At 71.4% G+C, this 57,671-nt stretch carries 42 protein-coding genes and 1 pseudogene (1 of these 43 running past the window's edge); 25 read left to right on the top strand and 18 right to left on the bottom strand.

What is annotated here, in order from left to right:
• On the bottom strand, positions 1-171 hold the start of the coding sequence (locus tag ACZ6I3_RS27190; protein ID WP_469418108.1) for a family 43 glycosylhydrolase. It extends 1,320 nt beyond the left edge of the window; only the first 171 of its 1,491 coding nucleotides appear in the window; its start codon is at positions 169-171; its stop codon lies beyond the left edge, outside the window.
• Entirely contained in the window at positions 168-3,428 is a 3,261-nt protein-coding gene (locus ACZ6I3_RS27185; RefSeq protein ID WP_469418107.1) for a discoidin domain-containing protein, read from the bottom strand. Before ACZ6I3_RS27185 ends, ACZ6I3_RS27190 begins: the two co-directional genes overlap by 4 nt.
• Positions 3,429-3,637: 209 nt before the next feature.
• Here ACZ6I3_RS27185 and ACZ6I3_RS27180 point away from each other — a divergent pair, with 209 nt between their 5' ends.
• The gene (locus tag ACZ6I3_RS27180) at positions 3,638-5,305 is read left to right on the top strand and encodes a glycoside hydrolase family 43 protein (RefSeq protein ID WP_469418106.1); all 1,668 of its coding nucleotides are present in this window, start codon (positions 3,638-3,640) and stop codon (positions 5,303-5,305) included.
• Here the strand turns inward: ACZ6I3_RS27180 and ACZ6I3_RS27175 are convergent.
• The 6 genes from ACZ6I3_RS27175 to ACZ6I3_RS27150 are packed head-to-tail and all read right to left on the bottom strand — an operon-like array spanning position 5,268 to position 13,107.
• Positions 5,268-5,966 (bottom strand): TetR/AcrR family transcriptional regulator, encoded by a 699-nt coding sequence (locus tag ACZ6I3_RS27175; protein WP_469418104.1) that lies wholly within the window; start codon positions 5,964-5,966, stop codon positions 5,268-5,270. The genes ACZ6I3_RS27180 and ACZ6I3_RS27175 overlap by 38 nt on opposite strands.
• The gene (locus ACZ6I3_RS27170) at positions 5,933-7,939 is read right to left on the bottom strand and encodes a CocE/NonD family hydrolase (RefSeq protein ID WP_469418102.1); all 2,007 of its coding nucleotides are present in this window, start codon (positions 7,937-7,939) and stop codon (positions 5,933-5,935) included. Before ACZ6I3_RS27170 ends, ACZ6I3_RS27175 begins: the two co-directional genes overlap by 34 nt.
• On the bottom strand, positions 7,936-9,684 hold the full coding sequence (locus ACZ6I3_RS27165; protein ID WP_469418100.1) for a dipeptide ABC transporter ATP-binding protein: 1,749 nt from the start codon (positions 9,682-9,684) through the stop codon (positions 7,936-7,938). The genes ACZ6I3_RS27170 and ACZ6I3_RS27165 overlap by 4 nt, the downstream gene beginning before the upstream one ends.
• Positions 9,684-10,568, bottom strand: coding sequence for an ABC transporter permease (locus tag ACZ6I3_RS27160; protein WP_469418099.1), 885 nt, complete (start codon positions 10,566-10,568; stop codon positions 9,684-9,686). The genes ACZ6I3_RS27165 and ACZ6I3_RS27160 overlap by 1 nt, the downstream gene beginning before the upstream one ends.
• Complete coding sequence (locus tag ACZ6I3_RS27155) at positions 10,565-11,521, bottom strand: ABC transporter permease (RefSeq protein ID WP_382835274.1); 957 nt, start codon at positions 11,519-11,521, stop codon at positions 10,565-10,567. Before ACZ6I3_RS27155 ends, ACZ6I3_RS27160 begins: the two co-directional genes overlap by 4 nt.
• A gap of 2 nt (positions 11,522-11,523) precedes the next feature.
• A complete protein-coding gene (locus ACZ6I3_RS27150) occupies positions 11,524-13,107 on the bottom strand; it encodes an ABC transporter substrate-binding protein (protein ID WP_469418098.1) in 1,584 nt (527 codons plus the stop codon).
• Between the two features lie 212 nt (positions 13,108-13,319).
• Between ACZ6I3_RS27150 and ACZ6I3_RS27145 the strand changes: the two genes are divergently transcribed.
• Both ACZ6I3_RS27145 and ACZ6I3_RS27140 read left to right on the top strand, forming a co-directional pair.
• A complete protein-coding gene (locus tag ACZ6I3_RS27145) occupies positions 13,320-14,078 on the top strand; it encodes an IclR family transcriptional regulator (protein WP_469418096.1) in 759 nt (252 codons plus the stop codon).
• Between the two features lie 116 nt (positions 14,079-14,194).
• A complete protein-coding gene (locus ACZ6I3_RS27140; protein WP_399015075.1) occupies positions 14,195-15,421 on the top strand; it encodes a PP2C family protein-serine/threonine phosphatase in 1,227 nt (408 codons plus the stop codon).
• Here ACZ6I3_RS27140 and ACZ6I3_RS27135 read toward each other — a convergent pair.
• On the bottom strand, positions 15,388-16,650 hold the full coding sequence (locus ACZ6I3_RS27135) for an acyltransferase family protein (RefSeq protein ID WP_469418093.1): 1,263 nt from the start codon (positions 16,648-16,650) through the stop codon (positions 15,388-15,390). The genes ACZ6I3_RS27140 and ACZ6I3_RS27135 overlap by 34 nt on opposite strands.
• Positions 16,651-16,734: 84 nt before the next feature.
• On the opposite strand from ACZ6I3_RS27135, the gene ACZ6I3_RS27130 reads away from it, so the two are divergent.
• Positions 16,735-20,442, top strand: a complete 3,708-nt coding sequence (locus ACZ6I3_RS27130) for an nSTAND1 domain-containing NTPase (protein WP_469418091.1) — start codon at positions 16,735-16,737, stop codon at positions 20,440-20,442.
• 4 nt (positions 20,443-20,446) lie between these two features.
• Here the strand turns inward: ACZ6I3_RS27130 and paaK are convergent, their stop codons facing one another.
• Positions 20,447-21,748: a phenylacetate--CoA ligase PaaK gene (gene paaK / locus ACZ6I3_RS27125; RefSeq protein WP_469418252.1), complete on the bottom strand. Its 1,302-nt coding sequence runs from the start codon at positions 21,746-21,748 to the stop codon at positions 20,447-20,449.
• A gap of 263 nt (positions 21,749-22,011) precedes the next feature.
• Between paaK and paaA the strand changes: the two genes are divergently transcribed.
• From paaA to paaE, 5 genes are read left to right on the top strand one after another with little or no spacing between them, the layout of a single operon-like run.
• Positions 22,012-22,998: a 1,2-phenylacetyl-CoA epoxidase subunit PaaA gene (gene paaA / locus ACZ6I3_RS27120; protein ID WP_469418090.1), complete on the top strand. Its 987-nt coding sequence runs from the start codon at positions 22,012-22,014 to the stop codon at positions 22,996-22,998.
• On the top strand, positions 22,995-23,291 hold the full coding sequence (gene paaB, locus ACZ6I3_RS27115; RefSeq protein ID WP_382835294.1) for a 1,2-phenylacetyl-CoA epoxidase subunit PaaB: 297 nt from the start codon (positions 22,995-22,997) through the stop codon (positions 23,289-23,291). The genes paaA and paaB overlap by 4 nt, the downstream gene beginning before the upstream one ends.
• Before the next feature lie 10 nt (positions 23,292-23,301).
• Positions 23,302-24,129, top strand: coding sequence for a 1,2-phenylacetyl-CoA epoxidase subunit PaaC (paaC, locus tag ACZ6I3_RS27110; protein ID WP_469418089.1), 828 nt, complete (start codon positions 23,302-23,304; stop codon positions 24,127-24,129).
• Positions 24,123-24,638 carry a 1,2-phenylacetyl-CoA epoxidase subunit PaaD gene (paaD, locus tag ACZ6I3_RS27105; RefSeq protein ID WP_399015064.1) on the top strand — a complete coding sequence of 172 codons (516 nt, stop codon included), beginning with the start codon at positions 24,123-24,125 and terminating at the stop codon, positions 24,636-24,638. Before paaC ends, paaD begins: the two co-directional genes overlap by 7 nt.
• Positions 24,638-25,753 (top strand): 1,2-phenylacetyl-CoA epoxidase subunit PaaE, encoded by a 1,116-nt coding sequence (gene paaE, locus ACZ6I3_RS27100; RefSeq protein ID WP_469418087.1) that lies wholly within the window; start codon positions 24,638-24,640, stop codon positions 25,751-25,753. The genes paaD and paaE overlap by 1 nt, the downstream gene beginning before the upstream one ends.
• Before the next feature lies 1 nt (position 25,754).
• On the opposite strand, the gene ACZ6I3_RS27095 is transcribed toward paaE, so the two are convergent.
• Together ACZ6I3_RS27095 and ACZ6I3_RS27090 are read right to left on the bottom strand one after the other, a co-directional pair.
• Positions 25,755-26,042, bottom strand: a complete 288-nt coding sequence (locus ACZ6I3_RS27095) for a hypothetical protein (RefSeq protein WP_469418086.1) — start codon at positions 26,040-26,042, stop codon at positions 25,755-25,757.
• 80 nt (positions 26,043-26,122) lie between these two features.
• Entirely contained in the window at positions 26,123-27,736 is a 1,614-nt protein-coding gene (locus ACZ6I3_RS27090) for a PucR family transcriptional regulator (protein ID WP_469418085.1), read from the bottom strand.
• A 223-nt stretch (positions 27,737-27,959) separates the two neighbouring features.
• Here ACZ6I3_RS27090 and ACZ6I3_RS27085 point away from each other — a divergent pair, with 223 nt between their 5' ends.
• From ACZ6I3_RS27085 to ACZ6I3_RS27075, 3 genes are read left to right on the top strand one after another with little or no spacing between them, the layout of a single operon-like run.
• Positions 27,960-29,228 carry an aspartate aminotransferase family protein gene (locus ACZ6I3_RS27085; RefSeq protein ID WP_469418083.1) on the top strand — a complete coding sequence of 423 codons (1,269 nt, stop codon included), beginning with the start codon at positions 27,960-27,962 and terminating at the stop codon, positions 29,226-29,228.
• Complete coding sequence (locus ACZ6I3_RS27080) at positions 29,225-32,110, top strand: FAD-binding and (Fe-S)-binding domain-containing protein (RefSeq protein WP_469418082.1); 2,886 nt, start codon at positions 29,225-29,227, stop codon at positions 32,108-32,110. The genes ACZ6I3_RS27085 and ACZ6I3_RS27080 overlap by 4 nt, the downstream gene beginning before the upstream one ends.
• The gene (locus ACZ6I3_RS27075; RefSeq protein WP_469418080.1) at positions 32,107-33,546 is read left to right on the top strand and encodes an NAD-dependent succinate-semialdehyde dehydrogenase; all 1,440 of its coding nucleotides are present in this window, start codon (positions 32,107-32,109) and stop codon (positions 33,544-33,546) included. Before ACZ6I3_RS27080 ends, ACZ6I3_RS27075 begins: the two co-directional genes overlap by 4 nt.
• A 95-nt stretch (positions 33,547-33,641) precedes the next feature.
• On the opposite strand, the gene ACZ6I3_RS27070 is transcribed toward ACZ6I3_RS27075, so the two are convergent.
• A complete protein-coding gene (locus ACZ6I3_RS27070; protein WP_469418251.1) occupies positions 33,642-34,388 on the bottom strand; it encodes an IclR family transcriptional regulator in 747 nt (248 codons plus the stop codon).
• Positions 34,389-34,658: 270 nt separating this feature from the next.
• Between ACZ6I3_RS27070 and solA the strand changes: the two genes are divergently transcribed.
• The 13 genes from solA (at position 34,659) to ACZ6I3_RS27005 (ending at position 49,815) form a co-directional block, all read left to right on the top strand.
• Complete coding sequence (solA, locus tag ACZ6I3_RS27065) at positions 34,659-35,792, top strand: N-methyl-L-tryptophan oxidase (protein ID WP_469418079.1); 1,134 nt, start codon at positions 34,659-34,661, stop codon at positions 35,790-35,792.
• Between the two features lie 5 nt (positions 35,793-35,797).
• A complete protein-coding gene (locus ACZ6I3_RS27060) occupies positions 35,798-36,796 on the top strand; it encodes a succinylglutamate desuccinylase/aspartoacylase family protein (RefSeq protein WP_469418077.1) in 999 nt (332 codons plus the stop codon).
• Between the two features lie 103 nt (positions 36,797-36,899).
• Positions 36,900-38,003: an ABC transporter substrate-binding protein gene (locus tag ACZ6I3_RS27055; RefSeq protein WP_469418075.1), complete on the top strand. Its 1,104-nt coding sequence runs from the start codon at positions 36,900-36,902 to the stop codon at positions 38,001-38,003.
• Positions 37,996-39,135: an ABC transporter ATP-binding protein gene (locus ACZ6I3_RS27050; protein ID WP_469418073.1), complete on the top strand. Its 1,140-nt coding sequence runs from the start codon at positions 37,996-37,998 to the stop codon at positions 39,133-39,135. The genes ACZ6I3_RS27055 and ACZ6I3_RS27050 overlap by 8 nt, the downstream gene beginning before the upstream one ends.
• Positions 39,136-39,139: 4 nt before the next feature.
• The gene (locus tag ACZ6I3_RS27045; RefSeq protein WP_469418072.1) at positions 39,140-40,060 is read left to right on the top strand and encodes an ABC transporter permease; all 921 of its coding nucleotides are present in this window, start codon (positions 39,140-39,142) and stop codon (positions 40,058-40,060) included.
• On the top strand, positions 40,057-40,923 hold the full coding sequence (locus tag ACZ6I3_RS27040; protein WP_391100220.1) for an ABC transporter permease: 867 nt from the start codon (positions 40,057-40,059) through the stop codon (positions 40,921-40,923). The genes ACZ6I3_RS27045 and ACZ6I3_RS27040 overlap by 4 nt, the downstream gene beginning before the upstream one ends.
• Entirely contained in the window at positions 40,920-42,320 is a 1,401-nt protein-coding gene (locus tag ACZ6I3_RS27035) for an aminotransferase class III-fold pyridoxal phosphate-dependent enzyme (protein ID WP_469418070.1), read from the top strand. The genes ACZ6I3_RS27040 and ACZ6I3_RS27035 overlap by 4 nt, the downstream gene beginning before the upstream one ends.
• Positions 42,321-42,379: 59 nt before the next feature.
• A complete protein-coding gene (locus ACZ6I3_RS27030) occupies positions 42,380-43,333 on the top strand; it encodes a succinylglutamate desuccinylase/aspartoacylase family protein (protein WP_469418068.1) in 954 nt (317 codons plus the stop codon).
• A complete protein-coding gene (locus ACZ6I3_RS27025) occupies positions 43,330-44,784 on the top strand; it encodes an aldehyde dehydrogenase family protein (protein WP_469418066.1) in 1,455 nt (484 codons plus the stop codon). The genes ACZ6I3_RS27030 and ACZ6I3_RS27025 overlap by 4 nt, the downstream gene beginning before the upstream one ends.
• On the top strand, positions 44,781-45,719 hold the full coding sequence (locus tag ACZ6I3_RS27020) for an aldo/keto reductase (protein ID WP_469418065.1): 939 nt from the start codon (positions 44,781-44,783) through the stop codon (positions 45,717-45,719). Before ACZ6I3_RS27025 ends, ACZ6I3_RS27020 begins: the two co-directional genes overlap by 4 nt.
• A 44-nt stretch (positions 45,720-45,763) precedes the next feature.
• A complete protein-coding gene (locus ACZ6I3_RS27015; protein WP_469418063.1) occupies positions 45,764-46,429 on the top strand; it encodes a haloacid dehalogenase type II in 666 nt (221 codons plus the stop codon).
• Positions 46,430-46,458: 29 nt separating this feature from the next.
• Complete coding sequence (locus ACZ6I3_RS27010) at positions 46,459-47,742, top strand: NAD(P)/FAD-dependent oxidoreductase (protein ID WP_469418061.1); 1,284 nt, start codon at positions 46,459-46,461, stop codon at positions 47,740-47,742.
• Positions 47,743-47,847: 105 nt separating this feature from the next.
• A complete protein-coding gene (locus tag ACZ6I3_RS27005; protein WP_469418060.1) occupies positions 47,848-49,815 on the top strand; it encodes a heavy metal translocating P-type ATPase in 1,968 nt (655 codons plus the stop codon).
• A gap of 5 nt (positions 49,816-49,820) precedes the next feature.
• On the opposite strand, the gene ACZ6I3_RS27000 is transcribed toward ACZ6I3_RS27005, so the two are convergent.
• The 5 genes and pseudogenes from ACZ6I3_RS27000 to ACZ6I3_RS26980 all read right to left on the bottom strand — a co-directional run.
• The gene (locus ACZ6I3_RS27000) at positions 49,821-50,888 is read right to left on the bottom strand and encodes a LacI family DNA-binding transcriptional regulator (RefSeq protein ID WP_469418059.1); all 1,068 of its coding nucleotides are present in this window, start codon (positions 50,886-50,888) and stop codon (positions 49,821-49,823) included.
• Positions 50,889-50,961: 73 nt separating this feature from the next.
• Complete coding sequence (locus ACZ6I3_RS26995; RefSeq protein WP_469418058.1) at positions 50,962-53,349, bottom strand: beta-galactosidase; 2,388 nt, start codon at positions 53,347-53,349, stop codon at positions 50,962-50,964.
• Complete coding sequence (locus ACZ6I3_RS26990) at positions 53,346-55,112, bottom strand: glycoside hydrolase family 35 protein (RefSeq protein ID WP_469418057.1); 1,767 nt, start codon at positions 55,110-55,112, stop codon at positions 53,346-53,348. Before ACZ6I3_RS26990 ends, ACZ6I3_RS26995 begins: the two co-directional genes overlap by 4 nt.
• 895 nt (positions 55,113-56,007) lie before the next feature.
• A pseudogene (locus ACZ6I3_RS26985) lies at positions 56,008-56,112 on the bottom strand (e9imm peptide); the annotation flags it as partial.
• 1,293 nt (positions 56,113-57,405) lie between these two features.
• Positions 57,406-57,671 (bottom strand): transposase (locus tag ACZ6I3_RS26980; RefSeq protein WP_469418056.1); only part of this gene is annotated, 266 nt, incomplete at its 5' end.

Here is a 57,671-nt window from a genome sequence, read left to right as displayed (position 1 = left end):
CGTCCCGTTCGTCGACGAACCACCCGGCAGATCCAGGCAGTTGCCGCCGTTCTGGTTCACCCCCGTCGACGTGAAGGCGACGGCGGCGGCAGCGGGCTGGGGTGCCGCCAGGAAGGCGACCATCATGGTGAGGACGCCGATGAGCGCGGACAGACATCTGAGACGAGTCACGGGCCGTACACCTTCGCTTCGAGGAGGCCGACGGAGTTGGTGCCGCTGCCGGTGAGCTGCACACGCAGCCGCGTGGTGTTCGTCGCGGTGAACGTGACCGCGTTGTACTGGTTCTTCGCGACCGGGTAGCCACTCGCGCCGGGCACGTCGACGTAGGCGCTGCCGTTCCAGTACTGGAGCTTCCACGAGGCGGGCATGTCGATGCCCTGGTCGTCGTCGAAGAAGTACACCTCGGCCCGGTCGACGCTCTTCGCCGACGGCCAGGTCAGCTCGGCCCACTGCTGCCCGGTCTCCGGCCAGGTGCCCCAGCGCGGATTGACGGTGTCGTTGGACGAGGGCGGGTCGACCCCGTCGTTGATCGCGGTGACGCTCTCCCAGGAGGAGGTGTACGAGGCGGACGCGGTGGCCGACGTCGCCAGATTGGCGGGTGGCTGGGCGCCGCCCCGGTTGTGGACCTTGATCTCGGTGAGGCCCGTCTTCGCCCCGGAGGCGTTGGTCGCCAGGACCCGGACGCGCTGGGCGCTGATCGCCGGGAACCGCACCAGGTTGTAGTTGGCGCGGGGCGCGGCCGGGCTCTTGGTCTGGCCGCCGGCGTCCACCCAGGAAGTGCCGTTGTGGTACTGGATCGTGTACGAGGACGGCGCCCGGTAGGTCGTACTGGCGGGGCGGCTGTCCTTGAAGTACAGACGCACCTCGTTGAGCGTCCGGGCGGTACCGAAGTTCAGCTCGTACCAGTCCTGGCTGTTGGAGGAACCGCCCGCGCCCCAGAACGGCTCGTTGGTGGGGAGCCCGTCGACCGCGCCCGGGACGGCGCTGCCCGACCCGGTGTGGGAGGCGGACGCGGTCGCCCCGGAGGCGAGGTTGGCCGGGTCGCCGCTCAGGTCGACACCGGCCTTGGCGAGCATGTCGACCATGCGGGGACTGTCCTGCACCACCTGGTTGGGGGCCTTCAGCCCGGAGACGGCCGTGCGGTGGGTGACCGTGCCCTTCGTGGTGACCTCACCGGTGGCCGGGTCCCAGGTGAAGGGCACCAGGGAGCCGACGGTGGCGGCCCGGGTGCCGTTGACGTAGATCGAGTAGCCCTCCGGGATGCCGGGGTAGCGCACCACGCCGTCGGCCGGGTCGTCCCAGACGACGGACAGGTCGGCGCCCCGGTAGCGCAGGTTGTTGACCGTGAAGTGGGACCAGCCGATGTCGATGGGGGAGAGCTCCACCTTCGCGTCGCTGCGCGGCCGCAGCCCCGCCACGTCCTCGATCACCGTCCAGTTGCTGCTGCCCAGGATGTTGTGGTGAATCCAGGAGCGGTAGTTGACGGAGCTGCCGTTCCAGTCGGCCCAGAACTCGTTCGCGTCCGGCCATTGCGTGTTGCCGCCGACGTACTGCGCCCAGGTGTTCCAGTACAGGAGCTTCTTGTAGTCGGTGGCGTTCATCCAGGAGTTGGAGTAGTTGCGCAGCACTGAGGAGTACAGCCGGAACTGGACGGTGGAGTTGATGGTGGAGAAGTTGTTGGAGCCCGGCTCCCCGGCCTCGGCCGCCGCCTTCTTGTCGACCTGGTTGGCCGTGTAGAACGGGAAGACCGGGTACTGCGCCGGGTCGTCGAACAGCCGCAGGGCCTGCTTGTACGTCGCCGTGTCGGGCACGGCGCCGACCGAGAACGGGTAGTAGTTGTTGATCTCCTTCCAGGGCACCCACTCGTTGGTCGACTTCAGCCGGTGCTCGAAGAGCTGCCGGCTGGGGTTCCACAGGACGTTGACGATGGCGTCCTTGATCTGGTTCGCCAGCGTGCGCATCTCGCTCGCCTTGGCCGTGTTGCCGGTCGCCTCGTAGGCCTGCGCGGCGGCGAGGGCGCCGCTGTACTGGTAGGCGGACTCGGCGCGGTCCATGTTCCCGGGCTTCCAGTGGAAGGAGACGGCGTCGGCGTCGTTGCCGGTCAGGGCGCCCCAGTCGTACTCGATGAGCTTGTTGTTGTCGCGGTCGTAGTGCGCGAGCTGGCCCTTGACGTCGCCCTCCGCGTAGCGGGCCAGGTTCGCGGCGATGCCCGGCTGGCCGCCGTGGATCTGGTAGCTCTTCCACGCCGCCTCGGCGATGTACTGGGTGTAGCTGTTGGACCAGTTCTCCGGATCCCCCGGGTTGTCCAGGAAGCGGCCGCCCTTGGAGGTCTGGCCGACGCTCAGCCAGTCCCCGTAGGCGTACGACGGGTCGCGCAGGTACTTCAGGTCGTCGATGTGCATCGGCTGGGTGAGCGCGATGGCGTTGTTGTAGCCGAGGACGCCCTCGGTCGAGGTCGGGAACTGGAAGGTCTGCCCGGGGATGTCGGCGTCCAGGTGGTTGAAGCGCATCAGCCACCAGCGGTAGTAGATGTTCTTCTTGATCGCGGGCTCGGGCACGTCGATGTACGGCACGTTCTGCGCCCACCACCGGTTGTAGGCCCTGACGTGGGTGGCGAACGCGGTCGCGGCCGAGTAGCCCGCGTAGGCGTCGTACTCGCTCCTCGACTCGGGGATCTCGTCGGTGACGAAACCCATCACGACCTTCGCGGTCACCGTGGCACCGGCCGCGACCGTCACGGACCGGTTGAGTCCGCCGCCGGACACGGCGAACCCGTCACCGGTCAGCCGGGGGCGCAGCGTCGTGAGGTTGTTGTAGGCGTTGACCTGCCCGGTCAGCTCGCTGCCGCTGCCAGAGGTGGCGTAGGGCGATGCCGCCCGCAACTGGAGCGTGGTGGCCGACGAGCCGTTGTTCTTGATCGACAGGTTGGTCACAGCCACGTTGTTGTCCGTGATGAACTTCGTCTGGTCGACCGTGACCGAGCCGCTGGTGTGCACGCTCTTCCAGTGGCTGGGCGTCTGCCGGCGCTGCCCGACCTGTTCCGTGAAGGTCCCCGGGGTCACGGCGACGGTGTAGGCGTTGTTGCCGTTGATGTTCTCCCAGTAGGCGACCTTGCCGCCGAAGCCGAGCCGGGCCGGGTCGTGCTCCTTCATGAACAGCGCGCGTCCCCGGCTCATCAGCCAGGGACCGGCCGGATCGTTGCCCGAGCGGGCGAGCAGACGGTCCATCCAGAAGTCGGTCCCCGAACTCTCCGCGTCGTAGATCGCCCGCATCATGTCGCCCGACGTGTGGGCGACGGGCGGGGCCGGGATCGCGGGGCCGCTGAAACTGGGGAAACCAATGGTCTGCGCCGCCGCGGCCGGGGTGGTGGGGACGACGCAGCAGACGGCGAGTACCAGTGCGGCCAGGAGGATCTGCGGTCTTCTCATCGGAGCTCCCTGTCCGGACCTGCAGAGCACGGAAACGACCTAAAAGGTTTTCGCAACGTAGGAGGGAGCTGATGAAGTGTCAAGAGTGTTGTGAGCGACTTGAGTTGGAAAACCTTTCAGGTGGATGTTGCTCGCGAACGTATTCGACATTACGGTCCTGCGGTGATCACCCGGCGCACGCCGGAGCGGGCGTCACGAGGGGACATCGCATGCGAGACCGGCCGGCAGGCGTCATCCGCAACCCCGTGCTCCCCGGTTCCCACCCGGACCCGTCGATCCTGCGGGTGGGGCCGGACTTCTACCTGGCCACGTCGACCTTCGAGTGGTACCCGGGTGTACGCCTGCACCACTCCACGGACCTGGTGCACTGGCGCCCCCTCGGCGGCGCCCTCGACGACACCCGCCTGCTCGACCTGACCGGCTGCCCGGACTCGGGCGGTGTGTGGGCGCCCAGCCTCACCCACACCGACGGCCTGTTCCACCTCGTCTACAGCAACGTCTCCACCTACGTCGGCGGGTTCACCGACTGCCCCAACTACCTGATCACCGCCCCTTCCATCGAGGGCCCCTGGTCGGATCCGGTACCGCTGCACGCCCGGGGCTTCGACGCCTCCCTCTTCCACGACGGCTCCGACAGCCGGCTGCTGAACCTGGTCCACGACTGGCGCCCCGGCCACGGCGGCTCGGCGGGCCTTGAGGCCCGGCGCTACGACCGTGCCGTACGCCGCCTCGTCGGCGACCCCGAGCGGATTGAGCTGCCGCCGCAGGCCGGCTGGATCGAAGGCCCGAACCTCTACCGCCGTGGCGACTGGTACTACCTGCTCACCGCGGACGGCGGCACCGGCTACGACCACCAGGTCACCGTCTCCCGCTCGCGCACCCTGACGGGCGCCTACACACGCGACCCCGACGGCCCGCTCCTCACCGCCCGCGACCATCCCGACCTGCCGCTGCAGAAGGCCGGGCACGGCAGCCTGGTGGAGACCGGGGACGGCGACTGGTACCTGGCCTACCTCGTGGCCCGGCCCCTCGGGCGGCGCGGACCGTGCGTCCTGGGCCGGGAGACGGCCCTGGCGCCCGTGACCTGGACCTCCGACGGCTGGCCGCGCGTCGAGACCGGCCTGCCGGCCCTGGAGGTGCCGGTCGGCAGCACGCCCTCCGGGAGGGACCAGGCGGACTTCGGGAGGGACCAGGCGGAACTCGGGCGGGACCGCGCGGACGAGGACGACACCGACGGATTCGACGGCCCGGCCCTGAGCCCCCAGTGGTCGACACTGCGCCGACCTCCGACCCCCGACTGGGTCTCCCTCACCGAACGCCCGTCCCACCTGCGGCTCCGGGGCGGCCGGTCACCGCAGAGCCTGGTCGAACCCAGCCTGGTGGCCAGACGTGTGACCGAGGCGCGGTGTTCGTTCGAGGCGACGATGGAGTACCGGCCCCGGACCTTCCAGCACTTGGCCGGGATCACCGCGTACTACAACACCCGCAACTGGTACTACCTCTACGTCACCGTGGACGACGCGGATCAGACCGTCCTGCGCGTCGCGAGCTGCGACCGGGGCGTGCTCAGCGTCGACGAAGCAGGTGAGGCGCCGCTCGGCGAGACCACGCGACTGCGGCTCGGCCTCGACTTCGACGGGGCCGGGCTGCGCTTCCGGTACGACACCGGCCGGGGCTGGGAGGCCTTCGGTCCCGTCCTGGACGCGACGGTCCTGTCCGACGAGCACGCCGAGCACATCGAGGACGGCCAGATCCGCGCACTCGGCTTCACCGGCGCGTTCGTCGGACTGTGGGCCTGGGACCTCGCCGGGGGCGGGCACCCCGCAGACTTCGACGAGGTCACGTACCGGGCCGGGGAACAAGCTCCCGTTCGATGAACCGGTTGAGGTGGTGCCGTGCCTCCTGCGTGGTCAGGGGAGGTGCCTGGCGCAGGCGCTGCAGGGCGAGGCCGTCGGCGAGGGCGGCGAAGCGGGCCGTGAAGCCGTCGAGGTCGTCGCCGGTGAACTCGCCGTCTACGACGCCCCGTTCGGCCAGGGCGCGGATCTGCCGGTGCCAGGCCGTGTACCGGTCGGCCTGCCCCCGGGCGAAGGTCTCGTCCGTGCTCTGCTCGCCCGCGTGCCAGAAGTCGAACCACATCCGCCAGTGCCGGTCGGTGTCCTCCGTGAACAGCGCGTCGACGAGCAGCCTGAGTGCCTCGGCCCCGCTGGTGGCGTGCTCGGCGGCCTCGCTGAGCGCCGCGTAGTACTGCTCGATGTGCAGCACCATGGCCTCGGAGAGGACCTCCTGCACGCTGTCGAAGTGGTAGGTGACCGTGCCGACGGACACCCCGGCCGCGGCCGCCACGTCGCGTACGCCGACCGACTTGTAGCCGCGCTCCGCGATCAGCGGGACGGCCGCGTCGACGATGAGACGCCGTCGCACCTCGGTGGGCTGCCGGGTCCGGTCCCGGGCGGCGACGGCACGGCGCGGGCTCTTCCCGCCCTGCCGAGGCTGCTCGGCGGCCGTCATCCCGACGTCCTCGGGGTGGTGCGGTGCCATGCGCGCTCGGCCACTGTCTCTCCGTTCCCCCGTGCCTCGATACGGCTGTCCATGATGAACTCCGCGGCCGTGGCGCGCAGCTCCGTCCGGGCCATGATCTCAGCGTCCCAGTCGTCGCCGCGCCGCAGCCGGATGCGCCACTCGGAGACGGCTCGCGCCGACAGCGGGTCATCGGTGCGGATGGTGTATGTCTCGCGGGCGCTCTCCTCGTAGCGCAGCCCGTCCGGGTACGTCCGTGACCCGCCGTACCCGGGGTCGACGTCCAGGGTCCACTCGCCCTTGGCGACGTCGTGCGTGACCAGTCGCTCGGGGCGGGGGTCGGCGGGCGTGTCGTAGGTGACCGGCATCGGTACTGCCTGCTCCGGTTCCTCGAAGCGGACGGAGGCCTCGTCGGCGGCCTCGCGCACCGGCAGCAGGACCGCGCTGTCGGCCGGGACGACGTGCAGCGCCCCGCGTTCGCCGTGCGGCCACACCCAGGGCCAGTACGCGTCGGAGACGGCGACCCGGACGCGGTGGCCGGGCGGGAAGGCGTAGCCGATGCCGTTGAGGTCGAAATCGACGTCCTCGTACGTCCCCGGAGTCCACTCGACGGCGTGTTCACGGCCCTTCCTGCTGAGCAGGTTGAGCACGCCCCGGGTGACGAGCGTGGACGAGCCGTCGGGAGCGACGTCGCACACACGGGCGATGACATGGGCCCGTGGGGTGTCGCTGTCGAGGCGGAGCCGGACACGCGGACGGCCGAGGATCTCCACGCGCCGGTCCAGGGGCGCGGAGTCGAAGCAGACGGACCGCCCGTCCTCCTCGCGCTGGTCGGGAGGCAGGTCGGCGGCGTTGCCGAACGGGAAGAAGCGGCCCGCGTCCAGGCCGGTGTGCAGCGGAGAGCGCACGAGGACCGGGTCGCGGCTCTCGCCGAGCGGACGGGCGTCCCAGCTGACGTCGGGGCTCGGCCACTCGGCGTCGGTCACCCAGCGGCCGGGCATCTCCTCGTGCGACGGGGAGGGCGGTACGGGGTCGTTGAGCCAGGCGCGCAGCAGCGGCTCCGCCATGACGCCCGTGTCGACGCCCTTGAGGTGCTGGTCCCACCAGCGCAGCGTCTCCTGGAGGAACCCGATGGCCGGGCCGGGCGGCAGTCCCCGGTCGGGGTACTGATGCGACCAAGGGCCGACGATGCCCCGCACCTGATCGCCGGGGAGGTGCTCCACGAGCCGCAGCACGGTGTCCCGGTACGGGTCGTTCCAGCCGCCGACCGCGAGGACGGCCGCGTCGATCGCCGTGTAGTCCTCGCAGACGCTGCCGTGCCGCCAGTAGTCGTCCCGCTGCTGGTGCTCCAGCCAGGTGTGCAGGGAGGGTTCGAGGGCGTCCAGGCGCTCGCGCCACATCGGCAGCCAGCGTTCCGCGCCGACGTTCGCCGGGTCCGGTGGGCGTGCGGCGAAGGCGAGCATGGTCCCGGCCCACGCGAGCATGTCGATGCCGAGGACGGCACCGCCCGTGTAGTGCACGTCGTTGTCGTAGCGGTCGTCGGTGGAGCACACCGTCACGACCGCCTTGAGCGGCTCGGGGGCGAGGGCGGCGATCTGGAGCGAGTTGAAACCGCCCCAGGAGATGCCGAACATGCCGACCTTGCCGGTGCACCACGGCTGTGCGGCGAGCCAGTGGACGACGTCCACGCCGTCCGCGAGTTCCTGGGCGTCGTACTCGTCGCCGGGCGTGCCCTCGCTGTCGCCGTGGCCGCGGACGTCGACCCGGACGGAGGCGTAGCCGTGACCGGCGTACCAGGGGTGGCGCTGGGCGTCGCGCGGGGCGGTCCAGTCGCTCTTGCGGTACGGCAGGTACTCGAGCAGCGCGGGGACGGGGTCCGACTCGGCGTCGGCCGGGCGCCAGATCCGGGCGTGCAGGCGGGTTTCGCCGTCCCGGGTGGGGATCCACACGTCCTCGCGGACGACCTGGCGTTCGAACCGGTCGCGGTACTTCACGAAACTCCTTCTGTGACGGGAGCGGTCGGGTTGTCGTCGGGGGTGCCGGCGGGCCGCCAGCGGCGCACGCGGTGGCCGTCGCCGTGGTCGGTCCACATCTCGCCCTCCTGGGCGGCGTCGGCCCAGTCCGGGGCCGCCTCCACCGGTGGTCGTGCGTCCGGGTCGGGTTCGAGGGCGGCCGCCATCAGCTGGCGCGTGTAGGGATGCCGGGGATCCGAGAAGACTGCCTCCGTCGGGCCCTCCTCGACCACGACACCGCCCCGCAGGACGACGACACGGTCCGCGATGCCCCGGACCACGGCCAGGTCATGGCTGATGAACAGACAGGCCAGGTCGCGTTCCCGGCGCAGGTCGTCCACCAGGTGCAGCACATCCGCTTGGACGGAGACGTCCAGCGCGGTGGTGATCTCGTCGGCGATGAGGACGTCCGGCTCGCCCGCCAGCGCCCGTGCGATGCCGATGCGCTGCCGCTGGCCGCCCGAGAGCTGGGCGGGCAGCCGGTCGGCGAAGGCCGGGTCCAGACGTACGTCGGCGATGAGCCGGCGGGCGCGCTCGGCCGACTCCGCCCGGCCGCCGGCCGTGCCGAAGAACCGCAGTGGACGCCGGACGGCGTCGCCCACCGAGCGCCGCGGGTTGAGCGAGGTGTCGGCGTTCTGGAAGACCAGCTGCACCCGCCGCCGCAGGGACATCGGCCGCCGCTGCGCGGGCCGGGTCAGATCGCCCGACTCGTGGGTCATGGCGCCGCCGGACGGGGTGCGCAGCCCCGCGAGGGTCCAGGCCAGCGTGGACTTGCCACTGCCCGACTCGCCGACCAGGGCCAGGACCTCACCGCGCCGGACCTCGAAGGAGACCCCGTCCACGGCACGGGAGCTGCCGTAGTCGACGGTGACGTCACGGGCCGATACGGCGACCGGCGCGTCCTCGGGCACCAGGGCCCGCGGGCGGATCTCGCGCTCGCCCGACTCCCGTACGAGAGCCAGACCGGCGTCGTCCAGCCGTGGCACGCTCGCCAGCAGCCGCTTCGTGTACGGCTCCCGGGGCGACGCGAACAACTGCCGGGTGGGCGCCGACTCCACCACCCGGCCCGACTTCAGCACACACACCTCGTCGGCCAGGTGCGCGACGACGCCCAGATCATGGCTCACCAGCACGGCCGCCAGGCCCAGTTCGTCGCGCAGGGCGGCGATCAGGTCCAGCACACCCCGCTGGGTGACGACGTCCAGGCCGGTCGTCGGCTCGTCGAGGACCAGCACCTTGGGGCGGGCGGCGATGGCCATGGCGAGGGCGACACGCTGCTGCTGGCCGCCGGACAGCTCGTGCGGATAGCGGCGGGCCAGCTCGGCGGGGCGCGGCAGCCGGACCTGGTCGAGCAGGTCGATGACGGGGATGTCGCCGCCGGCCTCCGCTATCTGCCGGCCGACGCGCATCGAGGGGGTCAGCGCCTGGCCCGCGTTCTGGGCGACCATGGCGACCGTCCGGCCGCGCAGCCGCCGCAGCTCGGGCGCGGACAGGGCGAAGACGTCCCGGCCGTCCACCGTCACCGAGCCGCCGGTGACCTGGGAGCCGTGCCGCAGATGCCCGAGCAGGGCCGCGGCGAGGGTCGACTTGCCGCTGCCGGACTCCCCGACCAGCGCGAGCGTCCGGCCCGCGGCGGCCTCGACGGACACCTCGTGCACCACGGGTATCCGACGGCCGCCGGAGCGGTACGCCACGGACAGGGAGTCGACGGAGACGAGCGGGGTCATCACAGGCCCTCCCTGATCCGGTCGACGCCCCAGGCCTTGGAGAGGCCGTCGGCCGCGAGATTGAGTCCGATCACGAGCGTGGCCAGGGCGATGATCGGCGCGACGCTCGCCATCGGCACGACGGTGACGGCGGTGCGGTTCTCGGCGACCATCAGTCCCCAGTCGGGAGTCGGCGGGTCGGCGCCGAAGCCCAGGAAGGACAGCGAGGAGATCAGCAGCACGACCCAGGAGGCGCGCATCGCGAACTCGACGCACACCACGTCGACGATGTTCGGCAGGACCTCCCGGCGCAGGATCGACCAGGTGCCCTCCCCGCGGGCCCGGGCGGCGGTCACGTAGTCGGCGGGCACCACCGCCAGGGCGGCCCCGCGCACCACCCGCACCACCTGCGGGACGAAGACGACCGCGACGGCGAGGACGATGACGGCCGGTCTGGTGCCCAGCGCGGTCACGACCACGAGCAGCGCCAGCACCGCCGGAACGGCCAGTACGGCGTCCAGCACCCGCCCGATCAGGTCGTCGAACCAGCCGCCGCGCAGGGCGGTCGCGCAGCCGATGACCGTGCCGAGGGCGACGCTCACGACGGTGGCGGCGACGGACACCCCGAGCGCGTACCGGCCGCCGTACAGGACGCGCGCGAGGACGTCGCGGCCGTACTGGTCGGTGCCCGCCCAGTGGTCCGCGCCCGGACCGAGCAGGGCCTGCGAGGCGTCGCCCGCGATCGGGTCGTAGGAGGTGAGCAGCGGGGCCAGCAGGGCGATCACGACATGGACGGCGACGATCGCGAGCCCCACGACGGCCGCGCGCGAGGAGCGCAGGGTGCGCCACGCTCGTGCGGCGCGCGAGGCCGGGGCGTCGGCCCGGACGGTGTCGAGCGTGGTCATCGGGTCCTCCCTCGGGTGCGGAGCCTGGGATTCAGGGCCATGGCGCCGAGGTCGGCGGCGAGGTTGCACACGACGTAGACGACGGCGCTGATCAGGGCGATGGCCTGGATGACGGGCAGGTCCCGGTTCTGCACCGAGGAGAGCATCAGCTTGCCGATGCCCGGGTAGTTGAAGACGTTCTCGACGACGGCGACGCCGCCCAGCAGCCAGGCCACGTTGAGCGCGATCACGTGCAGGACGGGCAACAGGGCACTGGGCAGGGCGTGCCGGGTGACGACCCGCCACGTGGACAGGCCCTTGAGGCGGGCGGTGGTGACGTACTCGCTCGCCATCACGTCGATCACCGAGGTGCGGGCCATCCGCACGATGTAGGCGGCCATCACCACCGCGAGGGCGAGCGCCGGGAGCCACACGGCGGGCAGGAGCTGGCCGACCGTCGCGTCGGGGCCGTAGAGGACGACCGCGGGGAACCAGGGCAGCGCGACCGAGAAGCACAGCACGAGGACCGTGGCCACGACGAACTCGGGGACGCTCATGCCGACGAGACTGACCGTCGAGATGAGGTGGTCGGGCCAGCGGTCGCGATAGAGCCCGGCGAGGATGCCCAGCAGCAGCGAGCCGGTCACCGCGAACAGGATCGTGAGGGCGGCGATGAGCATGGAGTTGCCCAGATACTGGGTGACTTCACCACCGACCCCCGTACCGGAGACCAGGGACGTGCCGAAGTCGCCGTGCAGGGCGCCCCACATCCAGTCGCCGTAGCGTTCGAAGGCGGGCCGGTCCAGGCCGAGGCTACCGCGCAGCTCGGCCACCGCCTGCGGGGTCGCGTCCTTGCCGAGGACCTGGGTGGCGACGTCCCCGGGCAGGGCCTGGACGGCGAGGAAGACCAGCAGCGAGGAGAGCAGGAGCGTGCCGAGCGCGGCGGCGATCCGGCGGGCGACGAAGGAGAGCATGGTCAGGCCCCCTTCAGGCCGATGCCGAGATAGTCGAACTCGAAGCCGTGCTCGGCGTAGCCGCGCACCTTGCGCGAGATGCCCACGAGCCGGTCGGCGAACATCGGGGTGATCGCACCGCCCTTGTCGATCACCCAGGTCTGCGCCTCGCCGTAGAGGTCACGGCGCCTCGCGTCGTCGGTCTCGGCACGCGCCCGGTCGAGCAGGGCGTCGAAGCCCTTGTCGGACCAGGCGGTCTCGTTGTACGAGGAGCCGCTGCGGAAGACCTGGTTGAAGAGCTGGTCGACGGGCCGGCCGGTGTACCAGTAGGTGGCCATCAGCGGCTGCTTCATCCAGATCTGTGTGTAGTACGAGTCCGCCGACGCCGTCTTGACCCGGATCCGGACGCCCGCCCGCTTCGCCGACTCCTGGTAGGCGAGCGCCATGGGCGTGAAGAGGGGGTCGTACGCGGAGGTGTACAGGTCGACGGCCAGGTTCTCGTGGCCCGCCTTCTTCAGCAGGAACCGTGCCTGCTCCGGATCGTGCTCGGGGTGCGCGGAGAGGTGCGCCGGGTCGTCCGGGGGGACCGGGTTGTCCCAGCCGGCCTTGCCCGCGCCCTGCAGTGCGGCCTTCACGACGTGCTCGGGATCGTAGGCGAGCTTCATGGCCCGCCGGACCCGGACGTCGGTGAAGGGCTTGTCGGTGGTGAGCATCGGCAGCACGTACCACTGGCCGTTCTTCACCCGGGCGATGGTGGCGCGGTCGGAGGCGGCCACGACGCGGGCGGTGGCGAAGTCCAGGTTGGTCTGGGACAGCAGGTCGACCTGCCCGGCGAGCAGGGCGTTCGAGCGGGCCGACATGTCCGCGACCGAGTAGAAGGCGATCGCGTCGAGCACGGGGCGGCCCGCCCAGTGGTCCTGGTACGCGGTGACACGGCCGGGGCCCGCCGGTGCGAAGGACTCCAGCCGGAACGGGCCGGTGCCGATGCCGGTGCGGCCGATGGACTTCCCGCTGCCCTCGGGGACGACGTAGCAGTTGTAGTGCGTGAGCAGGCTCGGGAACTCGGCGTTCGGGGCCTTCAGCGGCACCACGAGGGTGTGGGCGTCGGGTGTGCGCAGCCGCCCGGGGTCGACGAGCGGGGCGAGGACACCGGCCTGCGGGGACGCCGTCGCCTTGTCGAGTATGTGCCGCAGTGTGTAGGCGGCGTCGGCGGAGGTGAAGGCCCGGCCGTTGTGGAACGTGACGCCCTTGCGGAGCCGGAAGGTCCAGGTGCGCGCCGTGCTGTCCGGCTCCCAGGACTCGGCGAGATCGGGAGCGGGCTCGCCGTCCGCGCCGATGCGGACCAGCCGGTTGTAGAGGGCGCCCAGGTACTCGTAGGCGGACAGGGAGCTCGCCGGGTCGAGGGTCTCGGCGTCGGAGGCGGGCGGACGGGCGATGCGCAGGGTCCCGCCACGGTCGGGCGCGCCGCGCTGGGCGGCGGCCGGCAGGACGGGTGCGGCGGTGGCGCCCGAGCAGCCGGACAGCAGCCAGGACGCGCCGAGCGAGGCCGCACAGGCGCTGCCGGCGGCGAGCACCGAGCGGCGCCCTGGGGAGTGCGTGCCGGACATGAACCGACCTTCCCTGTCGCTATTCGTTCAGTGAACGATTGAGTGAAGTCCGTGAACGATAGCGAGCAGGCGGTTTCAAGCCAACCCCTTCGAGCTGATTCGGGCTGTGAAGAAGTCGTCACAAACGCAACGGCGGCTCCGGGGTCGAGGGCGGTTCGAGCCGGATGACCGGCCGCCTTGCCCCCTCCGTGCGGCTGACGCACGCTGGTCCTATGGCTGAGCAAGTCGGCCCTACGCTGATCACGTCCGTCCAGCGGGCCATGCGCCTACTGGAAGCGGTCAGCGCGCACGAGAACGGCGCGCCGGCGAAGCAACTGGCACGCGAGACGGGCCTGCCCCTGGCCACCGCCTATCACCTGCTGCGGACACTCGTCCACGACGGATATGTGCGGAAGCTGGACGACGGCGGATTCGTCCTCGGCGACAAGCTGCAGACACTGAAGACCACCGGCCGGGCTCAGGCACTGCTCAGCCGGGTCCGCCCCACGCTCGGCGCGCTCCGGGACGAACTCGCGTCCGCCGCCTACCTCACCTTCTACGAGGACGGCGAGATCCGGGTCGCCGAGATCGTCGACGGCCCCGGAACGCCCCGCGTCGATCTCTGGGTGGGCTTCGAGGACGCGGGCCACGCGACCGCCCTGGGCAAGACCGTGCTGCGGGAACTGGACGAGGAGGCCCGCAAGGACTACCTCTCCCGTCACCAGCTCGCCGACCTCACCCCGCGGACGATCACCAGCCTGCCGGAACTGCTCCGGCGACTGGAGGCCGAGCCCATGGCCCCGGCCGTCACGGACCTCGAGGAGTACGCCCTCGGCACGGTCTGCGTCGCCGTCCCCGTCTACAGCGGGGACACGCTCGGATCCCTCGGTGTCTCCCTGCCGGTGAACCGCTTCTCCCGGCTGAAGGAGGTCCGGGAGCGGCTGCTCCCGACCGCGAGCCGGGTGACCCGGAGCCTCTCGCTCACTATCTGAAAATCCGCTCCTTGCCGGTGCCCCAGGTCACCCCTTTATCTGGATGAAACAGACATTTCAGGGGTGCGCTTCTCGGATTCGCGCCCCACGCACAGGTGAGGGACCCGGATACCGACATGAGCCATGAGCGTGACCTTGGTGCCGACCACCGGCCTGCCGGGCCGTCCAGAAGCCGAGTGGCCGGTGCCGGGGATTCGGCCCGCAGGCGCGCCCTCGCGCAGCTGGCCGCCGGTCTGCCCGTCCTGCCCGTCCTGCCCGTACTGGTCGTCACAGCCGTCCTGCTCGCCGACCTCGCCGACGGCGGCGCGGGGATGATCTGGCTGCCCCTGCTCGCCGCCGGGCCCGCCCTCGCGGCCACCACCAACGGGCCGCGAGGTGTCGTCTGCGTGGGCCTCCTCGCCGCGGTGCTCGGCGCGCTGCTCGGGGTCCGGGACGGCGTTCCGAGCCGTGAACTGGCCGCGGTGCTGTCGGCCCTGATGGCCGTCACGCTCGCCAGCGGCCTGGCCAGTGTCCTGCGCGGGCGCCGCGAACGGGTGCTCGCGGCCGTCCGCTCGGTCGCGGAGACCGCCCAGCACGCGCTGCTCAGGCCCGTACCGGCGAACGTCGGTCCCTTCCAGGTGGCCGTCCGCTACAGCGCCGCGGCGGCCGAGGCCCGCATCGGCGGGGACCTCTACGCGCTGATACCCACCCGGCACGGGGTGCGGCTGATCGTCGGCGATGTGCGCGGCAAGGGGCTGCCCGCCGTGGGGACGGCCGCGCTGGTGCTGGGCGTCTTCCGCGAGGCCGCCCATGACGAGCCCGACCTGCTCGCCGTGGTCGAGAGGATCGAGCGCAGCCTGACGCGCAATCTCGGCCACGACGACTTCGTCACCGCCGTGGTCGCCGGATACCCGCCGGGCGGTCATCTGGAGGTGGTGAACTGCGGGCACACGCCTCCGCTGCTGGTGAGCGCCTCGGGGAGCGTCACCCCGGTCGAGCCCGACCTGCCGTCCCCGCCCCTCGGGCTGCGCGCCCTGGCCGGCCACGCGCCCGGCCTCCAGGAGCTCCCGTTCGCCGACGGCGACCAGCTGCTGCTCTACACCGACGGTGTCACCGAGGCCCGCGACCACGGCCGGGCCTTCTATCCGCTCGCCGAAGGACTGGAGCGCCATGTCTCCCACGAGCCGGCCCACACCCTCGGCGCACTCCACGACGAACTGCTGGCCCATGTCGGAGGCCGGCTGCACGACGACGCGGCCCTGCTCCTGATCCGCAAGCCGGCCGCGTCCGAGGCAGGCGTCGCGGCGGCGATCGATTCCGGCAGCGCGGCTCACGCTCCGGCCTGCGAGGCGGGGTGCCGCTGACGCTCGTCGCGTGACCGCAGACGGCGTGCCCACCCACGGCCCCAGGTCCGGCCGGGCACTTCGACGTAACGGTGGGTCAGCAGGCACAGAGGCAGCAGCACGGCGAAGAACGCCACTTCCAGCGCGAGACTGTCCTGCCGCCGTCGGCCCATCGTGCTGTCGATCACCGCCAGCAGTACCGGATGCACCAGATAGACCGAGTAGCTGATCGTTCCCAAGGCCGTCAGCACCCGGGGTACGCGTCGGCGGCGCGACCACAGTCCCGCGCCGAAGGTGAGCACGGCCAGCAGGAACGCGACGATCCAGCCGCGTCGCGTGAAATGGTCACCGTCGCCGAACCCGTACGCACTCCCCACGGCACAGGCGACCACCAAGACGACAGCGACAGCCGCGTCGCGCCAGGTGCTCTGACCGTTCTCGGCACGGTGGACGGCGGTGCCGAGGAACATCACGGCGAGAATCACCAGGCCCTCCCACAGCGGGACCGTGCCGTTGAACAGGACCAGGACGAGCGCCAGGCCCCCGCCCAGCACACCCCCGAACACCCGGAGCCCGGATGACCCGGCGCTCGCGCAGCCGATGGCGACCACCATGGCGATCGAGGCGAACGCGATCAGCGGTCCGGTGCCCACCAGGCCGGACAGAGCGGAGACCGGCAGCACGGCCCCTGCCGCCACGCTCATGGCGGCGAGCCCGGCCAGGACGACGGACACCGCCGCCGACCGCTGGTGCAGCCGGACCGTGAACAGGGCGACGACCAGCAGGTAGAAGGACATCTCGTACGAGAGCGTCCACAGGACGAGCAGGAGACTGGGTGTCCCCAGCAACTCCTGAAGCATCGTGGCGTGGGCGACCGCCACGGTGACGGCACCCTGCCCGCCGAAGTCACGCAGCTCCACGATGCCTGTGAAGCCGAGGGCGAGAAGCGCGCCCACGACAGCCGCCCACAGCGGATACACGCGGAAGATCCGTCCGGCCCAGAACGTCCGGACACAGCCCCGGCGCTCCAGCGACGCGGGGATGATGTAGCCGCTCACCAGAAAGAACACCATGATGCCGTAGCGGCTGGTGTTGAACTCCGGCATCAGCTCCCGCCGGAGTTCCGGCATGAAGGTGTACGACGAGTGGTCGAACACCACGACGAGTGCGGCGATGCCGCGCAACGCGTCCAGCCAGCCCAAGCGCGACAGATGCGTCGGGGAGGCGGGGACGAGGGGTGGGGATTCCATGCGGCCGAGTTCAGCGGCTTGATCATTGTTCGGCAGTACGGTTCTGGCGGCCTGACAATGAGGCGGGCCGGAGGGGGTGCGGGGGTGGCGGGGCGTCATGAGGTGCCGGTGGATCCGGCGGCGGGACCGGTGCAGCGGTTCGCGTTCGAGTTACGCAAGCTGAGGGCGGAGGCGGACGGGATCACCTACCGGTCGCTGGCCCGGCGGGCGGGCTACTCGGTGACCACTCTGGCGCAGGCGGCAGGAGGCGAGCGGTTGCCGACGCTGCCCGTGGCCCTCGCCTACGCGGAGGCGTGCGGCGGAGACCCGGCCGAATGGGAGGCCCGGTGGAAGGAGGCGGTGGAGGAGTCCGCCGGTGACGGCTCCCGGGACGACGACGGATCCCTTCCGCCGTACCGGGGACTGGCACGGTTCGAGACCGGGGACAGCGGCCTGTTCTTCGGCCGGGAACAGCTCACCGCCGACCTGGTCGAGCTGTTGCGCCGACGGCGGTTCGCCGCGGTCTTCGGCCCCTCCGGCAGCGGCAAGTCCTCCCTGTTACGGGCCGGACTGATACCCGTGCTCCGGCACGCCCGGGAGCCGGACCTGCGCCCGGCCGCGATCCGGATCCTGACACCGGGCGAACGCCCCGCGCGCAGCCACGCCGCCCTCCTCACACCGGTGATTCCTCGCGACGGCGACGCCGGAGCGGACACGCTCTTGATCGTCGACCAGTTCGAGGAGGTCTTCACGCTCTGCCACGACCCGGCCGAACGCGCCCGCTTCATCGACCTGTTGCTGAGGGCCCGGCAGCCGGAGAGCCGCCTGCGGGTGCTGCTGGCGGTACGCGGCGACTTCTACGGCCGCTGCGCCGAGCACCGCGAGCTGGCCGACGCACTGCGCGATGCCAACCTCCTGGCCGGAGCGATGAGCCAGGCCGAACTGCGGGCCGCCGTCGTCAAACCGGCCAAGGCCGCCGGACTGACCGTCGAACGCGCCCTCACCGCCCGGCTGGTCGAGGAGGTCGCCGACGCGCCGGGTGGACTGCCGCTGCTGTCCCACGCGTTGCTGGAGACCTGGCGCCGCCGCCGAGGCAAGACACTGACCCTGGTGGGCTACGAGGCCGCCGGATGCCTGGACGGCGCGATCGCCCGGACCGCCGAGGAGGTCCACGGCCGGTTCACCGACGACCAGGCGGCTGCCGCCCGCCGGGTGCTGCTGCGCCTGGTCGCCCCCGGCGACGGCACCCCCGACACCCGCCGTCCCGTCGACCGCGCGGAACTGCCCGGCACCGCCCAGGTGGTCGACGCACTCGCCGGGGCGCGGCTGCTCACCCTGGACGGCGACACGGTCGAGATGGCCCACGAGGCCCTGATCACGGCCTGGCCCCGGTTGCGCGGGTGGATCGAGGCGGATCGCGAGCGTTTGCGTGTGCACCGAGACCTCACCGAAGCGGCCCACGCCTGGCAGGAACTGGGGCGAGAGGAGGGCGCGTTGTACCGGGGGAGCCGGCTCGCCGCCGCCCGGGAGCACTTCGGTGACGCACCGCGCGAGGAACTGACCGAGCTGGAGCGTGCCTTTCTCGACACCAGCGGTGTTCATGAGCGGAAGGGCCGTCGCCGGTACCGGCTGGTGCTCACGGCGGTCACCACCGCGCTGTGCCTCGCGCTCGTCGCCGCGGGGCTTGCGGTGGGGCAGTGGCAGAGCGCGGTGAGCGCACAGCACGTGGCGCAGTCACGGCAGTTGGCCGCGCAGTCCGGGGCGCTGTTGGATACCGAACCCGATCTGGCGTCGCTGCTTGCTGTGCATGCGTACCGGATCAGTCCGACGCGGGAAGCGGCTGCCGCTCTGTATGACGCTGCGGCGTTGCCGCTGAGCGAGCGTCTGGTCGGTGGGAAGGAACCCGTGCGTTCCCTTACCGTCAGCACGGACGGACGTACCGTCGCCACCCACAGCAAAGACGGCAAGGTGCGGATCTGGGAACTGCCCGGGGGACGGCTCCGGCACACGCTCACTGTCCCTGGCTCCGGTGAAGTCGTGGCGCTCAGCGCCGAGGGACGCACCCTCGCAGTCGCGATCTCCGGTGACGTCGGCGCGGTGATCGGACTGTGGGATCCGGCCACCGGCAGGAGAATCCGTACCGTCACCGTCCCCGACGGTGCGGTAAGGGCAACGGCGTTCAGTCCTGACGGGCGTACCGTGGCAGCCGCATCCTTGTCGGCCGTGCAGGTGTGGGACGTGGCCACCGGCCGCACGCGGCACAGCTTCTCCAGCGATGCCCCACGGACAGTCGCGTTCGGCCCCGACGGAGACACCGTCGTCGCGGCAAGCAGCAATGGACAGATGCGGGTGGGAGACTTGGCCACCGGCCGCACCTGGACCGCCCACGAGACCCCGAGCGATGGCTACGCCGTTGCCATCAGCCCCGACGGCCGGACCTACGCTGTGGTCTTCCCCGACAGGTCGTCGGTGCAATTGCGGGAGGTAGCCACCGGCAAAGTCCGGCGCACCATCAGTGACAGACCCATCGGCGTGGACGATGTGGCCTTCGCGCCGGACGGGCGCACCCTCGCCGTCCGGGGCGTTGCGGACACGGTGCGACTGTGGGACACCGCGTCGGGCGCGGCGCGAGGCACCGTGAACGCCGATCACCGTAGTCGTGGGCTGACTGACATGGCCCTCTGTCTGGACGGCCGCACTCTGGTGACCAGCAGCAGCCGGGACTCCGCCATCCGTATCCACCGCCTGTCTGCCGAACGCCCGCGACTCAGACTGCCAGGCGATGCCGCCACGTTCATCTCCGACATCGCATTCAGTCCGGAGGGACACACGGCGGCGACGGTTCGCCAAGCACCGCCCGGCGGTGGGGCGGTAGAGCTGTGGGATGCCAGGACCGGCGACCGCGACGACGCACTGACGCTTGACACCGAACCGGCACCCCGGCGAGAGGAAATGCCGTTCACGGTCAGCCGCTTCGGAACGGTGGGGTTCAGCCGGAGCGGACGCGCTCTCGCCGCCCGGGCCACCAAGAACGAGGTGATCGAAGTCCGGGAGGTCACCACGGGCCGTCTCCTTCAGCGCCGTGCCCTGCGCAACATCGACACGGCGGTGTTCAGCCCTGACGGGACACGGCTCGCCCTTGTGAGCTACGACGGATCGGTTCGGATCTGGCACCTTTCGAGCGGCGCACTGCACACCACCTACCCGGGCCACGACGAACCCGTCAGAACGCTGGCGTTCGCCCCGGACGGTCGCACACTCGCCGTCGCGCACGTCAAGGATGGCCACGAACAGGTCAGGCTGCTCGACGCCGCCACCGGCGGGATCCGGCGCACCATCAAGCCCAGCGCCGGTGGCCTGCTGTCTCTCGCCTTCAGCCCGGACGGAGACACCCTGGCCACCGCAAGCAGCGCCAAGGGAGCCGTGAAGACGTGGAACGCGCGCACCGGTCAGCTCCGGGACAGCTTCAACGTCAGCGGTGACGTGGCGGTGCTGGCCTTCAGCTCGGATGGCAGCACTCTTGCCGCGAGCAACGAACGAGGAGTCCACCTGTGGGACCTCGCCACCAGCCAGATCAGAAGAACCCTGCCGACCCGCACGCAAGCAGGGGCGGTGAGGTTCAGCCCGGACGGCCACACCCTGGCCATCAGCGTGGGCCCCTCCGTCGAGCTGTGGAACATCGACCTGCCCGACCCGGCCCGCGCGATCCGCGACATCTGCGCGGCCATCGACACCACGCTCACCCCACTGGAACGGTCCCGCTACCTGCCCGACCAGTCCACTGAAACCGGCTGCCCGGCGGCCAGGCGATAGGACTTCACCGTAGATCCTTCACCCGCCGCAGCTTGCCGACCGACCGCTCCAGCGTCTCCGGTTCCACGATCTCCACGTCGACCGTGACGCCGATGCCGTCCTTGACGCCACCCGCGATCGCGCGGGCGGCGGTCTCGCGCAAGTCGGCGGGCGTGCCCGGGCGGCTCTCGACGTGGACGGTCATGTGGTCCATGCGGCCGTGCCGGGTCAACTGGATCTGGAAGTGCGGGGCGACGCCGGGCGTGCGCAGGACGATCTCCTCGATCTGGCTGGGGAAGACGTTCACCCCGCGCAGGATGATCATGTCGTCGCAGCGGCCGGTGATCTTCTGGATGCGGCGGAAGGCGGGCCGTGCCGTGCCGGGCAGCAGCCGGGTCAGGTCCCGGGTGCGGTAGCGGACGACCGGCAACGCCTCCTTGGTCAGGGACGTGAAGACCAGCTCACCCTCCTCGCCCTCGGGCAGCACCTCACCCGTGATCGGGTCGACGACCTCAGGGAGGAAATGGTCCTCCCAGACGTGCAGACCGTCCTTGGTCTCCACGCACTCCTGCGCGACCCCCGGGCCGATCACCTCGGACAGGCCGTATATGTCGACGGCGTGGATGTCCATGCGCTCCTCGATCTCGCGGCGCATCTCCTCCGTCCAGGGCTCGGCGCCGAAGATTCCGACCCTCAGCGAGGTGGAGCGCGGGTCGACGCCCTGTCGCTCGAACTCGTCGAGGAGCGTCAGCATGTAGGACGGCGTGACCATGATGATCTCGGGCTCGAAGTCCTGGATGATCTGCACCTGGCGTGCGGTCATGCCCCCGGAGGCCGGGATCACCAGACAGCCCGCGCGCTCCGCGCCGTAGTGCGCGCCGAGGCCTCCGGTGAACAGGCCGTACCCGTAGGAGATGTGCACCTTGTGGCCCGGGCGTCCGCCGGCGGCACGGATCGAGCGGGCGACGAGGTCCGCCCACATCGACACGTCGTTCTCCGTGTAGCCGACGACCGTGGGGCGGCCCGTGGTGCCGCTGGAGGCGTGCACGCGGCTGACCTGGTCCATGGGGACGGCGAACATGCCGAACGGGTAGCTGTCGCGCAGATCGGCCTTGGTCGTGAAGGGGAACCGGGACAGGTCCTCCAGCGAGCGGCAGTCCTCGGGCGTGACGCCGGCGGCGTCGAACTTCTTCCGGTACGTCTCGACGTTGTCGTACGCGTGCCGCAGACTCCGGCGCAGCCGGTCTAGCTGGAGCTCGCGCAGCTCCTCGCGGGTGAGGCGCTCGGCGTCGTCCAGCAGATCACGGGGGAGGGGCTCGCCGGTCATCGCGACTCCTTCGACGTCGTACTCGCGCTCGTACGCCGGGGCCACGAAGGTGACGTCGGCCCCGGCCGCGACGGTCACCGAGCCGTGGCTGTTGCAGTGGGTCACCTCTCGCACCACCTTGTCTACCGACCGAACATTCGGTTAGCTTCGGCGTTGCCAAGTAATCCCATCGCCTCCGGGCATGTCAAGGGTCGAGGGCTTACCAAGGGGCTCGGTCTGTCATATCATGGACCGAACGAATGGTCGGTTGGGAAGTGGGACGGATGGATACGACACGCTCCAGCCCCGCGGAGGCGGACGGCGCCGAGCCGGTTCTCCAGCAGCACTTCGACGCGACGATCGCGCGGGACCAGCGGATCGAGCCGCGTGACTGGATGCCGGAGGGCTACCGGAAGACACTGATCCGTCAGATCGCGCAGCACGCGCACTCGGAGATCATCGGCATGCAGCCGGAGGGCGAGTGGATCACGCGCGCGCCGTCGCTGCGCCGCAAGGCCATTCTGTTCGCCAAGGTCCAGGACGAGGCCGGACACGGGCTGTATCTGTACTCGGCGGCGGAGACGCTGGGCGCGGACCGCGCGGATCTCACGGACCGGCTGATCGAGGGCCGCCAGAAGTACTCGTCGATCTTCAACTACCCCACGCTGAGCTTCGCGGACGTCGGGGTGATCGGCTGGTTCGTCGACGGTGCCGCGATCTGCAACCAGGTGCCGCTGTGCAGGTCCTCGTACGGACCGTACGCGCGCGCGATGGTGCGGATCTGCAAGGAGGAGTCGTTCCACCAGCGGCAGGGCTACGAGCTGCTGATGACGATGATGCGCGGCACCGCGGCCCAGCGGGACATGGTGCAGGACGCGGTGGACCGCTGGTGGTGGCCGTCCCTGATGATGTTCGGCCCGCCCGACGACGCCTCGCCCAACTCCGCGCAGTCGATGGCCTGGAAGATCAAGCGGCACAGCAACGACGAACTGCGCCAGCGTTTCGTCGACATGACCGTCCCGCAGGCCGAGAAGCTCGGCGTGACGCTCCCGGACCCGGAGCTGCGCTGGAACGACGAGCGGGGACGCCACGACTTCGGCACCCCCGACTGGGACGAGCTGATGCGGGTCATCAAGGGCGACGGCCCGTGCAACGCCCAGCGGACGGAGCGACGCCGCACGGCCCACGAGGAGGGCACCTGGGTCCGCGAGGCGGCCACCGCCCACGCCGCCAAACAGGCGGCCCGCGCACAGAAGGGAGCGGTGGCATGAGCGCCGCCGACAAGAAGGACTGGCCGCTGTACGAGGTGTTCGTACGCGGCAAGCGCGGCCTGAACCACGTCCACGTGGGCTCGCTGCACGCAGCCGACGACCGCATGGCGCTCACCCACGCGCGTGACCTCTACACGCGGCGCAACGAGGGCGTCAGCATCTGGGTGGTGCGGTCCGAGCACATCACCGCCTCGACCCGCGACGAGAAGGACCCCTTCTTCGAGCCCAGCGCCGACAAGGTCTACCGCCACCCGACCTTCTACGACATCCCCGCCGACGTCCCGCACATCTGAAGGAGAGGGCATGAGTGACGACCACGTCTACATGACCCTCGCCGAGGGACACGAGGACGACACCCGCTGGGCCTACGGCACCGGCTTCGAGGACCCCCTGCACGGTGTGGACACGACCGTGCCCGACGGCGTCGACGCCGGTGAACTGGCCGCCCTCTGCGTCACCCTGGGCGACGACGCCCTGGTCTCGGCCCAGCGGCTCGCCGAGTGGACCACACGGGCCCCCGAGCTGGAGGAGGAGGTGGCCCTGGCCAACATCGGACTCGATCTGCTCGGCCAGGCCCGACTGCTCTACGCCCGCGCCGGCCAGGTCGACGGCACCGGCCGCGGCGAGGACGCCTACGCCTACTTCCGGGACGCCGGCGACTTCCGCAACGTACGGATGGCCGAACTGCCCAACGGCGACTTCGCGTTCTCGACGGTACGGCTGCTGGTGTTCGCGAGCTGGCGCCTCGCGTACTTCGAGCGGCTCACCGCCCACCCGGACCCGGTGCTCGCGGCGATCGCCGCCAAGGGCGTCAAGGAGCTTGCCTACCACCGGCAGTACGCGGCCGAGTGGGTGGTGCGCCTCGGCGACGGCACCGAGGAGTCGCACCGCCGGACGCGCAGCGCGCTGGAACAGGTGGCGCCCTACCTGGGCGAGCTGTTCACGGCGTACGACGTACGGGACGAGGTCGTCGCCGTCCTGCGCCAGGTCACCGAGGCGGCCGGACTGCCCATGCCCGTCTACCGGCCACTGCCCGGCTCGGGCCGCACCGGAGAGCACACCGAGCATCTCGCCCCGCTGCTGGCCGAGTTGCAGGGCATCGCCCGCGCCCACCCGGAGGCGACATGGTGACGACGCTCCTGGACGCACGGCGGGCCCGGCGCATCGCCGAACAGGTCCCAGACCCCGAGCTGCCCATGCTCACCCTGGCCGACCTCGGAGTGCTGCGCGACGTGTCCCTGACCCCGGACGGGACGGTGGTCGCGAGCCTGACCCCGACCTACTCGGGCTGCCCGGCCATGGCGGAGATGCGCGCCGGAGTGGCCGCCCGGCTCCGGGACGCGGGCTACGCGCGCGTGGAGATCCGCACCGTCCTCGACCCGCCGTGGACCAGCGACTGGATCACCCCGGACGGCCGGCGCAAGCTCGCCGAGCACGGCATCGCCCCGCCCGGGGCCGCGCCCGCGCGCACCACCGGCCCGGTCCCGCTCGTGCTGTCGCCGACCCGCCGTTCGGTGCCCTGCCCACGCTGCGGTTTCCACGACACCGAGGAGACCTCCCGCTTTTCCGCCACGTCCTGCAAGTCCCTGTGGCGCTGCCTCGCCTGCCGCGAGCCGTTCGAGTACGTCAAGGAGATCTGATGGACGACCTGATGGAGCCGGCCCCCGCCCCGGCGGCACGCGCGCGTGCCCGCCGACGTCCGGTCTTCCACCCCCTGCGGGTCGCCGCCGTGCAGCCGCTGTGCGAGGACGCGGCGGCCGTCAGCTTCCACATCCCGGCCGAGCTGGCCGAGGAGTTCGCCTTCGAGCCGGGCCAGTCGCTCACCCTGCGGCGCGACATCGACGGCCGCGACGAGCGCCGCTCGTACTCGATCTGCTCACCCGCCGGCACCGCCCCGCGCATCGGCGTCCGGGTCGTACCGGGCGGCCTGTTCTCCTCCTGGCTGGTGCGCGACGTACGCCCCGGCGACACCGTCGAGGTGATGGCCCCCACCGGCGCCTTCACACCCGACCTCACCGCCCCCGGCCACCACGTCCTGATCGCGGCCGGCTCCGGCATCACGCCCATGGTCTCCATCGCCGAGTCCGTCCTGGCCGCCGACTCCCGCTCGACGGTCACCCTCCTCTACGGCAACCGCCGCACCGGCACCGTGATGTTCGCCGACGAACTGGCCGACCTGAAGGACCTCCATCCGACGCGCTTCCAGCTCGCCCATGTCCTCTCCCGCGAGCCCCGCGAGGCCGAGGTGCTCTCCGGCCGCCTCGACGCCGACCGGCTGTCGGCCCTGGTCGACGCGCTGGTGGACGTGGACTCCGCCGACCACTGGTGGCTGTGCGGCCCGCACGGCATGGTCCGCGCCGCCCAGCAGGTTCTGACCGGCCTCGGCGTGCCCGCCGACCGGGTCCACCAGGAGCTGTTCTACGCCGACGACGAACCCGTACGCGAGGTCCACCACGCCGAGACCGGCCCGACCGGCCCGGTCAGCCAGGTCACCGTCACCCTCGACGGCCGCTCCACCACCTCCGCCCTGCCCCGGGAACGGAGCATCCTCGAAGGCGCCCAGCAGACCCGCCCGGACCTGCCGTTCGCCTGCAAGGGCGGCGTCTGCGGCACCTGCCGCGCCCTGGTCACCGACGGCAAGGCCGACATGCGGCGCAACTTCGCCCTCGAACCGGCCGAGGTCGACGCGGGCTACGTCCTCACCTGCCAGTCGTTCCCGGTCTCCGACGCGCTGACGGTGGACTTCGACACCTGAGTCACCGTTCGCCCGAACACTCCTCCGGCACAGCCATGCTCCCGACGACGACCGACTGGTATTCGGCGTCCGGCGAGGCGTCGATCATGTCCTGCTGCTCGCGCCTGGCCTCGGCCCGGGCCTGTTCGATGGAGTCGTAGATCTCCTGGCAGTCGTACGTGCCGGTCGGTGTGGCATCCCGGCCCGGAGAACCGTCTGTGTGGGAAGCGGAGTTGAGCATGGAGGTGGCGGCGAGCCCGGCCAGGCACGCCCCCGCCCAGATGACGGCGATCCGCCGACGGGTACTCAAGTGCCGGACCTTCCACCGTGCTCGACCTTCATCGAACCCCCTCGGGAGATGGTGCCGACGCCTTGGCACTGAGGCATCCTTCACCCGGCGCGCAGGACGCGCAACACCGTGAGGGCGACGTGGAGTTCGGTCCGCCGCTCCCCGGATTCCAGGTCGGATTCGAGGAGGCGCTCGATGGTGCGCAGACGCTGGTACATGGTCTCCCGGGACAGGCCGCCGCGACGGGCCGCGGTGGTCTTGTTGCCGGCGGCGTCGAGGTAGTGGCCCAGCGTGGTGAGCAGCTCGGTGCCGTGCCGGGTGTCGTGGTCGATGAGCCGGCCGAGGCGGCGTTCCGTGTAGTCCTGGACGCGGGTGTCCTCGCGCAGGGCGTACAGCAGACGGCGCAGATCGATGTCCGGCAGTTCGTGGAAGGAACGGTCCGGGGGGAGGGGCTGGCCGGGCGGGGTGGCCTCTATGACCCGGGCCGCCTCCCGGAAGGAGCGTGCCGTGTCGGCGAGGTCCGCCACCTCGGAGCCGACGCCGACGATCGCCCCCGGGACCAGACCGAGCGCGGTGCGGCACAGCCGTTCCGCCACGGGGCGCCAGGGCCGGTCGGGGCGCAGGGCCGGCAGGATGCCGAGGCGGCCGGGGGCGAGCTCGCCGACGAGGGCAGGGATCCCCGCCGACCGCAGCTCGCCGTGCAGCCGGGCCTCCAGCTCGCCTCCCTCGGCACCCGGGCCCAGGTCGACGAGGATCGCCAGATAGCGGCTGTCCTCCGTGGGCAGGCCCAGCGCGGCACAGCGGGCGCGGGCGTCCTCGGGGGAGTGGTGGCGCTGCTCCGCCAGCTCCCGCAGGGCGGTGCGGTGGGCCGTGTGCTCCCAGGGCGTGGAGTGGATGAGCCGGGCGACGGTCAGGGCCATCGCCGTCCGCTCCAGGACGGTGATGTGCTCCGGCCCGAAGGCCGGGCCGTCGGCGGCCCCCTGGAGCATGGCCAGGCGGCCCCAGCGTTCGCCCTGGTAGGAGACGGGCGCCGTGAGCCAGCCCTCCGGGCCACTCGCCCCGGTGTGGTCGCCGGGCTCGGTGGCCCGGGAGCGCTGTTCCCAGTCGCCGAGCGCCTCCTCCACCGTGCTCCCGGACGGTTCGCAGATCAGCGCCTGGTGCACCAGGTTCTCCAGGACGACCGTGCGGCCGCTCATCTCCGCCGCCGCGCGCACCACGTCCTCAGGTCCCGCGCCGCGCAGCGTCAGCGCGGTGAACGCCTCGTGGATCCGCTGCGTCCGGCGCATCGCGTCGGCCTGGCTGCCGAGGATGAGCGCGTGGACGACCTGGGTGACCTCCAGGAAGTTGACGTCCCGCGCGAGGGTGATCAGGGGCAGCCCCCGGGCGCGGCAGGCCTGGACGAGGGCGTCGGGCGGCCGGTGATAGCGCCGTACCAGCTCGATGACCAGGGCGGCGGCGCCCACCTCCGTGAGTTCGTCGACGTACCGGCGGACACCCGCAGCGTCGTCGGGCAGGGGCATGCCCGTGGTCAGGACCAGCTCGCCGCCCTTGAGGAAGGACGCCGGGTCCGTCAGCTCGGTGATGTGCACCCAGCGCACCGGCCGGTCAAGACCGCCCGGCCCGGTCACGACCTGGGGCTGCCCGGCGGCCAGGACGGGCAGGGCCAGCACGTCGGCGACGCTCGGCGGGTGTGGGTTCACGGTGGCTCCCTGCATGCCTGGTCACTCTGACAAGCGTCACTGACCTGCGCAAGAGCTGTCCACGGGAGGGGCAGGGGGTGTCAGGGGGGTCCGGTGGTTGACACAACGTCCGAACAACGCGTTCCGGCTGGACAGATCACGCGTTGTCGCGCCCCGAGGCGGCCCGGATGCTCGGGGTTGTCGGACCAGTACCGCGGATCACCGCAAGCAGACCTCGACGTACGGCCGGGAGACGAACATGACCGCACTGTCGCCGCACCTTCGCCAGGCCACGCCCGTGGTGGCCGCCCGGGGCGAGGGCGTCCATCTCTACGGTGAGGACGGCCGCCGCTACCTCGACTTCACCGCCGGCATCGGCGTCACCAGCACCGGGCACTGCCACCCCAGGGTCGTGGCGGCGGCGCAGGAGCAGGTGGGCACGCTCATCCACGGCCAGTACACGACCGTCATGCACGAGCCGTTGCGCCGCCTCGTGGAGAAGCTGGGCGAGGTGCTGCCGGCCGGCCTGGACAGCCTGTTCTTCACCAACTCCGGCAGTGAGGCCGTCGAGTCGGCGCTGCGGCTGGCCCGCCAGGCCACCGGCCGTCCCAACGTCCTGGTCTGCCACGGCGGCTTCCACGGCCGTACGGTCGCCGCCGCCTCCATGACGACCTCCGGGATCCGCTTCCGGTCCGGGTTCTCCCCGCTGATGAGCGGTGTGGTCGTCACGCCGTTCCCGACGGCCTACCGGTACGGCTGGGACGAGGAGGCCGCCACCCGCTTCGCCCTCCAGGAACTCGACTACACCCTCCAGACGATCTCGTCGCCCGCCGACACGGCCGCGATCATCGTCGAGCCGGTGCTCGGCGAGGGCGGGTACGTGCCCGCGAACCGGGCCTTCCTCGAAGGGCTGCGGGAGCGGGCCGACCGGCACGGCTTCCTGCTGATCCTCGACGAGGTGCAGACCGGCGTCGGCCGCACCGGACGCTTCTGGGGCCACGACCACTTCGGCGTCACCCCCGACATCCTCGTCACCGCCAAGGGAATCGCCAGCGGCTTCCCCATCTCCGGCATCGCCGCCTCCGAGGAACTGATGGCCAAGGCCTGGCCCGGCTCGCAGGGCGGCACCTACGGCGCCAACGCCGTCGCCTGCGCCGCGGCCTGCGCCACCCTCGACGTCGTACGCGACGAGAAGCTCGTCGAGAACGCCGAGGCCATGGGACAGCGGCTGCGCCAGGGCCTGGAGGCCGTGGCCGACCGCACCCCGGGCATCGGCGACGTCCGCGGCCTCGGCCTCATGCTCGCCAGCGAGTTCGTCACCGACGACGGCGGCCCCGACCCCGAGACCGCCGCCCGCGTCCAGCGCGCCGCCGTCGACGAGGGACTGCTCCTGCTGCTGTGCGGCGCGTGGAACCAGGTGGTCCGGATGATCCCGGCGCTCGTCATCGACGAGGCGGGCGTGGACGAGGGCCTGCGGGCCTGGACCAAGGCGGTCGAGGCCGGCACCTCGGGAGCCGGCGACCGATGACCACCGCCACCCGCGACCTGGCGGGTCTGACGGCCCGAATCTCCGAGATCGCGCCCGGCCTGCGGGTGGAGACCGGCCCGGGGGCGACGGGCCCCTACGCCTACGACGCCTCCAACTACCGGGTGCTGCCCTGGGCCGTGGCCTTCCCGCGCACCGCCGACGACGTGGTCGCGGTGCTGCGGGCCTGCCGGGAGACCGGCGTCCCTGTCACGGCCCGGGGCGGCGGCACCAGCATGGCGGGCAACGCCGTCGGACTCGGGGTCGTCCTGGACTTCTCCCGGTACATGAACCGGATCCTGGACATCGACCCCGAGGCCCGCACCGCACGCGTCGAGACCGGCGTCGTCCTCGACACGCTGCGCGCCGCGACCGCCCCGCACGGGCTCGACTTCGGCCCCGACCCGTCCTCGCACAGCCGCTGCACCCTCGGCGGCATGATCGGCAACGACGCGTGCGGCAACCGGTCGGTGCGCGACGGGCGGACCAGCGGTCATGTCGAGGCCCTGGAGATCGTGACGTCCGACGGCGTGCGGGCCGTCGCCGACCGCACCGGCCTGCACCCCGTCGATCCCCGCGACACCGGAGTCATCGCCCGGCTCGAATCCGACCTCCGGAAGCTGATCGCCGACAACCTGGAACCGATCCGTACCGAACTGGGCCGGATCCCGCGCCAGGTCTCCGGCTACCAGCTGCACCGCCTGCTGCCCGAGAACGGCTTCGACATGGCCCGCGCCCTCGTGGGCACCGAAGGCACCTGTGCGGTCGTCACCGCCGCGACGGTCCGCCTGGTGGCGACCGCACAGGCCTCGGCGCTGCTCACCCTCGGCTACGACGATGTCGTCGAGGCGGCCGAGGACGTGCCGGAGATCCTGCGCTTCTCGCCGAGCGCCGTGGAGGGCATGGACGAGGCGATCGTCGCGACCATGCGCGTCCGCCGCGGCCCGGACTCCGTCACCGGCCTGCCCGAGGGCCGCGCCTGGCTCTACGTCGAACTCGAAGGCGAGGAGCAGGCCGCGGTCGACGCACGTGCCGCCGAACTGCTCGACGTGCTGAGGGCACAGGGCCGGCTGACCGGCGGGCGGGTCGTCGAGAGCGCGGCCGAGCGCCGCTCGCTGTGGCGGGTCCGCGAGGACGGGGCCGGGCTGGCCGCCCGGCTGGTGGACGGCGGGGAGTCCTGGCCCGGCTGGGAGGACGCGGCCGTCGCCCCCGAGAACCTCGCCGCCTATCTGCGCGACTTCCGCAAGCTGCTGGCCGCGCACGGGCTGACCGGTGTGCTGTACGGGCACTTCGGCGCGGGCTGCGTCCACGTGCGGGTCGACTTCGACCCGGCCACGGACACCGGCCGGGCCGTCATGCGGCGGTTCCTCTCCGAGGCGGCCACGCTGGTCGTCTCGCACGGCGGCACCCTGTCGGGCGAGCACGGTGACGGACGGGCGCGCAGCGAACTGCTGGAGGTCATGTACAGCCACCGCATGATCAGCGCCTTCGCCGCCTTCAAGCGGATCTTCGACCCGGACGGGCTGCTCAACCCCGGGGTCATCGTCGCCCCGGCCCCCCTGGACGCCGACCTCGCGCTGCGTGAACTCCCGCTCGTGGAGACATCGTTCACCTTCCCGCACGACACGGACGGCTTCACGGGCGCGGTCCGCCGCTGTGTCGGCATCGGCCGCTGCCGCAGCGACTCCGGTGGGGTGATGTGCCCGAGCTACCGGGCCACGGGGGAGGAGAACGACTCCACCCGTGGCCGGGCCCGCATGCTCCAGGAGATGGTGCGCGGCGAGGCCGTCCAGGACGGCTGGCGCTCGACCGAGGTCAAGGACGCCCTCGATCTGTGCCTCTCCTGCAAGGCCTGCTCCAGCGACTGCCCGGTCGGCGTCGACATGGCGACCTACAAGGCGGAGTTCCTCCACCAGCACTACAAGGGCAGGCTCAGGCCCCGCTCCCACTACTCGCTCGGCTGGCTGCCCAGGACCTCCGCCCTCGCCGGATACGCGGCCCGACCGGTCAACGCCCTGCTGCGCGGACCGCTCGGCAGGCTCCTCGCCCGCCTCGGCGGCGTGACCACGGAACGCAGGATCCCCGCCTTCGCCTCCCGGCGCGCCCTGAGGAAGACCCTGCGCGCGGCGAGGACTCTGAGCACGGAGAAGACCACGGGGCAGGCGAAGGCCCTGCTCTTCGTCGACAGCTTCACCCGGGCCTTCCGCCCCCAGGTCGCGGGAGCGGCGAGCCGCGTGCTCGCCGACGCCGGAGTCTCCTGCACTCCCCGGGACGGCCTGTGCTGCGGACTCACCTGGGTCAGCACCGGCCAGCTGTCCGTGGCCCGCAGAATCATGGCCCGTACGGTCGCCGCCCTCGACGACGGTGACGCACGGCCGATCATCGTGGCCGAGCCCAGCTGCGCCGCCGCCCTCAAACGCGATGTGCCCGAACTGCTCGGCACCGAGGCCGCCCAGCGCGTCGCCGACCGCGTCCACACCTTCACCGGGGCCCTCACCGACCTCGCCGACCAGGACTGGAGCCTGCCCCCGCTGCCCCGGGACGTCGTCCTGCAGACCCACTGCCACGAGTACGCCACCTTCAAGGGGCGCCGCCCCGCCGACCTGCTGCGCCGACTCGGCGTCCGCACGGTCGACGAGGCCGAGGGCTGCTGCGGACTCGCCGGGAACTTCGGCTTCGAGGCGGAGCACTACGACACTTCGATCGCCGTGGCGGACCTGGCCCTCAAGCCCCGCCTCGACGCCCTTGACGGACGCCCCGTCGTCGCCGACGGCTTCAGCTGCGCCACCCAGATCGACCATCTCGCCGGTGACCGGGGCGTCCGCGCCCTGCACCTCGCGGAACTCCTCGACCCGTGCGCCGACCGACCAGGAGAGACATCATGACCGAGGTACTGAACCAGTTGTTCATCGGCGGTGCCTGGGTGGATGCCGCGGACGGCGCCACCCTGCCCGTCGACGACCCCGCCACCGGCGAGACCATCGGCCATGTCGCCGACGCGGGGGCCAAGGACGCCAGGCTCGCGGAGGAGGCGGCCGTCCAGGCCCAGGCCGAGTGGGCGCGTACGGCACCCCGGGCGCGCAGCGAGATCCTGCGCCGCGCGCACGAGATCATCCTCGAACGCACCGACGAACTCGCCCGCCTGATGACGTCCGAGATGGGCAAGCCGCTCGCCGAGGCCAGGGGAGAGGTGGCGTACGCCGCCGAGTTCTTCCGCTGGTTCTCCGAGGAGGCCGTGCGGATCGACGGGGGGTGCGGCACGCTGCCCGACGGCCGCAACCGCATGTTCCTCTCCCGCCGCCCGGTCGGCCCCTGTCTGCTGATCACGCCGTGGAACTTCCCGCTGGCCATGGGCACCCGCAAGATCGGCCCGGCGATCGCGGCGGGCTGCACGATGATCCTCAAGCCGGCCCCGCAGACCCCGCTGTCCAGCCTCGCCCTCGCCGGGATCCTGAAGGAGGCCGGGCTGCCCGACGGCGTGCTGAACGTCGTCACCACCTCCCGTGCCGGAGAGGTCTGCGAACCGCTGCTGCGCGGCGGCCGGATCCGCAAGCTGTCCTTCACCGGCTCCACGGCCGTCGGCAGGCTGCTGCTCGCGCAGTGCGCCGACACCGTCGTACGGACGTCGATGGAGCTGGGCGGCAACGCGCCGTTCATCGTCTTCGACGACGCCGACCTGGACGTGGCCGTGGACGGCGCGATGGTCGCCAAGATGCGCAACATGGGCGAGGCCTGCACCGCCGCGAACCGCTTCTTCGTCCACCGGTCGGTCGCCGACGAGTTCGGGCGGCGGCTCGCCGAGCGGATGGGCGCGCTCGAGGTCGGCCCCGGCACCCGGGACGGCGTGGACGTCGGCCCGCTGATCGACACCGTCGGGCGCGCCAAGGTCGAGGAACTGGTCGCCGACGCGGTGGAGCGCGGCGCCCAGGTGCTGGTCGGCGGCCGTACGCCCGAGGGGCCCGGCTGTTTCTACCCGCCGACCGTGCTCGCGGACGTCTCCCCCGAGAGCCGCCTCATGGACACGGAGATCTTCGGCCCGGTCGCCGCGATCCTCACCTTCGACGACGAGGACGAGGTCCTGCGCCGGGCCAACGACACGCCCTGGGGTCTCGTCGGCTACGTCTTCACCGAGGGGCTCGACCGAGGCCTGCGGGTCAGCGAGGGCCTGGAGGTGGGCATGGTGGGCCTGAACACCGGGCTCGTCTCCAACCCGGCCGCGCCCTTCGGCGGGGTCAAGCAGTCCGGGCTCGGCCGTGAGGGCGGCCGGGTCGGCATCGACGAGTTCCTGGAGTACCAGTACATCGCGGTGCCCGTGCGGTGACCGCCTCGTCGGGGCGTACGAGCGCCTGACTCCGTGACATGCCACGCCCCCTGGTGCCGGTCGTCACCAGGGGGCCTGTCACGCGTCCCGGGCCGTTACGCGCCCAGGCGGCGGTTGGTGATCTCCGTCGCCGTGTCGGCGACCAGACGGCCCCACTCGGGCAGCCGTGCCTCGTCGTAGCGCGAGTCGGGCAGGGAGACGGCCACGGAGGCGAGCGGTGTGCCGTCCTCGTCGAGGACGGGCGCGGCGATCGCGCAGACGTCAGGGCGGTACTGGTTGCGGTTGAGCGCGTAGCCGTCGGTGCGCACCCGCTTCAGCTCGGCGCGCAGCTCGGCCGGATCGACTAGCGTCGCGTCGCTGTAGCTCTCCAGCCCGCGCTCCACCAGCTCCTCGACGTCGGCGCGCGGCAGGTGGGCCAGGACCGTGCGCCCCGTCGCGGTGGCGTGCAGGGGCGAGGTGTCGCCGATCGCGTGGAACGTGCGCACCGCGTGGTGGCAGTCCACCCGGTCCACGACGACCATGCACTGCAGCGCGTCCGGTACCGACAGGTGGATCGTCTCGTTCAGCGCGTCCCGCAGCCGGATCATGGGCTCCCGCGCGGCTGCGAACAGGCTCGATCCCTGAAGCGCCGCCGGCCGCACGGCGAGCACACGCGCGCCGATCTCCCAGCGCGTGGTGTCCTTGCGGTTCGCCCGCAGCCACCCCGCCTCGTTCAGAGTGACCAGCGTGCGCTGCACCGTCGACTTGGGCAGCCCGAAGAGCTTGGTCAATTCCCCCACCGTGACCGGCTGGTGCTGCGCGACCGCTTCCAGGATCCGCAACGACCTGGTCACGCTCTTCATTTCCATCTGATTTCCCCCGTTAACTCGCGGAATCCCTGGCGTACACCCCTTGACTCCTCTCCTCGCCACTGCCATTCTCGTGCCAGATTCTAGCACACCGTTCCACAATGTGGCACAGCAGGTAGCGAAGAAGCAGCCTGAAGCCCCCTCCCCCCGGACAGTGCGAGCCATGGCCCATCGGTCCATCGCCTACGCCGTCCCTTCCGGAATCCCAGAGTCCGCATACCGGGCGTACAGCATCCGCTCCCCGGGAGACGAAAGGAACCCCTCGTGTCTGCCAAGAAGCGCGTCGCCGTCGTCGGCGTCGGAACGATGGGCGCTCAGGCCGCCTGGCGCCTGGCCGCCCGCGGAGCCGAGGTCGTCGGCTACGACCGTTTCGCCCCGGGCCACGACCGCGGTGCCGCCGGCGGCGAGACCCGGATCTTCCGCAGCGCCCACTTCGAGGACTCCCGCTATGTGCCACTGCTCCAGCACGCCGACACCCTGTGGGAGACGCTCCAGCAGGAGACCGGCCGCGAGCTGCGGCGCCTGACCGGATGCCTGCTGATGGGCCCCACCGCCCACCACCAGATGGCGACCGTCCTCCAGTCGATCGCCGAGCACGGCCTCGACCACGAAGTGCTCGACGTCGAGGCGCTCGCCAAGCGCTTCCCGCAGTTCCGGATCGAGGACGGCGACGCAGCCGTGCTCGACCGGCGCGCGGGCTTCATCCGGCCCGAGCTGACCATCCAGACCGCCGCCCGCCGCGCCGAGGAACTCGGCGCCCGCATCCACCGCTACACCACCGTCCGCGAGATCGTGCCCACCGGCAGCGGCGTGGAGGTCCGCACCGACACCGGCTGCGAGCGGTTCGACGCGGCCGTGGTCAGCCCCGGCCCGTGGGTGAACGACCTGCTGCCCGGCCTGCCGTGGGAGGTGGACGTCCGCCGCCTGCTCAGCGCCTGGTACGTGCCCACCACCGACGCCTGGTTCGGCGAGGAGCGCCCGGCGTTCATCCGCACCGCCCCCACCCACTGCTACGGACTGCCCTCCCCGGACGGCGTCTCCGTGAAGCTCGGCCTGTCCCGCGCCCTGCACCGCCCGGCCGGCGACCCGAACCGCCTCGACCGCACGGTGGCGCCCGAAGAGCTGGAGATCTTCACGAAGCTGATGGGCCGCTACATGCCGGACCTGAACCCCGACCCGGTCCGCCTCTCCGTCTACATGGAGGGCTACACCGAGAGCAGCCGCCCCCTCGTCGGCCCCCTGCCGGGCAACGGCGACGTCGTCCTGCTCGCCGGCTTCTCCGGCCACGGCTTCAAGCTCTCGCCCGCCTTCGGCGACATCGCGGCGGACCTGGCGCTGGACGGCGCCTCGCCGCAGCCCATCGACTTCCTCTCCACCCAGGACCGTACGGAGGCCTGACGACCATGACCGAGCAAACGACCGTGGGCACGCTGACCGTCGGGCCCCTGAGCGCCGAACCCGGCACCAAGACCCGCGGCACCGTCCCCGCCGACCTCGGCACCCTCACCGTCGACATCCCGCTGACGCTGGTCAACGGAGCCCGGCCCGGCCCCCGCGTCGTCATCACGGCGGGCGTGCACGGCGGCGAGTTCACCGGCATCGACGCCGCCGCCCGGCTCGCGGCCCTGCTGGAGCCCGGCGAGGTGCGCGGCCAGATCGTCCTCTGCCCGGTCGCCAATCCACCGGCCGTGTACCAGGGCCGGCTCGGCGTCTCCCCGGTCGACGGCGTCAACATCAACCGCGTCTTCCCCGGCGACCCCGAGGGCGGTCCTACGGAGCGCCTCGCGGCCTGGCTCTTCGCACAGCTGCTGGACGGCGCCGAGGCCTACATCGACCTGCACTCCGGCGGCATCGACGAGGTCCTGCGCGACTTCGTCGGCTACCGCCTCACCGGGACCCCCGAACTCGACGCCAGGACCGCCGGCATGGCCCGCTCGGCCGGCGTCGAGGACGTCATCCTCGGTCTGAACGCCGAGGGCGGCAACAGCCACGCGGCCGCCGCCCGTCAGGGCATCCCGGCGATCCTCGTCGAGACGGGCAAGCTCGGCGAACGGGACCCGGCCGTAGCCCGGCGCCTGGTCGACGGCTTGTACGGGGTGCTGGCTCGGCTGGGTGTCCTGGAGGCAGAGCCACGGAACAGCACCGCCGTCCGCGAGTGGGTCTGGGTCGCGGGCGTCACGTCCGACGCCACCGGCCTCTGGTACCCCGAGTTCTCCCTCGGCGACGACGTGACCGAGGGCCAGGTCATCGGCCACGTCATCGACCCGGCCGACGGCCGGGAGCACAAGATCCACACCCCGGCCTCCGGACGCGTCTTCTACGGGATGCACGCACTGACCGTCGCCCCCGGCGCCGAACTCGCCGCCATCGCCGCACCCGCACCCCGGGACCCGGCCCCCTGACCCCACCCCCCTCGACCTACCGCCGCACCCCACAGATCGAGACCCCGCAGCACGCCTCACCCCCACGCTCCCCCTTTCCGCACAGCACATCCAGGAGGCCCCCGTGAAGGAGACCCGGATCGACCGCAGAGTGTTCCTGCGCGGCGTCGGCTCGGTCGCCGCAGGCATCGCCGCCGCCGGCACGCTCAGCGCCTGCGGCACCGGCACCAGCCGTTCCGTCGGCAGCGGCGGCAAGAGCTCCAAGACGCTCGTCGTCCGCAACAGCGGCGGTTCCTACGGGGACGCCAACCAGCAGGCGATCTACGAGCCGTTCACCAAGGAGACCGGCATCCAGGTCAAGGTGGTGAACATCGAGTACGCCCAGATGCTCGCCCAGATCAAGCAGGGCCGCCCCGAGTTCGACGTCATCGACGACTCGATGGCCGACTTCGTGCTCTTCCAGCAGGAGGGCGCCACCGAGGCCCTGGACTACGACCGGCTGAAGAACTTCAAGAAGGCCGGCGTCGCGAAGAACCTCGTCACGTCCAACGCCGTCGGCAAGAACTACTGGGCCAGCGTGATGGCGTACCGCACGGACGCCTTCGGCAAGAGCAAGCCTTCCTCCTGGGCCGACTTCTGGGACACCAAGGCCTTCCCGGGCAACCGCGCCCTCCAGGCCCTGGACGCCGACCTGCCCGAGCTGGAGTTCGCCCTCCTCGCCGACGGTGTGCCCCTCGACAAGCTCTACCCGATCGACGTCGACCGCGCCTTCAAGGTCCTCGGCGAGATCAAGCCCCACGTCCGGAAGTTCTGGGACACCGGTGCCCTGCCCGGCGTGCTGCTGGGCCGCAAGGAGGTCGACGCCTCCAGCGTCTGGCACGGCCGTCTGGACGCCCTGATCAAGGGCGGCGCACCGCTCGCCTACCAGTGGAACGGCGCCCGCCGCCAGAGCAACGCGCTCGGCATCCCCAAGGGAGCCGCCAACCTCGACGCCGCCTACCGGCTCGTCGACTTCTCGCTGCGCCCCGAGGTGCAGGCCGCCTATGCCGAGATCTACCCCATGGCCCCCTCGGTGCCCGCCGCCTACAAGAAGCTCAAGCCCGCCACGGCCGCCAACCTGGGCAGCTCGCCCGAGCACCTGAAGAGCGGCTTCGACCTGGACGTCGAGTGGTGGATCAAGAACCAGGACGCCGTGTCCAAGCGCTGGCAGGAGTGGACGCATGCCTGACCTGAACGTGATGCCCGACCCCTCGCTCACCGTCCCGTCGATGCCGACCGGCACCGGAAAACCCCTGTCCGTCACGCGACTGCGCAAGACCTACGGTGGCGTCACCGCCGTCGACGAGGTCTCCATGGAGATCGCGGCGGGGGAGTTCGTCACCTTCCTCGGAGCGTCCGGCTCCGGCAAGACCACCACCCTGATGATGATCGCCGGGTTCTGCGAGCCCGACTCCGGCAGCATCGTCGTCGGCGGCCGTGACGTCACCCGCCTCGCCCCGCAGAAACGCGGACTGGGCTTCGTCTTCCAGCAGTACCTGCTCTTCCCGCACATGACGGTGTGGGACAACGTCGCCTTCCCGCTGACCCTGCGCGGCGTGTCCAAGGCGGACCAGCGCCGCCGGGTCGGCGAGACCCTGGAGATGGCCGGCCTGTCGGCCATGGCCCGCCGCAGGCCGCGCGAACTCTCCGGCGGCCAGCAGCAGCGCGTCGCGCTGTGCCGGGCCCTGGTCTACCGGCCCCCGGTCATCCTGATGGACGAACCACTGGGCGCCCTCGACAAGAAACTGCGCGACCAGCTCCAGACCGAGATCAAACGCATCCAGCAGGAACTCGGCCTGACCGTCATCTATGTGACGCACGATCAGGAAGAGGCCCTGGTCCTCTCCGACCGCATCGCGGTCATGCGGGACGGGCGGATCGACCAGTTCGACACCCCGCAGGAGCTCTTCGAACGCCCCCGCACCCCGTTCGTCGCCGACTTCCTCGGCGCCGCCAACTTCCTCCCGGGCCACCTGGAGGCGCAGACGGGGGAGTTCACCACCGTCCGGCTCGACTCGGGCGGCCTGATCACGGCCCGTCCGCAGGCCGTCCCGGACGGAGCACGGGTGCGCGCGGCGGTCCAGCCCGGCCGGCTCGTCCTGTGCCCGCCCGACCAGGGGTTCTGTACCGGGACCGTCGAGACGGTCACCTACGTCGGGACCCTCGTACGTGTCACCGTCCGTCCCATGGGCGGCGCCGGCACCGAACTCGTACGGCTCGAACTGCCCGCCGGACGCGCCCCCTCCTTCGGCGAGCGCGTCGGCCTCACCGCGGACCCCGCGAACGTCAGCGTCTTCCCCGACACGGAAAGCGGGGGGTGAGGACGTGGCCGTACTCGCTCCGGCATCCCGCCCCGCCGCCCCGGTGCCCCGCAGGAAACGACAGGCCCGCCTGCTGTCCGACCGCCGTACCCGCTTCGGACTGCTCAACGCCGCGCCCGTCGTCCTCTACCTGCTGATCCTCTTCGTCTATCCGATCTTCAGCACCCTGAAGCTGAGCATCGAGGACCAGACCGGCGGCTTCACCCTCCACTGGTACGCCGACGCCTTCCGCGGCGCCAACCTGGAGATCCTGCTCACCACCCTGCGGATCTCCGCCGAGACCTCACTGATCAGCCTGGTCGTCGGCTTCGTGCTGGCCTCCGCGATCTGCCGCCTCAAGCCCCTGTGGGCGGGCCTCGCGATGCTCGTGGTGGTCGTCCCGCACTTCATCAGTGCCCTGGTGCGCACCTACGGCTGGATCATCCTGCTCGGTGACAACGGCGTGGTGAACAACGCCCTGACCGACACCCACTTCCCCGGCGCACCCTTCCAGTTGCTCTACAACGAGATCGGCGTCGTCATCGGCACCACCGCCGTGATGCTGCCGTACACCGTGCTGCTGCTGTACGCCGTGATGAAGGGCATCGACCGCCGGCTGCTGGCCGCCGCGGCCAGCCTGGGCGCCGGGAAGATCACCATCTTCCGCCGTGTCTACGTGCCCCTGGTGGCACCCGGCCTGGTCAACGCCGGAGTCCTGTGCTTCATCCTCTGCCTCGGCTACTACCTGACACCCGCCCTGATGGGCGGCGAGAAGCAGACCATGGTCGCCTCGCTCATCGACGAGCAGGTCATGAAGCAGAACCAGTGGAACGGCGCCTCGGCGCTCGGCATCATCCTGCTGCTCTTCACCTTCGCCGGGTTGATCCTGCTGCGGCTGCTGAAGTCCGCGGGCGAGGCCTACCGGAACCGGGGGACGACGTCATGATCGAACTGCGTGCCACCCTGGCCGGACGTATCGCCCTGGCCGTCCTGTCCACACTGATCCTGCTGTTCCTGGCCATGCCGATCATCGTCATCGTCGTCACCTCCTTCGGCAAGGACGCCTTCGGCTCCTTCCCGCCGGAAGCCTGGACCCTCGGCTGGTACGAGCAGCTCTTCGCCGACGGCAGCAAGTGGCCGGCCGCGCTCTCGCTCAGCGTCCTGGTCGCCTCCCTGACCACCGTCTTCTCCCTCGTCCTCGGCATCACGGCGGCCACCGCCCTGGTCCGCAGCGACCTGCCCCTGCGCTCCGCGGTCTACGGTCTGGTCCTCGCCCCGCTGGTGATCCCCCAGGTCGTCATCGCCCTCGGCCTGTTCCTGCTCTTCGAACCGGCCGCGATGCTCGGCAGCCCGATCGCCATCGCCTTCGGCCACACCGTGCTGGCCTCGCCCATCGCGGTGATGATCCTCATGGCCACGCTGAAGGGCATCGACGAACGCCTGGAGGACGCGGCCGCCAGCATGGGCGCCAGCCGGCTGACCGTCTGGCGCCGCATCACCCTCCCGCTCGCCGCGCCGGGCATGATCGCCGCCGCCATCTTCTCCTTCATCACCAGCTTCGACGAGTTCTTCATCTCGCAGTTCCTGTCCTCCGTGGACACCGTGACGCTGCCCGTCCAGGTGTTCAACGTCCTCCAGTACAACGTCGACCCGTCGGTGACCGCCATCAGCGCGATCCTCATCGCGGTCGCCGTCGTCGCCCTCGCCCTGGTCGCCGCCGTGCGACGGCTGGGCGGCCCGGGCAAGCAGGCGGGCCTGCTGCCCACGGAATCCGCCGTGAGCCTCCCCGCCGGAAGTGAGACCCGATGACCATCAGCACCCAGGCCCCGGCCGGCGAACTCTCCGCCACCGCGGCCAGACACCTGCTCCTCAACATGACCCCCAACGGCTCCCTCGGCCGCTCCGGCGAGAACCTCTTCGTCGTCCGGCGCGGCGAGGGCCCCTACGTCGACGACGCGGACGGCAAGCGCTACATCGACGGCCTCTCCGGCCTGTACTGCTGCCAGCTCGGCTACTCCTACGCCCCCGAGTTCGCCGAGGCCGCCGACCGCCAGCTGCGCGAGCTGTGCTTCAGCCCCCTGTGGTCCTCCTCCGCGCACCCCACGGCCATCGAGCTGTCCGAGCGCCTCGCGCGCATCGCCCCCGTCGACATCGAGCACACCTTCTTCTCCGGCGGCGGCGCCGAAGCCGTCGAGACCGCCTGGAAGATCGCCCGCCGCTACCACGCCCTGCGCGGCGAAGCGGGCCGCACCAAGGCCATCGCCCGCCGCGGCGCCTACCACGGCCTGACCCTCGGCGCCCTGTCGCTCACCGACGACCCCGGGCTGCGGGAACCGTACGGGCCGGGCGCGATCGAGACCCGGTTCGTGTCCAACACCAACCGCTCCGGCCTCGTCCCCGAGGCCCCCGAGCGCACGGACGACGAGACGTTCACCTCCCGCCTGCTCGCCGAGCTGGAGGCCGCGATCCTGGCCGAGGGCCCGGACACCATCGCCATGCTGATCGCCGAGCCGGTGCAGAACCGCGGCGGCTGCATCACCCCGCCCGAGGGCTACTGGCCTGGCCTGCGCGCCCTCGCCGACCGGTACGGGTTCCTGCTCGTCGCCGACGAGGTCATCACGGCCTTCGGACGGCTGGGGGAGTGGTTCGGCGGCGACCTGTACGGGGCCCGCCCCGACATCGTCACCGTCGCCAAGGGCATCACCGCCGGCTACGCCCCCATGGGAGCGACGCTCGTCGGCAACCGTGTCACCGAGGTCATCAACCGGCCCGGCGCGGTCCTCAACCACGGCTACACCTTCGCCGGCCACCCGCTGAGCGCGGCCATCGCCCTGCGCAGCCTGGAGATCATGGAGCGGGACCGGATCCTGGACAACGTCCGCGGCCACCAGGCGCATCTGGCCCGGCGCATGGACTCCCTGGCCCAGCTGCCGATCGTCGGCGACGTCCGCGGCGCCGGCTTCTTCTACGCCGTCGAACTCACCGGCGACCTCGAGGACGGCGGCTTCAGCGACACCGCCCGCACGGCACTCGTCGCCGACCTGATCCCGCGCCGGCTGCGCGAGGCCGGGCTGCTCGCCCGCGTCTACAACCGCGCCGCCCCGCTGGTCCAGATCGCGCCCCCGCTGATCAGCGACCGCGAACTCCTGGACCGTGTCGCCGACATCATCGCGGCCACCCTCGACGAGGCCTCCGCCCGCCTCTGACACATGCCCTGGATCTGACACCCGCTCTGGATCTGACACATGTTCTGGAAAGGAACCCCATGTACTCCATCGGCCCCCTGACCGTCGCCCCCGGCGAGCGCGCCCAGGGTCTGATCCCCGTCGGCACCAGCACCTACGGCGTGGAGCTCGGCATCCCGCTGATCGTCGTCAACGGCACCGAGGACGGCCCGGTCCTGTGCGTGGACGCCGGGGTGCACGGCGACGAGTACGACGGCCAGGAGGCCATCCGCCGCGTCCTCGCCGAGATCGACCCGGTGGGCCTGCGCGGCACCCTCGTCGGCATCCCCTGCATGAACACCCCCGCCTTCGAGGCGGCGGCCCGCACCAGCGGCCTCGACCACCTCAACCTCAACCGGATCTTCCCGGGCGACGCGGACGGCTCCTACTCGCTGCGCCTGGCCGCCACCTTCGTCGAGCAGGTCGTCCCGGCCATCGACGCCCTGGTCGACCTGCACACCGGCGGCACCTTCGGCGAGATCGCCCCGCTCACCATCGTCCAAGGCGGCTACGAGGACCTGGCCACCGGCATCGGCCTCGCCGCCGGGCACCGGCTGATCTGGAAGGGCGGCAAGTGGGGCGGCACGGTCCGCCACCCCACCCTCGCGGCGGGCAAGCCGGCCATCACCATCGAGGCGGGCGGCGGCACCTACCGCGAGGAGAACGTCCGACTGCACATCGACTCCGTCCTCAACATCATGCGGCAGCTGAACATGACCGACGGCGGGGCCGAGCTGCGGGACGACTACATCGCCGTCTCCGGCACCTTCGCCCGCTCCACCGCCGGCGGCTTCTTCCTCGGCCACGCCGCACCCGGCGAGACGTGCAAGGAAGGCGACCTGATCGCCCACATCGTCGACCACTACGGCAACACGCTGGAGGAGGTCCGCGCCCCGCAGGACGGCATCGTGCTCTGGGTGCGCCGGATCCGCACCGTCCGTCCCGGCGACGAGGTCGTCATCTTCGGCGAGGTGCAGGGAGAGATCAGGCCATGAGCGGCGACCCCCAGTTGCTGCTGGTCGACGGCAAGCGCATCCCCGCCGCCGACGGGCGCGCCTTCACCGTCCTCGACCCGGCGGACGGCACCGCCCTCACCCAGGTGGCGCTGGCCGGACCTGCGGACGTGGACCAGGCCGTGGCGGCGGCACGCGCTGCCTTCACCGCACCCGAGTGGGCCCGGATGCGGGCCGCCGACCGGGGCAGGCTGCTGACCCGCATCGCGGACGCGATCCGCGGCGAGGGCGAGCGGCTGGCGCGCCTGGAGTGCCAGGACGTCGGCAAGCCGCTCCGCCAGGCCAGGGCGGACGTCGAGTCCGCCGCCCGCTACTTCGAGTTCTACGCGGGCATCGCCGACAAGCTCGGCGGCTCCACGATCCCCCTCGGACCCGGCCTGATCGACTACACCGTCCGCGAGCCCATCGGCGTCTCCGGCCAGATCATCCCGTTCAACTACCCCCTCCAGAACACCGCCCGCGGGTCCGCCCCGGCGCTCGCGGCAGGCTGCACGGTGGTGCTCAAGCCCTCCCCGGAGGCGCCGCTCACCCCGCTGGAGGTCGGCCGCATCGCGCTGGAGTGCGGGCTGCCGCCGGGCGTGCTGAATGTCGTACCCGGCGACGCCGGGACCGGCGCGGCCCTCGCCGGGCACCCCGGCATCGACCAGGTCACCTTCACCGGCTCGGTCCCGACCGGCATCAAAGTGGCCCAGGCCGCCGCCGCCAACGTGGTGCCCTCCGTCACCGAACTGGGCGGCAAGTCGCCGTTCATCGTCTTCGCCGACGCCGACTTCGACCTGGCGCTGAGCGCGATCCTCGGCTGGTCGTTCAGCAACGCCGGCCAGATGTGCTCGGCCGGCACCCGGCTGCTGCTCCAGCGCGGCGCCGAGGAGTTCCTGGACCGGCTGGTCGAGAAGATCTCCGCCCTGCGCGTCGGACCCGGCCTCACGGACCCGGACATCGGCCCGCTGGTCGCCGCCCGGCAGCGCGACCGGGTCCTGGGCTACCTGGAACTGGCGCGGCAGGAAGGCGCCGTGGCCCGGGTCGGCGGCGGCGCACCCTCCGCCCCGGAACTCGCCGACGGCTACTACATCGAGCCGACCGTCCTCACCGGCCTGACCAACCGGGCCCGCTGCGCCCGCGAGGAGATCTTCGGCCCCGTCGTCACCGTCATCGACTTCGACGACGCCGACGAGGCCCTGCGGATCGCCAACGACAGCCCGTACGGCCTGTCCTCCTACGTCTGGAGCCGCGACCTGGACCAGGCGATGCGCCTGGCCGAGGGCATCCGGGCCGGCCAGGTCTACGTCAACGTCACCAGCGCCGGCAGCGGCATCGAGCTGCCCTTCGGCGGCTACAAGCACAGCGGCTGGGGCCGGGAGAAGGGCCTGGAGGCGCTGGCGAGCTACACCCAGACGAAGAACGTCTGCATCGGATTCGGGGACCGGTCATGAGGTATCGCACGCTCGGTGAACAGGGCCCGGTCGTCTCGGCGGTCGGTGTCGGCGGCAACAACTTCGGCTCCCGCCTCGACGAGGAGGGCACGAACGCGGTCGTCCACGCCGCCCTCGACGCCGGGATCACCCTGTTCGACACCGCCGACATGTACGGCGGGTTCGGCGAGCGGGGCGGGGAGCGCGGCGACGGCGAACGTCTCCTCGGCGCCGCCCTCAAGGGCCGCCGCGACGACGTCGTCCTCGCCACCAAGTTCGGCATGGAGATGGGCCCCGACGCCGATATGTACGGCCGGCGGGGCGCCCGCCCCTATATCCGGTACGCCGTCGAGTCCTCCCTGCGCCGGCTCGGCACCGACCGGATCGACCTGTACCAGTACCACGAGCCCGACGGCCTCACCCCACTGGAGGAGACCGTCGCCGCCCTGCGCGAACTCGTGGACGAGGGCAAGATCCGGTACCTCGGCTGCTCCCACCTCCCGGCCGAGGAGCTCACCGGCGCGTTCGTGTCGACGCAGGCCCGCTACCACCTGCTCGACCGGAGCGCGGAGGCCGATCTGATCCCCGCCTGTCTGCGCCACGGCCTGGGGCTGCTGCCGTACTACCCGCTGGCCAACGGCCTGCTCAGCGGCAAGTACCGGCGCGGCGAGGAGCCCCCGCCCGGCAGCCGGCTGTCCTGGCGGCAGGGCTGGCTCACCGACGCGGCCCTGGACAAGGTCGAGGCACTCACCGCGTACGGCGCCGAGCGGGGCCTGACCCTGCTTCAGGTCGCCGTGGGCGCACTGGCCGCACTGCCCGCGGTCGGCTCGGTCATCTGCGGCGCGATGACTCCCGCGCAGGTCACCGCCAACGCGGCGGCGGCCGGCTGGATCCCGGACCCCGCCGACCTGGCCGCACTCGACGCGATCGTCACGCCCGGCGAACGAGTCGTCTGACGCCCGCCCCCACTTACCGAACCCGCGAAACGAGGCTGAACACCATGCGAGAGATCGTCACCTTCGACGCCTACGGCACCCTGGTCGACTTCCAGCTCGGCCCCACCACCCTGAAGGTCCTTCAGGACCGGCTGGACCTGGACAACCTGGACGTCGACGAGTTCCTCGACGACTTCCGCGTCATGCGCTTCCAGGCCGTCCTGGAGGCCTACCGCCCCTACCACGAGGTCCTGCACTCCAGCCTGCGCAACGCCATGCGGCTGCACGGCCTGGAGTACCGCACCTCCGACGGCGACGCCCTCGTGGAGGCCGTCCCCACCTTCGGCCCGTTCCCGGAGGTCCCGGACGCCCTGCGCGCCCTGAAGACCAGGTACGAGATCGCCATCATCTCCAACACCGACGACGACCTGATCGCACGGAACGTCGAGAACATCGGCGTCGAGTTCGACCATGTCATCACCGCCCAGCAGGCCGGCGCCTACAAGCCGGACCGGCAGACCTTCGAGCACGCCTTCAAGACCATGGGCGTCGACCCCTCCCAGGTCATCCACACCGCCCAGGGCTGGGAGTACGACCACATCCCGACCCGCGACCTCGGCCTGAGGCGCCGGGTATGGATCAACCGCTTCGGCCGCCCCGGCAGCGCCGACTACCAGCCGTACGACGAGCTGCGCGACATGACGGGCCTGCCGAAGCTGCTCGGCTGCTGACCCGACGGACGGATGTGAGGACGCACGCCATGAAGCAGATCCCCTATTGGCTCGACACCGCCCCCGCCCTGCCCGACCGCTCCGGAAAGGACCTGCCCGACGAGGCGGACGTGGTGGTGATCGGCGGCGGCCTCACCGGCCTGTCCACCGCCTACCACGCCGCCCGCAAGGGAGCCCGGGTCGTCCTCGTCGAGAAGGACAAGATCGGCTCGGGCGCCTCCGGACGCAACGGCAGCATGTGCACCCAGGGCCTCACCATCGGCGTCGGCGAGGCCCGCAAACGCTACGGCCAGGAGCGCGCCCGGGAGCTGTACGACGCCTTCCGCGAGGCGGTCGACGTGGTCGAGGAGATCACGAAGACCGAGCGGATCGACTGCGACTTCCACCGCGCCGGCCGCCTCGGAGTCGCCTTCAAACCGCAGCACTTCGACTCCATGCGGGCCACCCAGCGCGACCTGGCCGACAACTTCGGCCACGAGACCCGGCTCCTGACCCGCGCCGAGCTGAAGTCGGAACTGAACTCGGACTACTACCACGGCGCCCTGCTCGACCCGCTCAGCGCCGCCCTGCACGTCGGCAAGTACGTCCACGGACTCGCCGAGGCCGCCGAACGGGCCGGCGCGGAGATCCACGAACGCAACGCCGCCACCGGCCTCACCCGCCTCCCCGGCGGAGGCTTCGTGGTCGAGACGCTGCACGGCACCATCCGGGCCAAGCAGGTGATGGCCGCGACCGACGCCTACACCGACAAGGCGATGCCGTGGTTCCGCAAGCGGCTCATCAACGTCGGCAGCTTCATCATCGTCACCGAGCCGCTCGGCGAGGAGCGCGCCAAGTCGCTCATCCCGAACGGCCGTCTGGTGGTCGACTCCAAGAACATCGGCCACTACATCCGCCTCACCCCGGACCACCGCCTCGCCTTCGGCGGCCGGGCCCGCTTCGCCCCCTCCAACCCGGCCTCCGACGTCAAGAGCGGCGACATCCTGAAGCGGGAGATGACCGAGATCTTCCCGCAGCTCGCCGGGGCGCGGATCGACTACGTGTGGGGCGGCATGGTCGGCTTCTCCTGGGACCGCCTCCCGCACGCGGGCGAGACCGACGGCCTGTACTACTCGATGGGGTACTGCGGCCACGGGGTCCAGATGGCGACCTACATGGGTCGTGCCGTCGCCGAGATGATGGACGGCCGCCCGGAGGCCAACCCCCTGCGCGGCCTCGGCTTCCCGAAGGTCCCGGTGCCCTTCTACAACGGCACCGCCTGGTTCCTGCCGTTCGGCGGCGCCTACTACAAGGCCAAGGACAAGCTGCGCTGACGCCCGCTTCCGGGCCGCAGCCGGGGTACATGAAGGCATGAAGGGGTCTTCATGTGTTCCTGTATGGTGAGGGGCGCCCGAGCGTCCCCGCCAGAAGGACCCCAGTTGACTTCCACCCTCACGCCGCGGCCGGTCCAGGAGGCGGAACCCGCACGTAGCGGGACCGTGCCGCGGCGGCGCACCCGTGTCCTCGCGCTCCCCGAGGCGCGCTGGGCCGCGGCGGCCACCGCCTTCTTCCTGCTCGCGCTGCCGCTCCAGCTGACCGGCGCCCCCGCCTGGACCTGGGGCCCGCTGTACGCGGTGGCGTACGCCACGGGCGGCTGGGAGCCGGGCTGGGAGGGGCTGAAGGCGCTCAAGGACCGCACCCTCGACGTCGACCTGCTGATGGTGGTCGCCGCACTGGGCGCGGCCTCGATCGGGCAGGTCATGGACGGTGCCCTGCTCATCGTCATCTTCGCCACCTCCGGCGCCCTGGAGGCGCTGGCCACGGCCCGTACCGCCGACTCCGTCCGCGGCCTGCTCGACCTGGCCCCCGCCACGGCCACCCGCCTCTCTCCCGACGGCGGCGAACAGGTCGTCACCGTCGAGGAGCTGACGGTCGGCGACACCGTCCTCGTCCGCCCCGGAGAACGCGTCGGCGCCGACGGCCGGGTGCTGGACGGGGCGAGCGAGGTGGACCAGGCGACCATCACCGGCGAGCCGCTCCCCGTGCCGAAGGAACCGGGCGACGAGGCCTTCGCGGGCACCCTCAACGGCACCGGCGCCCTGCGGGTCCGGGTCGAGCGCGACGCGTCCGACTCGGTGATCGCCCGGATCGTCCGGATGGTGCAGGAGGCCTCCGAGACCAAGGCGCCCACGCAGCTGTTCATCGAGAAGGTCGAACAGCGCTATTCGCTGGGCATGGTGGCCTCGACCCTGGCCGTCTTCCTGGTGCCGCTCGCCTTCGGCGAGCCGCTCACCGACGCGCTGCTGCGCGCCATGACGTTCATGATCGTGGCCTCCCCGTGCGCGGTCGTGCTGGCCACCATGCCGCCCCTGCTCTCGGCCATCGCCAATGCCGGGCGGCACGGTGTGCTGGTGAAGTCGGCCGTGGTGATGGAGCGGATCGGCCAGGTGGACGCGGTCGCACTGGACAAGACCGGCACCCTGACCGAAGGCAGCCCGCGCGTCACCGACGTCCGGCCCCTGCCCGGATCCGGCCTGGACGAGGGTGAGTTGCTGACCCTGGCGGCAGCCGCCGAGCGGCCCAGCGAGCATCCGCTGGCCCGGGCGGTCGTCGACGCGGCCCGCGAGCGCGGCCTCGACCTGCCCGAAGCGGAGGACTTCACCTCAGCGCCCGGCGTGGGAGTGACCGCCGTCGTCGACGGCCACGCGGTCGCGGTGGGTGCCCCGGCCCGGCTGACGGACGACGCGCCCGAAGGCATCGCGGAACTGGAGGAGTCCGGCCGCACCGCCGTCCTGGTCGTCGTCGACGGCGCCCCCGCCGGGCTGCTCGGCATCGCCGACCGGCCGCGCCCGGACGCCGCCGCCACGGTCGCCGCCCTCACCACGCTCACCGGCACCGCCCCGGCACTCCTCACCGGCGACAACCCCCGGGCCGCGGCGAACCTCGCCGCCGAGACCGGCATCGACGACGTGCGCGCCGGGCTGCTGCCGCAGGACAAGCTGGCCGCCGTCCAGGAAATGGAGAGCGCGGGCCGCAAGGTGCTGGTCGTCGGGGACGGCGTCAACGACGCACCCGCCCTGGCCGCCGCCCACACCGGAATCGCCATGGGCCGGGCGGGCTCCGACCTCGCCCTGGAGACCGCCGACGCCGTGATCGTGCGCGACGAACTCGCCGCCGTCCCCGCCACCGTCGCCCTCTCCCGCCGCGCCCGCGCGCTGGTCGTGCAGAACCTCGTGATCGCCGGGGTGTTCATCGCCGGCCTCGTCGTCTGGGACCTGGCCGGCGACCTGCCGCTGCCCCTCGGTGTCGCGGGCCACGAGGGCTCCACGGTCCTCGTCGGACTGAACGGCTTGCGGCTGCTGAGGGAGTCGGCCTGGCAGAAGGCCGCCGCCGAGGGGAGCGCCTGAGCCCGTCAGGCCACCGGCGGCGGACCGCTGCTGGCGCGCACGACGAGGTCCACGGGGACGAGGGTGTCCACGCGGGGCCGCTCGCCCGGCCCGTCGATGCGGTCCAGGAGAAGACGCAGGGAACGCGTGCCGATCTCGGCGAAGTCGGTGCGGACGGTGGTCAGCGGGGGCAGCAGATGCGCGGCCTCGGGGATGTCGTCGTAGCCGACGACACTGACCTCGCCAGGGACGGACCGCCCCGATTCGTGCAGGGCATGCAGCAGGCCCAGCGCCATCTGGTCGTTGGAGGCGAACACCGCCGTCACCCCCGGGCGCCGGGCCAGCCGACGGCCCAGTTCGTAGCCGGAGTCGGCGCCCCAGTCCCCGACCAGAGGAGCCGGGACGTCGGCACCGGCCGCCTCGAGCGTCTCCTGCCAGCTCGCCAGCCGGTGATCGGCGGAGGTCCAGCCGGTCGGGCCCGCGATATGCCAGACGGTGGCGTGCCCGAGGCCCAGGAGATGCTCGGTGGCCTTGCGGGCGCCGGTGCGGGAATCACCCGTGACCAGGGGAGTGCTCGCATCGAGGGCACTCTCCAGCACCACCAGGGGAGTCCCGAGGTCGGTCTCCGCCAGCGCCCGGCCCACCCACTGCTGCGGGGCGATCGCGATGACGCCGTCCGCGCCCTCGGCCGACAGCCGGTTCACGGCCTCGACGACGGTCCCGTGGTCGGCCGTGTCCAGGGCGATGGAACTGACGAGGTAACCGGCCTCCTGGGCCGCCGTGTTGATCGCGGTCAGGATGGAGGCGGGCCCGTAGCGCGCTGCGTCGAAGGAGATCACCCCGAGCATCCGGGTCCGGCCGCTGGCCAGGGACCGCGCGCTGCGGCTGGGCCGGTAGCCGAGCGTGCGCATGGCCTCCAGGACCGCCTCACGCGTCTCGGGGCGGACGGCCGGGTGGTCGTTGAGCACGCGGGACACGGTCTGCTTGGAGACGCCGGACAGCCGGGCCACGTCGGCCATCACCGGCCGCGTCCCCGCGAAGTTGCGCCTGCTGCGGCCCTTGGGAACCGGGCCGTCGGTGGCGCTCGGTGTCATGGCGGGTGATTCCTCGACGTCGGAAACGGCGGTCCTGAACCCGCCCGGCAGGAGCCCAGCATAGGCGGCGCGGTCAGCCGGGCCGGACCGCCCACACGCGCGTGACCACCCACTCCGCCTGCCCCACCCCGGCCGCCCGCCACCCACTGCCCTGCTGCCCCGGCACATGCACCGGCGCGTCGGCGGCCAGCGGCAGCACCTTCAGCCGCAGCCCCCGGGAACGCAACTCCCCGGCGGGCAGCCGGTCCAGGCCGATGTCCCAGACCCGCCCCGAGTAGAACTGGTCGGCGACCAGGACATCCCCCACGTACGCCCGTGCCAGATCACCGGTCCAGTGCAGCCGCAGCAGCACACCGGCGGGCGCCCGCAGCAGTTCCTCCGGCACGTCGACCCGGTACTCGGCGGCGACGGTGTCCACGTACGTGTCGGCGGGCATGCTCGCCCGGCCCTGCACACCCACTACGGGCTCCGGAGCCGGACCGGCGGGCCTGACCAGTGTGACGCGCGCGGCGGTGCCACCGAGGGCCCCGGCTTCGACGGTGTAGCGCGTGCACACACCGTCCGCCTCCTCCCGCACCCGTTCCCCCTCCACCACCAGGGCGGAACCGGGCGCGGGCAGCACCGCGAACGACGGCTCGGCGGCCGGGCTGTGCAGCCGTATCTCGTCCCTGTCGAACACCACCCCGTCCCCGCAGAGCACCAACCGCTCGGCTCCCCACGCGACACCCCGGTATGCGGTACGGGCCGTCGCCGCGTCCAGGACCAGCAGCCCGGCGCGGGAACCGTCGGTCGCGTCCACCTCGACCAGGGCGCCGGTGCCCGGCCGCAGCCCGGTGACCAGGACCCGGCCGTCGACGGGCGTGACCTCCCCGTCCCCGGACGGCACGGCGACGGACGCCACCGTGTCCGCGTCCAGGGCGAGTTCGGGCGCGATACCGTCGGTCGCGGCCAGCACCAGGACCGTACGGCCGTCCGCCTCGACCGTGCACACCGGCTGCGCGGAGGCCCACTCCAGCCGCAGCCCGGCCACGTCCAGCCGCAGCGGCCAGCAGAAGTAGGCGCCGGAGGGCACGGTGACGGGAGCGCTCGGCAGCGTGAGCGCACGCGCGTCCGGGAAGTCGATCGTGAACGTCGTGTCCGGATGGTCCGGCAGCGGCTCGTGCGGCTGGTGGTTGGTCACGAACAGGAAGCCCGAGGTGCCATCGGAGCGGACGGCCCAGCGCAGGGTGTCACGATCGTGCTGCCCGGCCGGCAGCCGCCCGGGCAGCACGGACTCCATGGGCGCGATCCGGTGCCCGAATTCGGCCAGCAGCAGGTGCTGGAGCCGCAGTTCGTGGTACGAGGGCCGCACCTGGCCGTACTCGCCGAGCGGAGCGTGGAAGTCGTAGCTCAGGACCGGCAGGTCGTTGGGGTAGCCGGTGGCGTGCGACTCCTGAAGGGTGGTCAGTTCTCCCGGCGGATTCGTGCCGCCGTGGAACATGTAGTACCCCTGCCACACCGAACCGCAGCCGATCTTGGTCAGCCCGAGCGCGCCCACGTCGGCGGCCTCCACACGGGGCCGCCGGTGATAGGCCACCGCCATGCCCCCGCCCAACTCGCAGGTGGCCCACGGGAATCGGTCAGTCGGCGCCGGAGCGTCACCGCGTACGGTCGTGGGCCGCAGGTCGGCGCCGATGCCCTCGTCGTCGCGCTCGTGCGTGAAGAAGAAGTGCTTGCGGCAGGTGTCGGGCCAGCCGCCGTCCGCCTCCGTCCAGAACGCCTCGGGATAGCCGCCGAACAGCGGAAGCAGCTCCTCGCCGGGGAGCTGGACCCCGCCCCAGGCGGTCGACGTCCACAGCGGCGCGCTCAGCCCGGCGTCCTGAGCGAGGCGTTTGAGCGTGCGCAGATGGCCGGGCTGGTCGTAGAGCTCGTTCTCGATCTGGATCGCGACGATCGGGCCGCCGTGCGCCCGGTCCAGGCCGCGCAGTTGCTCCGCGACGGCCGTGAACCAGGTGCGTACGGGCTCCAGATAGGCCGGGTCGTCGGTGCGCGGTGTGCAGGCGCGGGCCAGCAGCCAGTCGGGCAGGCCGCCGTTGCGCACCTCCGCGTGCGACCAGGGGCCGATGCGCGGGACGAAGTCCAGGCCGTGGCGAGCACACAGCCCGGCGAAGCGCCGGAGGTCGCGGTCGCCGTCGAAGCGGATCCGGCCTTCGATCTCCTCGTGGTGGATCCAGATCACGTAGGAGGCGACGGCGGTCACCCCGCCCGCCTTCATCTTCAGCAGCTCCTCCTCCCACTCCCTGGCCGGACAGCGTGAATAGTGGAACTCGCCGGAGACCGGGAACCAGGGGCGGCCGCCACGGGTGAGCCAGCGGCTGGTCACATCGATCGGATCGGGCACGCCCGGCGCGTCGGCCAGGGGCAGATGGCCGGTGAGCGGGGGAGCGGAGGGCGTGGGAACGCGCAGTCGGTGCCGGGTCACCAGGTGTTCTCCGGGCCGAGGTCGGGGGTGTCGGTGAGCTGGGCGCGGGTGACGGTGGTGCCGTGCAGCTCCAGCAGGACCAGCTCGTTGGCGCCCGGCCGCAGCACCGGGCCGGGGAGGTACAGGGTGTGCTGCGGGCCCCGGTTCCAGTAGCGGCCCAGATGGAAGCCGTTGACCCACGCCTGGCCCTTCGTCCAGCCGGGCAGGGAGAGGAAGGTATCGGCGGGCATCTCCACCTCGAAGGTGCCGTGGTGGAAGGCCGGCACGGTGACCGCGGACCCGTCGGCCGGTACGAACGGCAGCCCGTCCACGCCGTCCAGCGGCAGCGGACGGCAGTCCCAGCCCCGCAGGGCGGTGCCGTTGAAGGAGACGGGCCCGAGCAGACCCTTGGGCGCGCCGATACGAGGCCCGTAGTTGACGCCGCCCATGTTCTCGACGAGGACGTCCAGCGTCGCGCCGGTACGTGGGACGCGCACGGGCAATGTCTCGTCGTGGCGTTCGCGCTCCAGCACACCGGCCGGGGCGCCGTCGACGAAGACCTGGGCGCGGTCGCCGACACCGCCGGAGAAGTGCAGCAGGCCGTCACCGGCAGCGGGAAGGGTGGTGCGGTAGAGCGCGTAGCCGGTGCGCTGCCCGAGCTCGTCCATGGTCACCGGGTCGTCGGCGTGCACGGGTGGGGCGAGCGTGCCGGCGAGCGGAAGCAGAGGTGCCCGGCCGTCCAACTCGACATCGGTGGGCGGCAGTTTGGGTCCCGCAGCCGGGACGGGCTCGTCGGGAACGCCTGCATGGCGGGCGATGACCTCGCGGAAGGCGTGGTACTTCGGCCCCGGGTCGCCGCACTCGGTGAGCGCGGCGTCATAGTCGTACGAGGTGACGGTCGGGGTGTAGGCGTGCTTGTGGTTGGCGCCGTTGGTGAAGCCGAAGTTGGTGCCGCCGTGGAACATGTAGATGTTGACGGACGCCCCGGCGGACAGCAGCCGGTCCAGGTCCGCGGCGGCGTCGGCCGCGTCCCGCACATGGTGCGGACCGCCCCAGTGGTCGAACCAGCCGATCCAGAACTCCGCGCAGAACAGGGGCCCTTCGCTCCGGTGCTCGCGCAGGCGCCCGAGGCACTGCTCGACGCGGCTGCCGAAGGTGCTGGCCGCCAGGACGCCCGGCAGGGTTCCGGCGGCCAGGTGCTCGGGGTCGGCCTGGTCGCAGGTGAACAGCAGTTCCTCGACGCCCCGGGAGCGGAACGCGTCGGCCAGGTGCTTCAGATACGCGCTGTCGTCTCCGTAGGCCCCGTACTCGTTCTCCACCTGCACCGCGATGACGGGACCGCCCGCCGCGGCCATGTGCGGGCGCAGCGCGGGCAGCAGCAGGTCGAGGTAGCGGTCGACCGCCCCGGTGAAGCGCGGATCGCTGGTCCGCAGCCGGATGTCCGGGTCCGAGGTCAGCCAGTCGGGCAGGCCGCCCCCGTCCCACTCGGCGCAGATGAACGGACCGGGACGCAGCAGCACGCGCAGCCCCTCGTCCTGGGCGAGCCGCAGGAACCGGGGCAGGTCGAGGAATCCGTCGAGCACGAGGGGCCCGTCGGGATCCGGTTGGTGGTGGTTCCACGGAAGGTACGTCTCCACCGTGTTGAGGCCCATCAGACGGGCCTTGCGCAACCGGTCGGCCCACAGGTCGGGGTGGACACGGAAGTAGTGCAGCGCGCCGGACAGGATCCGGAACGGCTCGCCGTGCAGCAGGAATCCGTCGGACGTCGTCGTCAGAGCGGGCATGCGGAGGCTTCCCTTCGAGGTGTTCGAGGTAGGAGCAGTCACCCGGGAAGGTGATGTTACCGGTAACATCACCGGCGTCAACATCCCTCGGGTGACGCGGGGAATGCTCACGCTGACCGAGATCGCGGACGCCCCGGGTGTCCTGACATGCCGTCTGAAGTCCGCCGAACCCCGGAGATTCTCCTGCGGTCACCCCTGTCCACGGGCGCGGCGCTATTACGAGAAGAAGGGAGAGGGGGGCATGTTGCTGGACGCGTCGGGGCTGACGCCGGGCTCGGACTTGACCGTTGTCGACCATGCCGATGCTGGGCAAGAATCCGGGCATGGCGGTGTCACGCGCAACACGTCAGCTTTGCGACGCCACGTTCTTGGATGACGAGAATGAGAGCGCCCTCTCACTCCTTGAACTCTATGCAGGCGCGGAGCGCGAACGCGTACATCAGGCTCTGGTCCGACTGAGCGGGGGAAGACTCGGCAGGCTGTGTAGTTGGCTCGATGGAGCCGAGCGGAATCCGGAGACGGTCCTCTGGTTCGGAGAGTCGCCCTCCGACGTCTTTCCGGAGACCCATCATGTGGAGTGCGTTGCCATCCTTGAACCGGCCGCGAAGGGTGTCTGACCTGCGGTTTCGTGCGTGCGCATTTTGTGCTTTGTGGGCGTTACGGGCGATATCCTGACGCTGAAATGACGCTCGTGACGCTCGTTCTGATGGGGCGTCAGGCGCCTTGTCGGCAGGTCAGACCCTGTCAAAGTGGCGAGCGTCAATGGGGCGCCGGGGCAGGTGACGCTGAGCGAAGACCCACTGAGTCCTGCTGGTCACCAGATCACCCGACTCCACCGCAGCTCTGCTCACCTGGCTTTCGGAGTTGAGCCCTGGTCTTACAGGGCGATTGGCCGCTACGTCAGGGCCTGATCGACTTCATCAGCGGACAGCTCCCGCTCCGGCGGCCAGAAGATCAAGTCGCTGACATGACCGGGCTGGCATGCCAGTGTTCTGTCGAGCACCGACCCAACAAGACACCGGGTGATCTCGCCTGGTGGTGGGCATCTTCTCCGATATGAGGTTGAGGGAGGTGGAACGGCTCCGGGGGTGAGTTATCGGAGTTCGTTGCCGATGTCTGCGCCTCGGTGCTGCGGCGGGCTCAGCGGCGGTGGGGCGAGTGTTACCTGCAGTGCCTGCATTTTCCCAGAGCACCCCATGATCGTTCCGGAGCGGGTCACCTCCGCTCGCGTGGAGAGCACGTACCGGGGGCCGTGCTGATCGGCTTGCGGTCCGGATCACCTCCGCTCGCGCGGAGAGCACAGCATCCTGTCCGGATGCATGACCCTCTACCGCGGATCACCTCTGCTCGTGCGGAGAGCGCACATACCGGCGTATCCCCGTGCTCCTGCGATCTGCGCGAGGTCGTGAACGCGCTGCTCTACGCGAACCGGACGGGCAGATGTGACCTCACCGAGATTTTGGTGGATGGGCCGGTCGGCCCTTTGCGGCGTCGTTGCAGCCTGCCATCCACTGCCGTGATGGTTCCCATCCGCCTGGTGTCTCGTACTCCGCGCACACAGTTGATTCATCTTGGCCAGCTTCGTAGCCCTCCTCGTACTGCTGCTGGTATCTGCCCTTGCACCCGGATACGAGCAGCAACGGAACAACCAGAAGGGGCACCACGTATCCCTTCACATGCTTGGTGGAACTCAGCCGGCCGTACCGTGCGACCGCACCGGGTTCATCCTTGACGCGAAGTATCCGGAGGGCTCCGTCGTCCATGCGGCTCACCCTTCCAGAACGCCCCCCGTCACCGGGGCGAGTTCGCTGAATGGCGAGGTGATCGTCACCAGAAGCGGCAATCGTCTACGCCGCATCAGCTCTTGAACCGGTCGAAGACGGGCCTGATGCCCGGTTCACCTCCGCTCGCGCGGAGAGCACACCAGGGCGAGCAGCTTCTTGATCGCCCAGTCCGGGTCACCTCCGTAGCGCGGAGAGCACGGCGGGAAGGGCATCGCCGTCGAGCGGAGCACCTCCGCTCGCGCGGAGAGCACATCACGGGCGCCACCGTGCGGACGTCGGACGGCGGATCACCTCCGCTCGAGCGGAGGTGAACCGCCGTGCCGCGAGTAAGAGTGGCAGTGCAGAGTGTGCTCTCCGCGTGAGCGGAGGTGGACTGGACTATTGGTTGATGGTGTCGAAGCATGACTGGGAGAGCGCGGTGTCCCAGCACAACCCGGCGCGGCCGAAGGGGAGGGTGGAGGCTTGCGCTCCTGCAGGTGGCACCTGCGGCCAAGCGCTTAGACGTCATTTCAGTTAGTGAGTCGGCGGTGACATATGAGGGTCGCTGCGATGGCGGTGAAGGCGAGGAAGTGTTCGGGCTTGCGTTCGTAGCGGCGGTGAAGTCGGCGGCAGCCGGACAGCCAGGACACGGTCCGCTCCACGACCCAGCGGTGCTGGCCCAGGCGTCGGGATGACTCGAGGCCCTTGCGGGCCAGGCGGTGCCGGATGCCACGGGAAGCCAGCCATCGTCGCAGGTGCCGGTAGTCGTAGCCCTTGTCCCCGTGCAGCTTGCCGG

The sequence above is a fragment of the Streptomyces sp. NPDC041940 genome, from assembly GCF_055589465.1.
The sequence above is the reverse complement of the archived record's forward strand: the minus strand, read 5'-3'. Positions and strand labels throughout refer to the sequence as shown.

Excerpts from the sequence above, each read along its gene's own strand:
- paaK (WP_469418252.1), bottom strand. The coding sequence starts at position 21,748 with ATGACCGGCGAGCCCCTCCCCCGTGATCTGCTGGACGACGCCGAGCGC.
- ACZ6I3_RS27180 (WP_469418106.1), top strand. The coding sequence starts at position 3,638 with ATGCGAGACCGGCCGGCAGGCGTCATCCGCAACCCCGTGCTCCCCGGT.
- ACZ6I3_RS27075 (WP_469418080.1), top strand. The coding sequence starts at position 32,107 with ATGACCGAGGTACTGAACCAGTTGTTCATCGGCGGTGCCTGGGTGGAT.
- ACZ6I3_RS27050 (WP_469418073.1), top strand. The coding sequence starts at position 37,996 with ATGCCTGACCTGAACGTGATGCCCGACCCCTCGCTCACCGTCCCGTCG.
- ACZ6I3_RS27185 (WP_469418107.1), bottom strand. The coding sequence starts at position 3,428 with ATGAGAAGACCGCAGATCCTCCTGGCCGCACTGGTACTCGCCGTCTGC.
- ACZ6I3_RS27010 (WP_469418061.1), top strand. The coding sequence starts at position 46,459 with ATGAAGCAGATCCCCTATTGGCTCGACACCGCCCCCGCCCTGCCCGAC.
- ACZ6I3_RS27015 (WP_469418063.1), top strand. The coding sequence starts at position 45,764 with ATGCGAGAGATCGTCACCTTCGACGCCTACGGCACCCTGGTCGACTTC.
- ACZ6I3_RS27085 (WP_469418083.1), top strand. The coding sequence starts at position 27,960 with ATGACCGCACTGTCGCCGCACCTTCGCCAGGCCACGCCCGTGGTGGCC.
- ACZ6I3_RS26990 (WP_469418057.1), bottom strand. The coding sequence starts at position 55,112 with ATGCCCGCTCTGACGACGACGTCCGACGGATTCCTGCTGCACGGCGAG.
- paaA (WP_469418090.1), top strand. The coding sequence starts at position 22,012 with ATGGATACGACACGCTCCAGCCCCGCGGAGGCGGACGGCGCCGAGCCG.
- ACZ6I3_RS27070 (WP_469418251.1), bottom strand. The coding sequence starts at position 34,388 with ATGAAGAGCGTGACCAGGTCGTTGCGGATCCTGGAAGCGGTCGCGCAG.
- ACZ6I3_RS27030 (WP_469418068.1), top strand. The coding sequence starts at position 42,380 with ATGTACTCCATCGGCCCCCTGACCGTCGCCCCCGGCGAGCGCGCCCAG.
- ACZ6I3_RS27020 (WP_469418065.1), top strand. The coding sequence starts at position 44,781 with ATGAGGTATCGCACGCTCGGTGAACAGGGCCCGGTCGTCTCGGCGGTC.
- paaB (WP_382835294.1), top strand. The coding sequence starts at position 22,995 with ATGAGCGCCGCCGACAAGAAGGACTGGCCGCTGTACGAGGTGTTCGTA.
- ACZ6I3_RS27135 (WP_469418093.1), bottom strand. The coding sequence starts at position 16,650 with ATGGAATCCCCACCCCTCGTCCCCGCCTCCCCGACGCATCTGTCGCGC.
- ACZ6I3_RS27060 (WP_469418077.1), top strand. The coding sequence starts at position 35,798 with ATGACCGAGCAAACGACCGTGGGCACGCTGACCGTCGGGCCCCTGAGC.
- ACZ6I3_RS27155 (WP_382835274.1), bottom strand. The coding sequence starts at position 11,521 with ATGCTCTCCTTCGTCGCCCGCCGGATCGCCGCCGCGCTCGGCACGCTC.
- ACZ6I3_RS27160 (WP_469418099.1), bottom strand. The coding sequence starts at position 10,568 with ATGACCACGCTCGACACCGTCCGGGCCGACGCCCCGGCCTCGCGCGCC.
- ACZ6I3_RS27150 (WP_469418098.1), bottom strand. The coding sequence starts at position 13,107 with ATGTCCGGCACGCACTCCCCAGGGCGCCGCTCGGTGCTCGCCGCCGGC.
- ACZ6I3_RS27090 (WP_469418085.1), bottom strand. The coding sequence starts at position 27,736 with ATGCAGGGAGCCACCGTGAACCCACACCCGCCGAGCGTCGCCGACGTG.
- paaC (WP_469418089.1), top strand. The coding sequence starts at position 23,302 with ATGAGTGACGACCACGTCTACATGACCCTCGCCGAGGGACACGAGGAC.
- ACZ6I3_RS27035 (WP_469418070.1), top strand. The coding sequence starts at position 40,920 with ATGACCATCAGCACCCAGGCCCCGGCCGGCGAACTCTCCGCCACCGCG.
- paaE (WP_469418087.1), top strand. The coding sequence starts at position 24,638 with ATGGACGACCTGATGGAGCCGGCCCCCGCCCCGGCGGCACGCGCGCGT.
- paaD (WP_399015064.1), top strand. The coding sequence starts at position 24,123 with ATGGTGACGACGCTCCTGGACGCACGGCGGGCCCGGCGCATCGCCGAA.
- ACZ6I3_RS27165 (WP_469418100.1), bottom strand. The coding sequence starts at position 9,684 with ATGACCCCGCTCGTCTCCGTCGACTCCCTGTCCGTGGCGTACCGCTCC.
- ACZ6I3_RS27175 (WP_469418104.1), bottom strand. The coding sequence starts at position 5,966 with ATGGCACCGCACCACCCCGAGGACGTCGGGATGACGGCCGCCGAGCAG.
- ACZ6I3_RS27025 (WP_469418066.1), top strand. The coding sequence starts at position 43,330 with ATGAGCGGCGACCCCCAGTTGCTGCTGGTCGACGGCAAGCGCATCCCC.
- ACZ6I3_RS27040 (WP_391100220.1), top strand. The coding sequence starts at position 40,057 with ATGATCGAACTGCGTGCCACCCTGGCCGGACGTATCGCCCTGGCCGTC.
- ACZ6I3_RS27080 (WP_469418082.1), top strand. The coding sequence starts at position 29,225 with ATGACCACCGCCACCCGCGACCTGGCGGGTCTGACGGCCCGAATCTCC.
- ACZ6I3_RS27000 (WP_469418059.1), bottom strand. The coding sequence starts at position 50,888 with ATGACACCGAGCGCCACCGACGGCCCGGTTCCCAAGGGCCGCAGCAGG.
- ACZ6I3_RS27145 (WP_469418096.1), top strand. The coding sequence starts at position 13,320 with ATGGCTGAGCAAGTCGGCCCTACGCTGATCACGTCCGTCCAGCGGGCC.
- ACZ6I3_RS27140 (WP_399015075.1), top strand. The coding sequence starts at position 14,195 with ATGAGCCATGAGCGTGACCTTGGTGCCGACCACCGGCCTGCCGGGCCG.